This window comes from Micromonospora rosaria (genome assembly GCF_001567585.1).
Taxonomy (GTDB): Bacteria; Actinomycetota; Actinomycetes; order Mycobacteriales; family Micromonosporaceae; genus Micromonospora; species Micromonospora rosaria.
Genome location: NZ_LRQV01000010.1, coordinates 1 through 57,671, shown reverse-complemented (window position 1 = coordinate 57,671; position 57,671 = coordinate 1). Strand labels below are relative to the sequence as shown.

Genomic DNA, 57,671 nt, shown 5'->3' with positions numbered 1-57,671 from the left:
CCCCGGACGTCCCGGTCGACACCGCCCGCCGGAGGCGGTCACGGCGCGTACGGCAGGACCTGCAGGCCGGTGTCCCCGCTGCCGGAGGCGGTGATGCGGCCGTTCTCGACGCCGACGACGCCGTAGGCGCCGTGCAGCTCGAACAGGCCGGAGTCACCCGCCAGGACCACCCGCCAGACCTGCGACGCCGCGCCGGCCTCGCAGGTCTCCAGCTTCAGCGCGGCACCGGCGGTGTCCGCGACGCAGTACCCGTCGCCGGTTTCCTCGTTCCAGAACGACGGCTTGATGACCACCCGGTTGTCCGCCGACACCGGGGCGGGGTGCAGGGACATCGCCGTGGAATCCGTCCGGTCGGTCCCGGTGAAGTCGACCCCCTCCTCACCCACCTGCAGGAAGCGGTCCACGCCGTCACCGGCGATGTCGATCAGGACGCTCTTGCCGGCCTTGATGCCGGTGATCCGGAGTCCGGACAGATCCGACGTGGCCTTCGAGGTGGCCGTCGTCCTGGTCGGGGCGGCGGTCGGCCTTCCGGTCGGCGCGCCGGAGGCCGGCACGGGCGCGGTCTGGTCGGCGGCCGGCGGAACAGCCGGCGACCCGGCCGGGGCGGGCGCGGCCGGCGCGGAGCTGGCCGCCGGCGCTCCGGCCGTGACCTCGCCGTCGGCGGTGCAGGCGGTCAGCGGGACGGTGACGGCGAGCGCGGCCCCGACGAGGAACGAACGGGTGAGACGCATGAGCTTCCTCCGACGAGAGGTGGTGGCGGGTACCGGTCGAGCGCCTGCGCAGGCGACCCGCCCCGTACCGGCGGTCCGGTTCGACGTCCCAGAGACTGCCGAACAGCGACCGCCACGCCTTCCGTCCACGAGCCGGCACCGGATCGGCGCTGGGCGGACATCAGGCGTTCCGCCTCCACCCAAAGGTGGAGGCCCACGGTTCACCTCCCGCCGTCGCCGCGTCGGGCCGGGCGGGGATTCCGCAGGTGGTGACCGGTCAGGCGTCGACCAGGCCGGCGCGCCACGCCCACGAGGCGACCTCGACCCGGTTACGCACACCGAGCTTCGCCTGCGCGGCGGCCAGATGGGTCTTGACGGTGGACACCGCGACGAACAACTCGGTCGCGATCTCCTGGTTGGTCAGACCCCGGGCCACCCCCCGCACGACGTCGTTCTCCCGCTCGGTCAGGGCCTGCACCGGTGCGGTCGCCCGGACCTGCGGCCGGTGCCGGAAATGACGCAGCAGCCGCACGGTGACCTGCGGGGCCACCAGCGTGTCACCCCGGACGGCCGCCCGGACCGCCTCGACGAGCAGCGCCGGTCCACAGTCCTTGAGCAGGAATCCGCTGGCCCCGTACTGCAACGCGGTGTCCACGTACTCGTCGTCGTTGAACATGGTGATGACCACGACCGCGATCGGATCCGGCACGTCGGGACCGGCGAGCAGTCGCGTGACCTGCAACCCGTCGAGGCCCGGCATCCGGATGTCCAGCAGGCAGACGTCCGGGCGCAGCCGACGCGCCTCCTCGGCCGCCGACCGTCCGTCCGCGACGTCGGCCACCACGGTGATGTCCGGCTGGGCCTCCAGGATCATCCGGAACCCGACCCGCATCAGCTCCTGGTCATCGGCGATCAAGACCCGCACTGCCCACCGCCCCGTCCCGGCCCCGGCAGCTCGGTGACCACCCGCCGGCCGTACCGCTGATGCCGACGGAGATCCCGCCGATCGCGCTGGAATGATACGGGTTGATACCGCTAAGCCCTGGACCCGGCCCGGGGCACGGCGGAGCGGCGGTCAACCGGATATCGCGGGCAGCGGCACCGAGCGCGCGGGAGGTGTACCCGGCCTACCGCTCGGCACGGCGCAGCGGCACGTCGGCGGTCACCCGCCAGCCGCCGGTCGTGCGGCCGGCGGTGAACCGGCCGCCGAGCAGGCGCACCCGTTCCCGGACGCCGATCAGCCCGACGCCACCACGCCGCCGGCCGGTCGCCGCCCTGGCCCGCCCGTCGTCGTGTACCTCGATCCGGACCTTCCCCTGCTCCGTCCGTACCGATGCCGATATCTCCCGGGCCCCGGCGGCGTGCCGCCGGGCGTCGGTCACCGACTCCTGCACCACGCGCAGCACCGACGTCGCGACCTCGTCGGCCACCGGCTCGGCCAACTCGACGGTCAGCCGTACCGGTGGACTGCCGACCGAGGTCACCGCCCGCAGATCCGCCGCCAGATCGGCGGTGCGTACCGGCCGTGCCGGCGACGCGCCGTCGCCCTGGTCACCCTCGCGGAGCGCCGCGACCAGCCGGCGCATCGTGGACAACGACTCCATTCCCGAGCGTTCGATCACCGGCAGCACCCGGGCCGCCGCACCGGGGTCCGTCTCGGAGAGCACCCGCGCGGCCCGCGTCTGCTCCCTCATCGCGGCGACCTGGTGGGCCACCACGTCGTGGAGTTCCCGCGCCAGGGTCAGCCGTTCACGCTGCTGCGCCGCGACGACCGCGGCCCGGCTCGCGCGGGCCCGCTCCCGGTCCCGGGCCCGCAGGTACGAGCCGTACGCCACCGGCAGCACCACCAGTGCCAGCCCCGACAGCGACACACTCCACCACGGCTCCGGCGTCGACCCGGCCGGCAGCGACCAGTACTCCGGCCGCAGTTGCGCCGCCGCCGCGCCGGTGGCCAGGAGCGACCCGACGAGCCCGGCCGCCCCCACCGGCCGGACCCGCCGGACCACGCCCACGATGACGGCCGCCAACGCCGCGAACTCGGTCACCGCCAGGCCCGCCGGCATCTCGGCCCCGACCGCCCGCAGCAACCCCGTCGAGACGACGAGCGTCGCCACGGCACCCAGGGCCGAGGCCACCGGCCGTAACTGCGCCAGCAGCGCCAGGGCCGCCAGCACGAGGACGCCCGGCGCCGCCCAGCCCCGGCCCGCCGTGTCGAGTTCCGCCGTGATCTGCACGTCGAGCAGTACCAGGACCACCAGCAGCACGGCCAACGGCCACTGCCGCAGCACCGACGCCAGCACCGCGGACCTTCTCACCGACCCGAGCAGGGGGGAGGACACCCGGACACAGTACGGCTCACCGTCACCGGGCCGGTACGACCGCTGCGCTATCGTCACCTGCTGATGCCCGGCCGACCCGAGGACTGCTGTGGTGGCGGCGTGAAGCTCGACTGGCGGGGCCTGCTCACCTGGGACTGGCCGGTGGCGGCGCTGCTGCTGTTCGCGCTGCTGCTGGACGGGGCGGCGGCGAGCGAGCTGACGCAGCACTACGACGACCGGTGGGTGCTGCCGAGCTTCCTCACGGTGTGTGCCCTCGCGGTGGTGGCGTCCCGCTGGCCGACCGTCGCGGGCGTCGGCGTACCGGTGGTCCTGGTGGTCTGGTCGGCGGTGCTGCGGCTGGCCGGCGTCGCGATCCCCTCCGCCGTGAGCGGGCTGGGGGCCGCCGAGGTCGTCGGGGTGCTGGCCGTCATCGTCGCCGTGGTCCGCCGGTCGTCCCGGTCCGCCGCCGCCGGCCTCGTGGTGCTGGTCCTGCTCGGCTGTCTCGCGGCCCGGGGCCTGCGGCCCGAGCACCCGGACCACCCCCCGGGCCTCGGCTGGGCCGTGATCCTGCCGGGGCTGGCCGTCCTCGCCGGCTGGTACCTGCGCACGCGCGACGCCGCACACGCGCGGGAGCTGCAAGCCGTGGTGGACGCGGCGCAGCTACGGGAGCGGGTCGCGCTGGCCCGGGAGCTGCACGACGTGGTGGCGCACCACATCGGCGGGATGGTGGTGCAGGCCCAGGCGGCGCAGGCGGTGGCGGTGCCCGATCCGGGTGCGCCGGTGCGGGTGTTGCCCGTCATCGAGCGCGCCGGCACGGACGCCCTCGCGGCGGTGCAGCTCATGGTCGACATGCTGCGGGACTCCGGTGAGGGCGGCGGGGGACCGGTACCGCCGACCACGGATCTGGCCGCCGACCTGCACGCGGCGACGGCCACCCCGGACGGTGGCACCCCGGTCCGGCTGACGGTGGAGCTCACCGAGCCCGTCCCGGCGGAGGTCGCGACCACGGTGCTGCGGCTGGTCCAGGAGGCGGTGACGAACGCGCGCCGGTACGCCACCGGCGCCCGGGAGATCACGGCGGCGGTACGGGCCGGGGACGGCACCGTCCGGATCCGGGTACGCGACGACGGCCGACACACCGACCAGCCGAAACGGTCCGGCGGCGGCGGGTACGGCCTGGTCGGGATGCGGGAGCGGGTGCACCTGCTCGGCGGCCGGTTCGAGGTGGGCCGGGTGCCCGGTGGCGGCTGGCAGGTGCTCGCGGACGTGCCGCTGCGGGCCGGCTGACCGCTGACGGGGCCTGGTTGGTGCCCTCGCCGACCGGCGGCAGGTTACTGCGGCCACGGCCGCAGTAACCTGCCGTCATGGCGAGCGTCGAGCTGGATGAGTTGATCGTCGTGGACGCCGACGCGCTGCGCGGGTGGCTGTCGGCCCACCACGGCACGTCGCCCGGTGTGTGGCTCGCGCTGACCAGGAAGGGCGGCACGGTCACGACCCTGACCTGGCAGCAGGCGGTCGACGAGGCTCTCTGCTTCGGCTGGATCGACGGGCAGGCCCGTAAGGGGGATCAGGACATCTCCTGGATCCGGTTCACCCCTCGTCGGCCGCGCAGTTCCTGGTCACAGCGCAACGTCGGCCACGTGGCCCGGCTGGAGGCGCAGGGGCGGATGCTGCCCCCGGGCCGGGCCGCCGTGGAGGCCGCCCAGGCGGACGGGCGGTGGGCAGCCGCCTACGCCCCGCCGTCGGAGGCCGAGGTGCCGGCCGACCTGCTCGCCGCCATCGCCGCCGTCCCCGCCGCCCAGGCCATGTTCGACGTGCTCACCAAGACCAACCGGTTCGCTCTCATCCACCGTCTCAACGCCGTCAAACGGGCGCAGACCCGGGAGCGGAAGATCGGCGAGTTCGTCGCCATGCTGGCCCGCCACGAGACGATCTTCCCGCAGAAGGCCACCCCGGCGACCTCGCCCTCCGGTCAGCCACGGTGACGACACCACGTCGACCAGCCCGGATGTAGGCCGCCCGCGAGGGGTGCTCGGCTCGCCGGCCGCGCTACGGAGGGTGACCAGCCGGCCGGCATGATGCCGTTGGGGTGACATACCTGAGAGGCATATTTATACCCGGCAGGTATGTCGCTCGTGCGCATCATGTCGCCCCGGGTGGTCCGCCGTAGTCGCGCGCCCTCCGCTGATGCGCCGTGCGGATCTCCGACCGGGCTGCAACAAAACTGCACGTCTCCAACACTTGTGGCGCGGCAAGCGCTTTCCTAGCCTGGTATTACATCGATGTTTCGCTCTATGGACGGGCTGAAGACGGACACGTAGCCACGCGGTGTCGGGCTGGAGAGGCAGTGCCCCCGCGCCGTACCCCCACCTGAGGAGTCCAACAGTGAGAACTGCAGTGCGACACAGGCTTCTTGCCGGCGGCACCGCCGTGGCCGCCGCAGCCGCGGTGGCTGCGGCGCTGCCGGTGGCCCAGGCGTCGGGCGCGACGGACGCCCCCGCCGCCGCGTCGGTCAGCGCCAACGAGACCAACCTCAGTCTCGGGGCCGGCTCCGACGGCTCCAGCAAGGGTGGCGGCACCAGCTACGGCAACGTGCTCGACGGCAACATGAGCACCTACTGGTCGCCGTCCGGCTCGACCGGGCGCATCTCGGTCAAGTGGGGGTCCGCCACCACGGTGGCCTCGGTCACCATCCGCGAGGCGGCCGGCGCGGTCGGGGTCGTGGGCGCCTGGCGACTGGTCAACAACGACACCGGGGCCACCCTGGCCAGCGGTACCGGTACCGGGGCCGGGACCATCACCTTCGCCGCCACCTCGCTGCGCAAGATCAACTTCGAGATCACCAGCGCGAACGGCACGCCGAGGATCGCCGAGTTCGAGACGTACGCCTCGGGCACGACGACCCCGCCGACCACCCCGCCGCCGACCACGCCCCCGCCGACCACCCCGCCGCCGACCACGCCCCCGCCGACGACCCCGCCGCCGTCGGGCAACACCCTGTACGTGGCGCCGACCGGCACCGACAGCGCGGCCGGAACCCTGGCGAACCCGACGACGCTCACCTCCGCGATCACCCGGATCCCCGCCGGCGGGACGATCTTCGTGCGCGGCGGCACCTACCGCTACTCGCAGACCATCACCATCGCCCAGAACAACAACGGCACGTCGAACGCGCGCAAGAACATCTTCGCGTACTCGGGTGAGACCCCGATCCTGAACTTCTCGGCGCAGAGCGAGGACCCGGCCAACCGCGGCCTCGCGATCGGCGGATCGTACTGGCACGTCCGGGGCATCATCGTCGAGCGGGCCGGGGACAACGGCATCCTGCTCGCCGGCAACAACAACATCATCGAGCGTGTGGTGACCCGCCACAACCGGGACTCGGGGCTGCAACTCTCGCGGCTGATCGCCGACGCGCCCCGCGACCAGTGGCCCTCCAACAACCTCGTGGTCAGCACGGTGTCGCACGACAACGTCGACTCCGACGGTGAGGACGCCGACGGCTTCGCCCCGAAGCTCACCGTCGGCCCCGGCAACATCTTCCGCTACACCGTGGCCCACAACAACATCGACGACGGCTACGACCTCTACACGAAGAGCGACACCGGGGCCATCGGCGCGGTGGTCGTCGAGCACTCCCTCGCCTTCGGCAACGGCACCCTGAGCAACGGCGGTCAGGCCGGCAACGGTGACCGCAACGGCTTCAAGCTCGGCGGCGAGGACATCGCGGTGAACCACACCATCCGGGGCAACATCGCCTACGACAACGGCAAGCACGGGTTCACCTACAACCGCAACCCGGGCACGATGACGGTGTCGAACAACGCCAACATCGGCAACACCGAGCGCAACTTCAACTTCGACGGCGGCTCCTCGGTGTTCCGGAACAACACCTCCTGCGACAGCGGCTCGAACGACCGGATCGTCGGCAACGCCGACAGCTCGAACCAGTTCTGGTCCGGCACCAACGGCTCCCGCTGCTCCGCGTACTCCGGTGCCCTGGGCTGGTCCTTCGCCTCCGACGGTCGGCTCGTGGTGACCTTCGGCGGCCGGGTGGTCACCCCGTAACGAGCACAGTCGACGCCGGCGTCACCGCTGCGGTGACGCCGGCATCGGCGTACCGGCCGGCGCGACCTGGCCGGGGCGGGCAGCCGCTGAGACCTCCCAGGAGATGACCGCACCGGGTCAGGGGCCGGGACGCGCGGCCGCGGCGCGCCACCTGGCTCGCTTGGCGGTGAAGATCGGCGTGTGCGGGTGGTCCGGGCCGAGGACTCGCAGGGCGTCAGCAAGCAGCTCGTCGTAAGCCGAGGCGGCGCCCGCCGCGTCCCCGGCGAGACCACGCCAGTTGGCGTGGAGGGCCCGAGCGACCAGGGTGTCCGGATGGTCCGGGCCGAACACCCGCAGCCGGTCGACGACCAGTTCCTCGTAGGCTGCCGCCGCCCCCGCCGCGTCGCCGACCCGGCCACGCCAGCCGGCGAGCCGTTCCCGAACGGCCAGCGTGAGCCACTGGTCGGGGCCGAGCAGCCGCAGGACGTCAGCGAGTAGCTCCTCGTGGGCCGACATCGCGCCCACGACGTCTCCAGCCTCACCGCGCCAGGCCGCGAGGTTGTTACGGGCGGAGAGCGTGTTCTGATGGTCGGGGCCGAACACTCGGAGGTCATCGACGACCAGTTCCTCGTAGGCTGCCGCCGCACCTGCCGCGTCCCCGGCACGACCGTGCCAGTTGGCGAGGTGGCCCCGAGCGGTCAGCGTGTTCGGATGGTCCGGGCCGAGCACCCGCCGGAGATCCCCGAGCAGTTCCTCGAAGGCTGCCGTGGCGCCTGCCGCGTCCCCAGCCTCACCCCGCCAGGTGGCGAGGGCGTGACGAGCAGCCAGGGTGTCCGGATGGTCCGGGCCGAGCACCCGCAGGAACTCTGTGCACAGTTCCTCGAAGGTGGACGCCGCGCCTGCCGCGTCTCCGGCCTCACCGATCCAGGCGGTCGTGTTGACGCGGATGGCCAGCAGCAACGGATCATCGGGATCGAGCACGCGCAGGGCATCGGCGAGCAACTCCTCGTGGGCCGAGAGCGCACCTGCCACATCCCCGGCCTCACCGCGTGAGCCGGCCAGGTTGAGGCGGATGGTCAGCGTGGTCGGATCGTCAGGGCCCCACACCCGCACGGCATCGGCGAGCAGCTCCTCGTACGTCGAGGCCACCCCCGCCGGATCCCCGGCGTAGGAACGGAAGAAGGCGAGGTGGCCGCGGATCATCAGGGTGGTCGGATCATCCGGGCCCAGGACCCGCAGGGCGTCGGCGAGCAACTCGCCGAGGGCTGACACCGCACCCAGCTCGTCCCCGGCGCGACCGAGCCAGGCGGCGAGGTAGGCACGGGCGCTCAGGGTGTCCGGATGCTCAGCCCCGAGCTGCGCGGTGGCGGTGTCGTACAGGGTCTGGAAGTAGCGGCCGGCGGCAAGGACCTGACCCGTGTGGCCGAAACTGTGGCCGGCTTCGAACAGCACCGGGTGCCCGCCCCCAACGGTGCTCCAGAGCAGTGACCCGGTGGTGGTGTGCAGAGCGATGGTGTTGTCGCGAAGGGTCTGTGCGTGTTCGCGATCGCGTTCGACCTCGGGCCAGATGGTGAGCAGTGCGGTGGCGACGGCGACAGCCCGTGCGGTGGCCTGCTCAAAGTCGACAGCCTCCTCGGATTCCCGGACGACGCGTTGGAGGAGCCGGTGCGCCCGGACAACGCCGGTGCTCTCGTCGAGGGTGGCGAGGCTGAGCCGGGCCAGGTTGTCCAGCGCGTCGGTGACGTCGTCGGCCTCGACCGGCTCACCGGTGCGGACAGCGAGGTGGTCCAGGACGGCGGGGGCGGTGAGCACCTCGGCGGGTATGCCGTTCGGGTCGAGCAGGGCAACGAGTTCCAGTACCGGACGGGTCAGTCCCGCAGGGGGGAGCGTGTCGGCGCGTTCGATGGACAGTGACCAGGTCACCGCGACCGCGTGGGGATGGTCGTCGGGCAGGACGCCAGGAGCCAGCGCGCCCAACTGTCGACGCCGGTCGGCCAGGCGGCGGCGGTAGCCGGCGCAGGTCATGCTTCTGCGGTCGAGGATGTACGCGGCGGCCTGCGCCAGCGCCAGCGGAAGGTGCCCGAGGTCGTCGGCGAGGTCGGCGGCCTGCGCCAGCCGGCCCGGATCACCGCCGAGCTTCCCGGTGAGATAGTCCGTGGACTCCTCCGGCGTGAACACGTCGACGGTGATGTGCTGCCGGCCGGCGGTCAGGGCGCTGTCGACCCGGCGGGTGGTGACCACCGTCCGACCCGCCCCGGTGCGCGGCGGCCACAGGCCGCGCAGGTCGGTGGGGTCCTCGACGTCGTCGAGGACGACCAGCCACCGCCGGGTCGTGGTCGCCAGCCAGCCCAGGAACCGGAGGACCGCCTGCTCGGGGTCGGCGTCCTCCGCCCCGGTGACGTCGGTGGCCGCCTGGGCGTAGGCCGTCACCACCGCCGGTCGGGAGGTCGCCGACACCCACACCAGCAGGTCCACCTTCCCGGCGTGCCACAGCCGGTGCACCAGCCCGGCGGCGAGCTGGGTCTTGCCGACTCCACCGAGACCGGTCACCACCTGACACGCCCCACCACCGTCCCCGGTCGACGGGGCGTCGAGCAACCGATCGGCGGGGCGTTCCTGCCGGCGGTGCGCCTGCGGCGGCACCGCGCCGACCCGGTGCGGCCAGGACACCAGAGCACGGGCGTTGATCGTCACCGGCGCGTAGAAGACGCCGGCCGCACCCGAGCTGGCCGCCACCGCGACCGGCGGGTCGGTGGTACCGGAGACGGGCGACCCTACACCGTCCCCGGCGGGGCCGGGGGGACCGGCGGCCCTTGGTGGAACGTCACCGGCGCGTGGAACTGCCCCACCGCCCCGTAGTTGGTCGTCACCGTGTACGCCCCGGCCCGGGTCCCGGCCGGGTCCGCCTGCGCGAGGACCGCCCGCGCCGCCGCCAGGACCTGCTCGTCGCTGTCCGCACCGGCAGCGCGCAGGTCAGCGCCGAGACGGGCCTGCCACACCCCCGGCTCGGTCTCCCGCGCGTCCAGGGCCCGCACCGCCCGGTCCCGGCCGGACAACCGTCGGGCCAGCAGCCCCTTCAACCCCCCGTAGGCGTCCTGAACCCCGCTGGTGACCCCCGCCGTCGCGGCGGCAGCCAACGCCGCCACGATCAACTCCACCCCGGTCATCACACCCGCCCTCCCACCACACGAACCACCATTGTGACAACACGCAGCCATCCGGTCACCTGGCGGCGCGGGCTGCCCGGGGTCGTCGGGCGAGGGGCTGCGGTTCCGGACGACCATGGCCGGAACCGTGGGGTGGCCGTCGTTGTCCGGGACCGGAGCATCCTTCGATACTCGCTGCATGAGAGCTTCACCGTCGCGCGCTGGCGGCGCTCGGGACGTGGTCATCGCGGCGGGCGACGGCGCGGTGCTGCTGGACGTCGCCGGGCCGTTGCAGGTCTTCGCCCTCGCGGCGAAGTGCGCTGGCGGCTACCGCGTCCGACTGGCCTCGCCCGACGGCCGGCCGGTCCACACCCGGGAAGGGGTACCGCTCGGCGTCGACACCGCCCTGGACTCGGTGACCGGCCCGGTGGACATCCTGCTGGTCGCCGGCTGCGACCCCGCACCGGACAGTCCCGCGCTGGCCCCCCTCGCCCAGGCGGTACGCCGGCTGCGGGAGCGGTCCACGGTGGTGGCGTCGGTCTGCATCGGCGCGTTCGTGCTGGCCGAGGCCGGCCTGCTCGACGGCCGGCGGGCGACCACCCACTGGGCCTCCTGCCAGGAGTTGGCCGACCGGTACCCGCAGGTCACCGTCAAGTCCGACGGCATGTACGTGCGCGACGGCGACGTGTACACCGCCGCCGGGGTCACCGCCGGTATCGACCTCGCCCTGGCCCTGGTGGAACGCGACCGTGGCGGGGCGCTCGCCCGTCAGGTCGCCCAGTGGCTGGTGGTCTTCCTGCAACGGCCGGCCGGCCAGTCGCAACTGTCGGTACGCGGCCAGGTCCGGTCGTCACGCCGGGCGGCGCTGCGGGCGGTGCTCGACGCGGTCGCCGCGCAGCCGCACGCGGACCACTCACTGGAGGCGATGGCCGGCCGTGCCGCGCTGAGCCCGCGCCACCTGTCCCGCCTGTTCATCGAGGTGCTGGGTACCACGCCCGGCCAGTACGTCCAGCGGATCCGCGTCGAGGCGGCCCAGCAACTCCTCGAAGCCGGCGACGACCCCGTCGAGGTCGTGGCCAGGCAGTGCGGCTTCCGCAACGTCGAAACCATGCGGAAGGCCTTCCACCGGATCGTGGGGATGGCTCCGACCGCCTACCGCCACCAGTCACAGAAAGGTGTGACCCATGCCTGACCACCCGAACCGGCGACAGTTGCTGACCATCGGGGCCGCGCTCGCCGCGACCGGCCTCACCGTGGGCGCCGCCGGCCCGGCAACGGCCCACCGCCGGCCCCCGGCGGACGCGGCGCACCGCAGGCCGGCGGTGGGCGGCGAGGAGCCGCTCGACATCGCCTTCCTGGTCTTCGACGGGCTCGTCCCCCTCGACCTGGTGGGCCCGCTGAGCGTTCTCGGCGCCACCGGCCGCGCGGGCGGACCACCGGCCCGGCTGCACTTCGTCGGCCCGGACCTGACGCCGATCCCCGGTGGCGGCGGCAGCGGCATGCAGTGGGTGCCGACCGCCACCTACGACACCCTTCCCCGACCCGACGTGCTCGTCGTGCCCGGACCGGGCCAGCCGAGCATCCTCATGCAGGAGCCGCGCATCCTGGACTACATCCGCGCCGCGCACCACCACAGCCGCATCACCTTCGGCATCTGCACCGGCGTGCTGCTCATGGCCGCCGCGGGGATCCTGCGTGGCCGCTCGGCGACCACCTACTGGGCGTTCGCCGACGAGCTGCCCCTGTCCGGCGCGCGGTTCAAGCGGCACCGCTGGGTCGTCGACGGGCGGATCGTCACCAGCGCCGGGGTCAGCGCCGGCATGGACGCCGCCCTGGTGGTGGCCGCGCGCCTGTGGGGCGAGCGGGCCGCCGGCCGGGGGCAGGCCTTCCTGGAGTACGACCCCGAACCGCCGTTCGACTACGGCCGGGTCGAGAACCTGCCGGACGCGGACGAGGACCACCTCTGGAGCCTGTTCCAGTCGGAACGCGAACGGGTCCGCGACGTCCTCTCCTGAGGACCGAACCAGCCCCGCCTGGAACGTCAGCCTGCCACCGCCCGGCCGTCGCCACCAACGGGACGGCCGGGCTACGAGCCGGGGACGTCGTCGCCGGTCTCGGGCCCCTCGTCGCCGGTGGGCCTGGGGCGCAGGCGGACGCGGGTGATGGCCTGCCCGGTCACCTCCGCGACCGCTGCGGTCAGGCCCGGCAACTCGACCACCCCGCCGGGTGCCTTCGGGATGTGCCCCAGGCGGGCCAACAGCAGACCCGCCACGGTCGTGTAGTCGTTGTCCTCGAGAGTGTCCTCGTCGAGATCGACGCCGACGTCGGGCAGGTCGTGCAGGGGGAACCCGCCGGGCAGCAGGAGCGATCCGTCCGGCTCCCGGACCACGGACTGCACGTCCCGGTCGGTCTCGTCGTAGATCTCGCCGACGATCTCCTCGACCAGGTCCTCCATCGTGACGATGCCGTCGATGGAGCCGCGCTCGTCCACCACCAGCGCGAACTGCTGCCGCTGCGCGCGCAGCTCCCGGATCGCCTCGGTCACCTTCAACGTCTCGGGCAGGTACACCGCGGGGCTGGCGTGCTCGGCGACCGGTCCGTCCTGGTCGAGCAGGTCACGCAGGTGCACCACGCCGAGCGTGTCGTCCAGGCCGCTGCGACCCACGACCGGGGCCCGGGTCTGCCCCGACGCGCCCAGCTCCCGCAACGCCTGCGGCGCGGACAACGACGCCGACAGGGTCACCACGTCCCGGCGCGGCACCAGAATCTCCCGCAGGGTCCGCTCGGCGACCTCGAACGCCCCCGAGATGATCATCCGGTGTTCGAGGGTGAGGTTGCGCTGCGCGGCGACCATGTCCCGCAGCTCCTCGGTGGTGACCTCCTCCCGTCGGGCGCGCGGATCACCACCGGTCAGCCGTACCACGGCGTCGCTCGCCCTGCTCAGCAGCCACACCACCGGCCGGGAGACCGCCGACAGCGTGTCCAGCGGTCGGGCGACCAGCAGCGCCCAGCCCTCCGCACGCTGCATCGCGATGCGTTTCGGCGCCAGCTCGCCGAAGACCAGGGTGACGAAGGTCAACAGGATCGTCACGACCACGATCGCGGCCGGCTCGGCCGCCGACCCCAGGAACCCCAGCGGGCCCACGAGCGGCGCGGCGAGGGAGACCGCCGCAGCCGCCGAGGCCAGGAACCCGGCCAGCGTGATACCGATCTGGATCGTGGCCAGGAAGCGGTTCGGGTCGCGGGCCAACTTCGCCAGCACCCGCCCGGCCCGGGAGCGCCGTTCGAGGCGCTGCAACTGGCTCTCCCGCAGCGACACCAACGCCATCTCGCTGCCCGCGAACACCGCGTTGACCAGCACCAACACGAACACAAGCGTGACCTGCACGCCATAGCCGCCCACGGCTGGTTCGACGCCTCCTTCCGCCCGGACCGTCCGGAAACACCAACCGTAGCCCCTGCCGATCCCGGCGGGGCGGGACCGGCGGAACGGGGCAGCGCCGGCTGACGCTCACCACACCCGCGGTTGCCGACCGACGATCTCCGCCCACCTGTGCTTTTCTCGATAGGGCGAGCCGAGGTGATCAACCAAGGACGACGGCGGAGGAGACGAATGCGGACGCGACGATGGGCGGGATCGGCACTGGCCCTCCTGCTGGCTGCCGGTGCCGCCGGGTGTGGCACCGGGAACGAGGACGAGGCGGGTCCGGGCGCGGGACCGGTGGCGACGAGTACGGCGAGCAGTTCTCCCGCCGGGGCCCCCGACCTCGGCGCGGGAGAGGAAGTGGCACGGGGCCTCGACGTACCGTGGGGTCTGGCGTTCCTGCCGGGTGGCGACGCCCTGGTCGCCGAGCGGGACTCCGGTCGGATCCTGCGGGTGGCCGCCGGCGGCGGTGCCCCGCAGCAGGTCGCCGAGGTGGCCGGGGTGGCCGCGGCCGGGGAGGGCGGGCTGCTCGGCCTCGCCGTCTCGCCGGAGTTCGCCACCGACGACCTGGTCTACGCCTACTTCACCGCGGCCGACGACAACCGGATCGTGCGTTTCCGGCTCGGTGGCGGTGCGCCCGAGGTGGTCTTCTCGGGCATCGCCAAGGCGAGCTTCCACAACGGCGGGCGCATCGCGTTCGGCCCCGACGGCATGCTGTACGTCGGCACCGGTGACGCCGGGAACACCTCCAGCTCCCAGGACCCGGCGAGCCCGGCCGGCAAGATCCTGCGGCTCACCCCGGACGGTGACCCCGCACCCGGCAACCCCACCGCCGGCTCCCCGGTCTACAGCCTGGGTCACCGCAACGTGCAGGGCCTGGCCTGGGACGCCGACGGCCGGCTCTTCGCCACCGAGTTCGGGCAGAACGACGTCGACGAGGTCAACCTGATCGAGCCGGGCCGCAACTACGGCTGGCCCGAGGTCGAGGGCGAGGGCGACACGGCGGGTGGCCGCTACACCAACCCGCTGGTCACCTGGTCCACCCGCGAGGCCTCCCCGTCCGGCCTCGCCATCACCGCCGGTACCGCCTACGTCGCCGCGCTGCGCGGTGAACGGCTGTGGGTCGTGCCGCTCGACGGTGACCGGCTCGGCGAGCCGTCCGCCCAGCTCACCGACGCGTACGGGCGGCTGCGCACGGTGCAGGTGGCTCCGGACGGCGCGCTCTGGGTGACCACCTCCAACACCGACGGCCGGGGCGACGTCCGCGACGGTGACGACCGCGTCCTGCGGTTCCCGGCCCGGTGACCCGGCCGTGACCGGTGGGCCCGGCGGGTGACCCGCCGGGCCCGCTGCGGTCCTCGTCGGTGCGGGTGCGGGCGGGGGTCAGCCCTCGGTGCGACCCACCTGTCGGTCCGGCGGTTCGAGGAGGCGTTGCAGCAGCAACAGGCCGCTCTTGAGGTCGGCGCTCCCGTCGAGCAGCCACTGGGTGCTGAGACCGTCGGCCGCCGCGAGGACGAGCGAGGCCGCGTCGGTCAGGGAGATGTCCGACCGGACGCTGCCCGCCGCCTGGCCTTCCGCGAGAAGCGCCGTGATCTCCGCCCGCAGGCCCGTCGGTGTCTCCCTGGGGGCGACCGTCGCGGTCTTCCAGTGGGGCTGGCTCAACGAACTCGTCGGTCTCGACACCACCGGCCCGGTGCTGTTCCTGCTGCCGATCCTGCTCACCGGCATCCTGTTCGGCCTGGCGATGGACTACGAGGTCTTCCTCGTCACGCGGATGCGGGAGGCCTACGTGCACGGGGCGCCGGCGCGCCAGGCGGTCGTCGACGGGTTCACCCACAGCGCCCGTGTCGTGGCCGCCGCCGCCCTGATCATGGTCGGGGTGTTCGCCGGCTTCACCCTCACCGACGACATCATCCTCAAGACCATCGGCTTCGCCCTCGCCGTCGGCGTCCTCGTCGACGCCTTCCTGGTCCGGATGCTCGTCGTCCCCGCCGTCATGCTCATCCTCGGCCGGCGGATCTGGTGGATGCCCCGCTGGATGGAGAAGGTCGTGCCGAGCCTGGACGTCGAGGGCGAGGCGCTCGCCCAGCGCCTCCCGGCAATGGCCCCGACCAGCTCCTGACCGGGCCTGGCGGGTGGCCGGCACCCGCCAGGGCCTCGGGGCCGGCGGCGTCTGCGGCCCCCGCTGAGGTGACGGGGGCGGTGCCGGGCGGGCGTCGCTCAGGTCGCCGGGCGACGGAGGCCGGCGAGGAGAAGGGTGACGACGCCGTCCGCATCGGCGCGGTGGGTCGGGTGGTCGTAGGCCGCGCAGATGCCGTGCAGGGCCACCATGACGGCGCCGGCCCCCACGTCGTCGCGGACGGTTCCGGTCCTGGCGTCGGCCAGGAGGTCGGCGACGGCCTGGTGCAGGGCCTGGCCGCCCTCGGCCAGCGCGCCCGAGCGGGTGGCCATGAGCGTCGCGAGGGTACGGGCGAGGCCCTCGTGGGAGTACAGGTGGTCGACGAAGCCACGGAGGAACGCCTCCAGCGCCTCGTCGGCGGGGAGGGTGGCGCGTAGTTCGCGGGCGCGGTCGCACATCGCGGTGATCTCTTCGCGGTAGACCGCCTCGGCCAGGGCCTCCCGGGTGGGGAAGTGGCGGTAGAGGGTGCCGGTGCCCACGCCGGCCAGCTTGGCGAAGTCGTCGAAGCGCAGGTTGAAGCAGCCGCCGGCGAAGAGTTCGCGGGCCTTGGCGATCAGGGCGTCGCGGTTGCGGCGGGCGTCGGCGCGCAGTGGCTTGGCATCGGTCACGGGGGGCCTCGCAGTTGACAAGTGGAGATTGTCTCCATATTTTCTAAGTGGAGGTCGTCTCCAATTATAGGCTACGAGGTGCGACGTGAAGATCTTGATGTTCGGCCGGGGCGTGATCGGCGCGGCGTACGGGTGGGCCCTGGAACGGGCCGGGCACCACGTCGAGTTCTACGTCCGGCCGGGCCGGGCGGCGGCCTACGGGGAGGCGATCGACCTCGACCTGCTTGACGCGCGGCGACGACCGTGGGGCAAGCGCGTCACCGAGCGATGGCCGGTGCGCTACCGCGAGTCCCTGGAGCCGGACCACGACTTCGATCTGATCGTGCTGAGCGTGCAGCACTACGCCTTCCCGGAGGCCGCGGCCTTCCTGGGGCCGCGTGTGGGCGGGGCCACGGTGCTCGTCTTCAACAACCTGTTGGTCGAGCCGTCGACCGCGGCAGAGCACTTCCCCGCCGACCAGGTGGCCTGGGGTTTCCCCGGGGCCGGCGGCGGTTTCGGCGACGACGGTGTGCTGCGGGGGGCGCTGCTGCCCGTGGTCTTCGCCGGCACTCTCGACCAGCCGCCGACCGAGCGCGAGCGGGCCGTACGGCAGGTGTTCCGCCAGGCGGGGTTCCGGATCCGGGAGACCTCCGACTTCCGTGGCTGGCTGTCGATCCACTTCGCCCAGAACGCGGGCCTGCACACCCAGAGCCTCAAGCAGGGCTCGCTGTCCGGGTGGACGACCGGCGCCGTACGCGAGGCGATCCTCGCCACCCGCGAACTGCTACCGCTCGTCGAGGCCCGGGGCGTCGACCTGCGGCGGCACCGGAGCGACCTGCTGCCCTTCACGGCGCCCCTCTGGCTGGCGGCACCGGCACTCGCCTGGCTGTTCCGTTACTTCCCGCCGGCACGCCGGGTCATGGAGGCGCACGCGAACCCCGAGGAACTGCGCGCCATCTGCCGCGACACCCTGGCGGAAGCTCACCGGCTGGGCGTGGCGGTGCCCCGCCTGGCGGCGGCCGAGCCCTACTTCGCCCGGTCGCCCGACACCGAGCCGGGGCGGTGGCGGCCGGCCCTCGGCTGACCGTCCCGCCCGCCACCGTGCCCCGGGCCCGGAGACGTCAGGCGGTGGGGCCCAGGTGGGTGCTTGCCCACTCCTCGAAGCTGGTCAGCGGGATGTCGAGGGACCGGGCGTACCGGGGGCGGGCGGGCTGGCCCGCGACGTTCAGGTACTCGTGGGAGGCCCCCATGCTCGGCATCCCGGCGGTGAAGGCCTGCTGTTCGGTCATCTCCGGCGCCCGCAGCGGGGTGCCGAGGGCGCGGGAGAGGATCTCGGCGATCTCGGTCATCGACAGGTAGTCGCCGGCTAGTTCCAGTTCCACCCGGTGGAACCGGCTCGGGTCGAGGAAGGCCGCCGCGGCGGCCCGGCCGACGTCCTGCGCGGCGACCAGGGAGAGCCGGGTCTCGGGTCGCAGGACGCTGACCAGCCCGCCCTCGACGCCACGGGGGAAGAGGAAGGCCATCGAGGGGGTGAAGTTCTCCATGAAGAAGCCCGGCTTCAGGTGGGTCCAGCGCGGGAAGTCGGCCGCCCGGAGCCGGTCGGCGATGGCGGCCTTGGCCCCGAGTGGCCCCTCCAGGGCGGACCAGCGACCCTCGGCCCAGCCGGGGATGTCGGTGTGCTGACCCACTCCGGAGACGGAGCTGTAGACGAACTGCGGCACCCCAGCGGCCTTCGCGCTCTCGATGAGGTTCACCCCCTGGGTCACCTCCCCGGCGAAGTCGAAGCCCGTCTGCTCCGTCCAGGCCGGCATCTGGACGGAGAAGACGGCCCGGACCCCCTCGGCGGCCCGGACCAGGGAGTCGCGGTCGTCGAGGTCGCCGGTGACCAGGTCGGCGCCGAGGGCGCGAACCCGCTGGGCCCGGTCGCTGTCCGGGTCGCGGACCAGGGCCCGGACGGGGACGCCCGCCGCGAGCAGGGCCCGGGCGGTGGCCCCGCCCTGCCGGCCGGTGGCACCGGTGACCAGGACGGGCGCGGATGCTGCTGGGGACATGGGGGTGCTCCTCGGGTACGCGGCGAAAACGGCGGGGCCCGCCGTTTCCCGTGAAGGTACGATACGGCGGGCCCCGCCATTTAGGCAACCTCGGAGAGGACGCCATGCCTGACCACCAGCGCGCCGACGCCCGGCGCAACTACGCGCGGATCCTCGCCGTGGCGGAGCGGGAGGTCGCCGCCCACGGCGCCAGCGCCTCCCTCGAACAGATCGCCCGTACCGCCGGGGTCGGCTCGGCGACCGTGCGCCGGCACTTCCCCACCCGGCGGGCCCTGCTGGAGGCGGTCTCCCACACCCGGATCGAGGCCCTGTGCGAACGGGCCCGTGACCTGACCGGCCGGGCCGACACCCGGGCGGCGCTGCTGGCGTGGCTGGACGAGGTCGTCGCGTACTCCGTGTCGGTCCGGGGGTTGGCCGAGGCGCTGTCCTACGACGACGGGGCCGGTGCCGGCCCGGTGCGCCAGAGTTCGTGCGCGGCGGTGCTGGAGGAGGCGGCGGGCCCGTTGCTGCGGGAGGCCGAGCGGGCCGGAGCGGTGGTGGCGGGGGTCACCATCGCCGACCTGATCGACCTGATCGTCGGCATCACCCTGGCCACCGAGCACCACCCGGACCCGGCGACCCGGGCCGACCGGCTGTTCCGGCTGGCCGTCTCGGGGGTGATCCCCCAGCCGACCCACCCGTCCCCCGGCCGGTGAGGGGGCGAGCCCTCGCCGCCCATCGAGCGGCTGGGGTCGACGGAAAGGCGGGGGCGCAACCGCCCCGACAACTCCGGCCGCCCGGTCGCCGGTCGGTCGCTCCCGGCATCGTCTCGGGCGAACCTCGCCCATTGATTGGCGGCGGATTGGACATCCGTCCCCGTTGCCTTTGTGGTCGCCGCCGGGTGGAGATCGCCACGGCGCTCCGGTCGTCCGTCGAACGGAGTAGGCGTCCGACGTCGTTCTTGCCGCCGTGCGCCGAAATGAGCGATCAATCACGGGGGCGGCGTCAGCAGTTCGCCGGTCCTTGCCTCGGTGGGTGTCGAACGGGGTGAACGGGCCGGGCCCGCGCCCCCGTCCCTCGGTCCAAAGAGCACACCCACATCCGAGAACAGCCAAGGTTATTCATCGTTAATAATCGATATATTGGCGATCGGTGGCGTAGTGTGGACCGACAGATCACCCACAGCCAGCGGGGGAGAGACTGGATGGGTCTGCGACTACTCGGGCCGGTGGAACTGATCAATGGTGACCGGTCGCTGAACCTGGGTGGAGCCCGCCAGCGGATCGTCCTGGCGGTATTGGGTCTCAACATCAACCGGGTCGTCCCCGTGGGTCAACTCATCGACGCGGTGTGGGGTAACGACCCACCCACCACCGCCCGAAGCCAGATCCAGATCTGCATCTCCGCGCTGCGTCGGCTCTTCGAGGACGTCGGGCGACCACAGGCGATCAGCACCCGCCCGCCGGGGTACCTCCTCCAACTGGACACCACCGACGTGGACAGCCTCCACTTCGCCGCGCTGGTCGCCGAGGCCCGCCGGCAGGTCGACGCGGGCACCAAGGCCGACGCGGCCCGGACCCTGCGGACCGCCCTCGCCCTGTGGCGGGGCGACCCGCTCTCCGGGGTGGCCAGCGACCAGGTCCAGCGGGCCGCCACCGTGCTGGCGGAGCAGCGACTCGCCGCCGTCGAGGAGCGCATCCAGCTCGACCTCGAACTCGGCGCCCACCAGGAGACGGTCAGCGAGTTGCAGGGCCTCGTCGGGGAGCACCCCCTCCGCGAGCGGCTGCACACCTTCCTCATGCTCGCGCTCTACCGGTGCGGACGCCAGGCCGACGCACTCAAGGCCGCCCGCCACGCCCGCACGGTCTTCGCCGACGAACTCGGGCTGGACCCGAGCGAGGAACTGCAACGCCTGGAACGGGCCATCCTGCAACGCGACCCGGCGCTCGGGACCACCGACGAACGACCGCCGGCCGTCGTACCCCCACCGACCCCGAAGTGGACACCCCCGCCACCACGCGGCGGCCCGATGGTGGTGCTGCCCCGCCAGCTTCCCGCCAGCATCACCGACTTCGTCGGCCGGGAGCGGCAGCTCGACCGGATCTGCCGGCTGCTCGCCCGGGACTCCGACGGCGACCAGGTGACGGGCCACGGCATGCCGATCGTGGTCATCTCCGGCATGGCCGGGGTCGGCAAGTCCAGCCTCGCCATCCGCGCCGCCCACGAACTCAGCGACCAGTACCCCGACGGCCAGCTCTACGCCGACCTGCGCTCCTGGGACCGGCAGGACCACACCGCGAAGCTGCTCGCCCGGTTCCTGCGCGCCCTCGGCATCACCGGCTCGGCCATCCCCGACGGCATGGAGGAACGCGGCGAGCTGTACCGCAGCATGCTCTTCGGCAAACGGCTGCTCCTCGTCCTCGACGACGTCCCGCCCGACATCCAGCTCCTGCCGCTGCTGCCCGGCAGCTCGTCCTGCGCGGTGATCATCACCAGCCGGGTACGCCTCACCGGCCTGCCCGGCGCACGCCTGGTCGACCTCGAACTCTTCGACCTCGCGCAGTCCCTGGAGATGCTGACCGCGCTGGTCGGCCCGGACCGCGTCGCCGCCAGCCGCGACGACGCCGCCGAGCTGGCCACCCTCTGCGGCGGACTGCCGCTGGCGCTGCGCATCACCGGCGCCCGGCTGGCCTCCCGCCCGCACTGGCGACTGGGCGGGCTGGTGCACCGCCTCCGGGATGAGGCGAAGCGGCTGGACGAGTTCGTCCACCACGGCCTCGAACTGCGCTCCAACATGGAGCTGGCGTACCGGGGCCTCGGCGCTGCCGCGCAACGGCTGCTGCGGCTCTGCTCGATGATGCGGGCCCCCGACTTCCCGAGCTGGACCGCCGCCGCCCTGCTGGACAGCAGCACCTTCGAGGCCGAGGACATCCTGGAGGGTCTCGTCGACGCCCAGTTCGTCGACACCGTGCAGTACCCGGACGCCGCCCCGCGCTACCGGCTGCACGACCTGATCCGGGTGTACGCGGCCGAGAAGCTGGCCGAGACGGAGACCGACGAGGAGCGTACGGCGGCGCTGAGCCGGGTGCTCAGCGGCTGGCTGGCCCTGGCGGAGGAGGCGCACCGCAGCACCTACGGCGGCAACTACACCACCCTGCACGGCACCGCCCCCCGCTGGATCATGGACCATGCCGACGCCGTCGCGTACCTCGGTGACCCGGCGCACTGGTGGGAGACGGAACGGCGGGCGCTGATCGTCGCCGTCCGGCAGTCCGCCGACGCCGGCCTGGCGGAGCTCTGCTGGGACCTGGCCCTGACCTCGGTCAGCCTCTTCGAGTCCAAGGGGTACTTCGACGACTGGCGGGAGTGCACCACCACCGCGTACGGCGCCGCCGAGCGGGCCGGCAACCGGGTCGGGATGGCGGCGATGCGGTACTCCATGGGGACGCTGCACATGTTCCAGACCCGGCTCGCCGACGCGGACGCCTGCTTCGGCACGGCGCTGGAGATCTTCACCGCCGAGGGCGTGGAGTACGGCGGCGGGCTGGTGCTGCGCAACGCCGCGCACATCGACCGGCTGCGCGGTGACACCGCGTCGATGCTGGCCAAGTACGCGCGCTCCCTGGAGATCATGCGCCGGGCCGGCGACCGGATCGGCGAGGCGCACATCATGCGCAGCCTCGCCCAGCACCGGATGGACGACGGCGACCACCGGGGCGCGATCGACCTGCTCGACCAGGCCCTGACCATCTGCCGGGAGACCGGTTGCCTGCGCGTCGAGGCGCAGGTGACGCACCGGTTCGCCGAGGTCTACCTGGCCACCGACCAGATCGAGCTGGCCCGGCAGGCCCTGCACCGGGTGCTGCGCATCGTGCGGGACACCGGGGACCGGATCGGCGAGACCCACGCCCTGTACGGCCTGGGCCTGCTCCGGCACCGGGAGGGCCGGCCGGACAACGCGACGATGATCCTCACACACACCCTGGAACGGGCCCGCCAGCTCGGCGAGCGGCTGGTCGAGGCCCGCGCCCGGTACTCCCTCGGCGAGATCGCCCTCGCCACCGGCCGGCTGACCGCCGGGGTGGCGCACCTGCGCGCCGCCCGCGAGCTGTTCGAGCAGCTCGGCTCCACGGTCTGGCACGAGCGGGCCTGCTCGCTGCTGGCCGAGGCGGCCCTGCTCTCCGACGACCCTCCCGACGACGGCGCCGCCCCCGGCCTGACCCGGCAGATCCCCCTTCCGGCGTAGCCGCCCCGACCTCCGACGCCACCGCCCCCGGTGGCCGGCCCACCGACGTGGTCGAGGGGCAGCCCGCCCGGGCTGCCCCTCGACCACGTCGGGTCAGATCACCAGTGGGTGTCCGCCACGCACACCCCCAGCTCCACGCTCCAGTGCGTGTCCTTGGGGCAGACCTCGGTCGCCAGCGAGCTGTCCGCTCCCGCCCCGCCGCCGACGGCGGCGCCGATGCCGAGGATCGCGGCGAGCGCGGCGGTGGCGAGGACAGACGTGACGGTGGTGACGAACGTGCGGGTGACGGACATCTTCGTTCCCTTCGGGGCGTGGTTCCCGCCGTGGCGGTGTGCCATCACCAGACCGTCGGCCGCTATCGAGCCGGCCTCCGATCGTTGTTCGAGATCCGGTCGACGTCGATAGCCCTTCGAAGGCGGCCCGATAGGAACCGCGCCCACCGTGTGGATCGCAGCAGCCGACACGACCACCGGAGGGACCGTCCGATGGACAGCCTCATTCCCCGCTCATGTGCCGATCCGCTCCCGGACGGCGACCCGGTGGACCCGGTCGACCTGCTGGCCGAACGGCTGATGACCGGCGGGACGTCCCCCCTGTCGGTCGACATCTGGGACCGGCTCGGGTGCCCCCCGCCGGCCGGCCCGCACCGGGCGGACCAGGCGATCCGCCACGCCGCGATCCTGGCCGCCCTGGCCGCCCGCCACCTGCTCGGCCCGGAGGTGGTCACGGCCTCGGTCATCGGCCCCCGCCGCGCCGTCCAGCTACACACCCTGATCTTCGCCCGGTACGTCTCCTGGGTGAGCCTCGTGTCGGTCTTCCTCACCGACGGCGCGGCGGCACCGCAGCCGGCGGCTGCCGAGCCGACCGCCCCGGCCGGGCCGTTCCTCGACCCGGGGACGGTCGACGAGCTCGACCTCGCCGGCATCACCCTGACCCGGGCCGCCACGCCGGCGGAGTCCGCCTTCGGGGCGAACCTCGTGGTCGTCATCGGGCCGACCGAGTCGACCGGCGGGGAGCAGCGCCCGGCGCCGCCACTGCACCTGGCCAGGGGCGCGCTCCTGGTCAACGCCTCCGGCCGCGACCTGCCACCGGCCCTGGCCGCCCAGGTCAACACGGTGTTCGTCGACGACCTCTCCCTGGTCGAGCCGGCCGCCGCGCACGGCCTGGCCCGACCGGCGTACGCCCGGAGCCACCCCCAACCGCGCTACCGCCTGGTCGGCGACCTGCGTCAGGTGGTGCTCGGCGAGCGGGCCGGGCGTACCGATCCGGAGCAGGTGCTCCTCGTCGAGCTGTTGAGCAGCGCCCTCCCGGCACCGCGCTGACCAGCGGCGCCCCTCGGACCGCCCCGCCACCGCGCAGGGCAGCAGCACCCCTCACCCACCCCGGTGAGCCCCCTCGACACCGCCGTCCGGCACCCGCCGGCGGCCCGGCGACAAGGAGCCCCGATGTCCCACGAAGCCGAGATCCGGCAGTTCGTCGTCACCGCGTTCGCCCCCGACATCCCCGTCGACCAGCTCCCGGCAGACCTGGACCTGCTGGACACCGGGATCGTCGACAGCCTCGGGCTGCTGCGCCTGATCGCCTGGGTCGGCGACCGCTACCACATCCCGATCGAGGACCAGGACATCTCGCCCCTGCAGTTCAGCTCGGTGGCCTCGATCGCCGCCTTCGTCGAGGACGCCCGCAGCCTCGTCTGAGCCGCCACCCCGCACGACCACCACCGGTACGTCCCCGTCCTCGTGCGCGGCAGCGCACACCTCCGTCACCAGCCGCCAGCGACAGAAGGGCAACCATCATGATCGTCAAGACCAGGTCCGAGGTTCCGGCCGTCGACTGGGGCAACGGCACCAGCTTCCGGCTCCTCGTCGAGCAGGACAAGATGGGCTTCGCCGTCGCCCACACCGTCGTCGCGGCCGGCTCCAAGTCCCCCCTGCAGTACCGCAACCACCTCGAGGCCTGCTACTGCATCTCCGGCCGGGGCCGGGTGATCGCCGACGGCGTCACCCACGAGATCGAGCCCGGCATCCTCTACGCCCTCGACCAGCACGACGAGCACTTCCTGATCGCCGATCCGGAGCAGGACATGGAGCTGATCAGCGTGTTCAACCCGCCGCTGCGCGGCGACGAGCGGCACAACTTCGACGCCAACGGGTTCTCCGAGTACTGACGCGGCCACGGCGCGGGCGGAGCCCGCCCGCGCCGCCCCGGCCCCACCCACCCCCACACGAAGGAGCACCGATGAACGAGTACTTCTCGCTCTCCGAGGAGGTCGCCGACGCGCTGGCCGACCGGCGGCCCGTGGTGGCCCTGGAATCCTCGGGCGTGGTCCACGGCCTGAGCTACCCGCTCAACCTGGACACCGCGCTGGACATCGACAAGACCATCCGGGCCGGCGGCGCGGTACCCGCCCGGACCGGCATCGTCGACGGCCGGTTCGTCGTCGGCATGTCCGAGGAGCAGGTGGCGCTCTTCGCCACCACCCCGGACGTGCCGAAGGTCAGCACCCGCGACATCGGCCCGACGCTGGCCGGCGGCGGCCACGGCGGCACCACCGTCTCGGCCGCCCTGATCGCCGCCGCGCAGGTCGGCATCGACGTCTTCGCGGTGGCCGGCATCGGCGGCGTGCACTTCGGCGCCGAGCGCAGCTTCGACATCTCGGCGGACCTGGTGGAGTTCACCCGGCACCGGATCGCCGTCGTCTGCGCCGGCGCGAAGTCGCTGCTGAACCCGGCGCTGACCATGGAGTACCTGGAGACCCTCGGGGTGCCGGTCGTCGGCTACCGGTGCGACGACTTCCCGGCGTACTACAGCGTCTCCAGCGGCGTCCGCAACCCGCGCCGCATCGACGACCTGACCGAACTGGTCGACGCGATCCGCCTGCACTGGGCGGTCGGCAACGACGGCGGGTTCCTCGTCACCCACCCGATCGACGAGCTGGACGCGCTGCCCGCCGACGAGGTCTACGCGCTGGTCCGCGAGGTCCAGGCCGAGGCGGAGGCGACCGGGGTGCAGGGGCCGGCGATGACCCCGTACATCCTGAGCCGGGTCTCGGCGGCGACCCAGGGCCGTACCGCCGCCGCGAACCGGTCCGTGCTGCTGTCCACCAGCGCCGTCGCCGCCGAGGTCGCCGTCGCGTTGCGGGAGCGGTCGTGACCACCGCGATCCTCTTCGACGTCGACGGCACCCTGGTCGACACCCCGGGCGGGATGACCACCGTCCTGCGCGCGGTCGTCACCGAGCACGGCCGCACCGCCACCGACGAGCAACTCCGTCGTACCGTCGGCCGGTCCCTGGCCGCCTCGTTCGCCACCCTCCTCGCGGTGCCCGCCGACCACCCCGAGGTGGCGCGGGCCGCGAACCGGGCCCGGGAACTGTTCACCGAGACGGTCATCCCGACCGCCGCCCGGCTGGTCTTCCCCGGCGTGGCCGAACTGCTCGCCACCCTGCGGGACCGTGGCCACCCGCTCGGGGTGGTCACCAGCAAGGTACGACCCAGCGCCGTCGAACTGTTGGCCGCCACCGGGCTGCTCGACGCCTTCGACACCCTCGCCTGCCACGGCATGACCGAACGCGGCAAGCCGCACGCCGACCTGGCGCTGCTGGCCGCCGACGCGCTCGGGGTGCCACCCGCGCGCTGCATCGTCGTCGGCGACGCGGTGGACGACGTCCGGATGGCCAACGCCGCCGGGATGACCGCGTTCGGCGTCACCACCGGGGTGGCCAGCCGGATCGAACTCCTGCTGGCCGGTGCCGGCGCGGTCTTCACCGGCCCGGCCACGCTCGGCCCGGCGCTCCTGCTCAGCCCCGCTCCCCGTTCCGTGACCCTCGACCTCAGCCAGAGGTGATCCGACCATGTCCCGCACCACCCGCTCCGCGCCCCTGCCCGGCACGTCGGCGTCCCCCGCCGCCACGCTGGCCATCCTGGCGATCGCCCAGTTCCTGATCGCCCTCGACTACTCCATCGTCTACATCGCCCTGCCCCGCATCGGCGACGAGTTCAGCCTGACCGAGAGCACCATCCAGTGGGTGGTCAGCGGGTACGCCGTCTTCTTCGCCGGCTTCCTCATCGTCGGCGGACGCGCCTCCGACCGGTTCGGCCCCCGCAACCTCTTCGTCGTGGCGATGGCGGCCTTCGGGATCGCCGCCCTCGCCGGCGGCCTCGCCACGGCCCCGGCGCTGCTGCTGGTGGCCCGCGCGGTGCAGGGCATCGCCGCCGCCGCCCTCCAACCGGCGGTCATCGCCCTGATCAACACGTCGTTCGCCGCCGGGCCGGCCCGCAACCGGGCCCTGGGTGTCTGGGGTACGGTCGGCGCCTCCGGCCTGGCCGCCGGAGTGGTGATCGGCGGCCTGCTCAGCACCGTCTCCTGGCGCTGGGTCTTCCTGATCAACCTGCCGCTCGCGCTGATCTGCGCGATGGGCGCGCCCCGGCTGCTGCCCCGGCTGCGGGCCTCGGTCACCGGCCGTGGGCAGCTCAACCTGCCCAGCGCGATCCTGTGCACCGGCACCGTCCTCGCCACCGCGCTCGCCCTGACCTGGGCGTCCAGCCACGGCTGGAGCTACGTCGGCACGCTCGGCGCGTTCGCCGTCGCCGCCGTCGGGCTGGTCGGCTTCGTCCTGCGGGAACGGCACAGCGCCCAGCCGCTGGTCGACCCGCTGCTGCGGCGGACCCGGTCGCTGCTGGTGGGCTGCGGGGCCACCGCGCTCTACATGGCCAGCGTCGGCAACCAGTTCTTCGTCCTCACCCTGTTGTTGCAGCAGTTGCGCGGGTACGGCCCGATCGCGGCCGGCATGGCGTTCCTGCCGATGGCGGTGGCGATCGCGGTGGCGAACTCGGTGGCGGCCCGGATCGTGGCCCGGATCGGCGTCCGGGCGGCGCTGACCCTGGCCTTCGTCGGCAACGCCGCCGGCCTGCTGCTGCTGGCCGCCCAGGTGCACGGCGACAGCTACCTGGTCCACCTGCTGCCCGGCCTGCTGATCACCGGCTTCGCGCACGGCGTCACGTACGTGTCGATGTTCATCGCCGGCACCGCCGACGTGGACGACCGCAACCAGGGCACCGGCAGCGCCCTGATGACCACCGCGCAGTACATGGCCGGGGCCCTCGGCATCGCCGTCCTGGTGCTGGTGCTCGGCACCGACCCGGGGCCGGGCAGCTTCGGCGCGGCGTTCGTCACCACCGCCCTGGCGGCCGGTGCCGGCGCGGTCCTGGCCTGGTTCGGCCTGCCCCGACGCGGAAAGACCGGCAGCACGCCGGCCACCGGCAGCACGTCGGCTGCCGCCACGGGGCCGGTGGCCGACGCCACCCCGGGCGTCGGCGGCGACCCGGCGGCCCTCGGGTACCGGCCGGACCCGGCCGGCGGTGACCGGGCCGACCGGCTGCCGCCCGCGATGGCCGCCCCGGTCGAGGGGAGCCGGCCGTGAGGGCCCCGGCCTGGGTCGCCCAGCTCGGCGTGCTGGTGGTGCACAACGACCCGGTGGTGGAGGCGGAACTGTGGGGCCGGGCCCCCACCGGGGTCACCGTGCACGCCGCCCGGTTCGAGAGCCCGACCAGCACCGGCGCCGAGTACACCGAGGAGACCTGGCAGCGCCTGATCGCCCAGCCGGACGTCCGGCGGGGACTGGTGCAGCTCGGTCAGATGGACCTGACCGCGATCTGCCTCTGCTTCGCCTCGGCGAGCTTCTTCGGTGGCCCCGAGTTCGACGCCGGCTTCGCCGCCGCCGCGACCGACCTGGCCGGAGGCACCCCGGTCTACACCGCCGGGGAGGCGATCCGGGCCGGACTGGCCGAGCTGGCCGTCCGCCGCCCGCTGGTGCTGGTACCGCCGTGGTTCACCGAGCCGACCTTCGCCGCCACCCGGCGGTACCTGGCGGCGGGCGGGTTCGAGGTGGCCGGACTGCTGCACTACCGGCTCGACGACGACTGGGACGGGGTGGCCCGGCACCGGATCTTCGACCGGGGTGGCCGCTGGATGATCGACCCGGACGAGGTCTGCCGGCAGGTCGGTGCCCACTTCCCGGCGGAGGCCGACGGGGTGCTGATCCCCGGCAGCGGGTTCCGCTCCTGGGACGCGGTGGCCCGGCTGGAGGAGACCCTCGGCGTCCCGGTGGTCACCTCCAACCAGGCCTGCCTGCGCCGGCTGTTCACCATCGCCGGTCTCGAACCGGCCGTGCCGGGCGGCGGTCGCCTGGTCGACGCCCACGCCTGACCCGGTCCACCCCGCCGTCGCCCTCCCTCCCCGACCCCACCCCACCGATGCGACGAGGAACGACAGGAGACATGCCGTGCCTACCAGATCGTTCTGCACCGCCTTCACCGAACAGGTCCGCCGCACACCGGACGCCCCGGCGCTGTCCTGGGCCGGCCGCGAGATCAGCTACCGGGACCTGGCCCACCGGGTCCAGGACGCGCGGGAGGCGCTGGCCGCCCTCGCGTTCGCCCCGGCACACCCGCTCTGCGTCCCGGCGGCGAAGTCCCCGGAGACCATCGCGCTGCTGATCGCCGCGTTCGAGGCGGACCGTCGGGTGCTGCTGCCCTCGGCGTCCCTGGGAGCGGAGGCGCTCACCCGGCTCTGCGCCCAGGTCGGTGCCCCCCACATCCTGCGGGCCACCGCCACCGGCCTGACCGTCCGCACCAGCGGGGCCCCGGGCCGCCCGCTGCCCGGCCCCGGCCTGCTGCTCACCACCTCCGGCTCGACCGGTACGCCGAAGGTCGTCGACCTGGCCGCCGAGGGGGTGGACGCGTTCCTCACCTGGGCGGCCGGCACCTTCGGTATCGGGGCCGCCGCCCGGGTGCTCAACTACGCGCCGCTCAACTTCGACCTGTGCCTGCTGGACGTCTGGGCCGCGCTCGCCAGCGGGGCCCGCGTCGACCTGGTCGACCCGGAACGGGCTGCCGAGGGCGCCTGGCTGACGGCGTTCTGCCAGGACCGGCAACCGACCGTGGTGCAGGCGGTCCCGCTGTTCTTCCGGCTGGTCACCGAGGCCGGCGGCCGGTTCCCCGGCGTCCGGGAGGTGCTGCTCACCGGGGACGTGGTGCCACCGCCCCTGCTGGACCGGATCGTCGAGGCGTTCCCGAACGCCCGGCTGTGGAACGTCTACGGCTGCACCGAGACCAACGACAGCTTCCTCCACCGGATCGACCCGGCCGACGCGTCGACCCGGAACGGCCTGCCGATCGGCCGCCCCATCACCGGCGTCGAGGTCTGCGTGGTGGACGCCGACGACGCGGAGCTGACCGGCGCGGGCAGCGGGGAGCTGGTGGTCCGGACGCCGTTCCGGGCCCGGGGCTACCTGGACGCCCGGCTCGACGGCCAGCACTGGCGGGACGGCTGGTTCCGCACCGGCGACCTGGTCCGGCGCGACGCCGACGGCCTGTTCCACCTCACCGGTCGCAACGACCACCAGGTCAAGGTGCGCGGCGTCCGGACGAACCTGCAGGAGGTGGAGCAGGTGCTGCTCGCCCACCCCGAGGTACGCGAGGCCGCCGTGCTCGCCGTCCCCGACCCGGACGCCGGCACCGTCCTGCACGCGGTGGTCCGCCGGACGGTGGCCTCCGAACTCAACGGGCTGCATCTGCGGCTGCACTGTGCCGCCGCGCTGCCCCGTACCGCGATTCCCCGCGCGTTCGAGGTACTCGACGAGGCGTTGCCCCGGACGTCCACCGGCAAGGTCGACCGCACCGTCCTGCGCGAGCGCCGGCACCCGGCGCTGGCCGGATCCACCGGAGGAGGACCGACATCATGATCAACTGGACCGAGGAGCAGCGCGAGCTGCGCGCCCTAGCCGAGGAGCTGGGCGCGGCGGCCGGGGAGGGACACCTCACCCGCGACGCCGACCGCGAGTTCGGCCACGCGGGATGGAAACTGATCCGCGAGACCGGCCTGCTGGGCCTGCCGTTCGACGAGCGGTGGGGCGGGCTCGGCCAGGACCTGCCCACCACCATGTACGTGCTGGAGGGCCTCGGGTACGCCTGCCGCGACGGCGGGTTCAGCTTCTCCGTCTCCACCCACGTGGTGAGCACCGGCGTACCCCTGCAACGCTTCGGCTCGGCGTACCTCAAGGACCGCTACCTGACCCGGGTCAGCGACGGGTCGGTCATCGGGGCGCACGCGATCACCGAGCCGTCCGGCGGCTCCGACGTGATGGCGATGCGCACCACCGCCGTCCGCGACGGCGACGACTACGTCCTCAACGGCAGCAAGGCCTTCGTCACCAACGGCCCGATCGCCGACGTGATCGTGGTCTACGCGCTGACCGGCAAGCGGGGCAGCCCGGCCGCCCTGACCGCGTTCCTGGTCGACCGGGACACACCGGGCCTGGTGGTGGGGCCACCGGTGGCGAAGATGGGGCTGAGCACCTCGCCCTTCTCGGAGCTGTTCCTCGACGACTGCCGGGTCCCGGCGACCAACGTGGTCGGCTCGCCCGGCGCCGGATTCCTGGTCATGGACCACGTCATGAAGTGGGAGATCCTCTGCTCCTTCGTGATCAACGTCGGGGAGATGCAGCACCGGCTCGAACGCTCCGTCGAGTACGCCCGCTCCCGCACCCAGTTCGGCCAGCGGATCGGCGCGTTCCAGTCGGTGTCGAACCGGCTCGCCGACATGCACATCGCCGTGGAGACCTCCCGCAAGTGGCTCTACGACACCGCGCAACGGCACGCCAACGGCGAGAACGTCACCTTCGACGTCGCCGCCAGCAAGTTGGTCACCAGCGAGAACAACGTCGCGTCCGCGCTCGCCGCCGTGCAGATCTTCGGCGGCTACGGCTACACCAGCGAGTACGGCCTGGAGAAGGACCTGCGCAACGCCGTCGCCGGAACGATCTACTCCGGCACCTCGGACGTCCAGCGTCAGCGCATCGCCCGCATGCTCGGCCTCTGACACCCCCGCCCCCGCGCATCACATCCCTTCCTGGAGGACCCGCACGATGTCCACGCCACTCGTCGACACCACCCTGCTCGACCCCACCGAGTTCCTCGACCACGACTCCGCCGTCGTCCGCGACTTCGTCGCCCGGACGCTGCCCGACGGCGGCGCGGAGCTGACCCCGACCGAACGGGCCGTCGCCCTCTACTACGCCGTCCGCGACGGCATCCACTACGAGGTGTACGGGGCCGACCTGTCCCGCCACGGCCTCAAGGCCAGCTCGACGATCACCCGGGGCATGGGCTTCTGCGTGCACAAGTCCATCGTGTACGCCGCCGCGGTGCGCGCGGTGGGCGTCCCCAGCCGGATCTACTACGGCGACGTCCGCAACCACCTCGCCTCGCCCCGGCTGGAGGAGCTGATGGGCGGCAACCTGTTCACCTTCCACAGCCTGACCACGGTGCTGCTGGACGGGCGCTGGGTCCGGGCCACGCCGGTGTTCAACAAGATGCTCTGCCGGCTCTACCGGATCAAGCCGCTGGAGTTCGACGGCCGGACCGACTCGATGTACCACCCGTTCGACGACGAGGGACGCCGGCACATGGAGTTCCTCCACGAGCACGGCGAGTTCGACGACGTCCCGTACGACCTGGTGGTGGGCGGCATCCGCACCAACCACCCCAAGCTCTTCGCCAGCCAGCACACCACGGCCCGGGGCTCCCTGGTGGCCGACGCGACGACCCCGGGAGGTGTCTGATGAGCCCGCTGCCCCGGGGCCGGCACGACCCGGCCCCCCGCGACCAGGTCGACCTGGAACTGGTCGTCCCGGCGTTCAACGAGGCGGCCCGGCTGCCCGCCACCCTCGCCGAGGTGACCGGCTTCCTGACCGACCAGCCCTGGCGGTCCCGGGTGGTGGTGGTCGACAACGGCAGCACCGACGACACCGCCACCATCGTGGCCGCCCGGGACTGGGCCACCGAGGTGGTCGTGGTCGGCTGCTCCCGACCCGGCAAGGGCGCGGCGGTCCGGCGGGGCATCGCCGGCAGCGCCGCCCGGTACGTCGGATTCATCGACGCCGACCTGTCCACTCCGGTACCGACCCTGAGCCGCGCGGTGGCCGAGCTGGAGGCGGGCGCGGTGGCGGCCATCGCGTCCCGGCACGCCCCCGGCGCCGCGTTGGCCCGCCCCCAGCCGGTCACCCGCCGGCTCGGCGGCGCGGTGTTCCGGGCCATCGCCCGCCGACTCGTCCCCGGCGTGCACGACACCCAGTGCGGGTTCAAGATCTTCGAGCGGTCGGCCGTGCAGTGGGCGCTGCGCCGCTGCCAGGTCAGCGGCTTCGCGTTCGACGTGGAACTGCTGCGCCGGATCCACCGGGCCGGCGGCCGGATCGCCGAGGTCCCGGTCACCTGGACCGACGACGAGCGGTCCACGTTCCGCCCGGTGCGCGACGGCCAGGCGGCCTTCGCCGACCTGTTCCGCCTCTACCGGGCCGACCTGTTCGACACCGCTCGGGCGGGTGCCCGGTGAGCCCGCGCCGACCGGCCCCGACCGGCCGCCAGGTGCTGGTGATGAGCCGGTACGACATCCGGCACCCGCACGCCGGCGACGCGGAACGCTACCTGTACGAGATCACCCGCCACTGGGTGGCGGCCGGCACCGAGGTCACCTGGGTGACCCCCGGAGCGCCGGACGCCCCCACCGCGCAGACCCTCGACGGGATCCGGCTGTACCGGGCCGGCCCGCTCGGTACCGTCGCCCGGCTGGCCCGCGACGGTGGCCGGTTCGACGTCGTGCTGGACGCCACCGGCGGATCGACCGACGGCCTGCCGCGCGGCGCCGGCCGGTCGGTACCGGTGATCGAGGTGCTGCACCGGGTTCCCCGGCAGCCCGCCGGCCGGCTGGGGCGGTTCCTGGCCGGCCGGCGGAGCCGGACCGAACGCGCCCGGGTGGCGCTCTCCCCCTCGGCCCGGCACGACCTGCGCCGCCGGCACCGCCTCCAGGGCCCGATCTTCGTCGTGCCACCCGGCACACCGGCCCCGACCCGGGCCGGCGGGGAACGGGCCGCCGTCCCGACCATCGTGGTCGACGTTGACCTGGTCGCCGAGGAACGGGTCGACCTGCTGCTCGGGGCGCTGCCCGCCGTCGCCGCCGCCCTGCCCGGCCTCCGCGTCGAGATCCTCGGCACCGGCCCCGACCGGGACCGGCTGCGCCGGCTCACCGGGGACGCGCGGCTGGCCGGCACGGTGACCCTGCACGGCCGGGCCACCGACGACGACCGGGACCGGTGGTGGCGCCGCGCCTGGCTGACCGTCTCCACCGCCGACGGCGGGGGGTGCGGCTCCCGGCTGCTCACCGCCGCCGCGTACGGGGTGCCGAGCGTCGTGCTGGCGACATCGGGTGCCCGCGACTTCGTCCGGGCCGGTCGCACCGGGCAGGTCGCCGAGTCCTGCGACCAGCTTCCGGCCACGCTGACCGGGTACCTGACCGACCTGCGCGACGAGGAGGTTGCCGACCGGGCCGCCGAGACGTGCCGCTCCTGGGCCGGCCGTTTCACCTGGGAACGCAGCGCCGCGCTCCTCGCCGGTGTGGTCGAGCACGAGATCCGGGTCGCCGGGTCCGACCTGGCCCGACGCCGGTCGGCCCGCTCCGACATCGCCACCCTGGTGCGGTTGCCCGAGGGCGGGTCGGTACCGGCCGGCTCGCTGCGCCCCACCGACGAGGTCGTGGCAGCGGACGGGCAGGTCAGCGTCCTGCTCAACGGCTGCGACGAGGTCGACGCGGTCGGCGTGCTGGCCCGCCTCGGCATCACCGGGGCCCGACTCCGCCTGGCCGGGCACGACGACCTGCTGGCCGGTCCACACCCCCTCCCGCCGGCGCTCGCCGGCCCGTCCCACCGCCGACCACTCGCCTACGACAGGGGCTGACCATGCAGACGACAGACCTCCGGAGCATCCGCCCGAGCCGCGCCCTCGGCCTCGGCACGGCGGCGGCGGTGGTGGTGACCGCCCTCGCGTTGGCCGTGCTCGCCGAGGCGATCTTCACCCGGGATCCGTACTGGGCGCTGCGCTGGACCGTGGACCTCAAGGTCTACCTGGCCAGCGGCGAGGCCGTCCGGGACGGCACCTCGCTCTACGACGTCGCGATCCAGAACCCGATGTACGGGCCGATGCCGTACCTCTACCCGCCGTTGACCGCGATCCTGTTCTTCGTACCGCTCTCCCTGCTGCCCATCGGCGCGGCGAGCCTGGTGTGGAACACCGCGTCGCTGATCGCCCTGGGCGCGGTCGCCTGGCTCGCGCTCGGTGTCGCCGGGGTCCGCACCCCGCGCACCCGGGCCGCGCTGACCCTGGTCGTGCTGCTGGCGGCCACCTGGCTGCTCCCGGTCCGGATCCAGCTCATCGCCGGTCAGATCAACATGTTCCTGCTGCTACTGGTCCTGCTCGACTTCCGGGGGTACGCAGGCCGGTGGCGCGGGGTGGGCATCGGCATCGCCGCCGGCCTCAAGGTCACCCCGCTGATTTTCATCGGCTACCTGGTGGTGACCCGGCAGTGGCGGGCCGCCGGCACCGCGCTCGCGGCCTTCCTCGGTACGGTGCTCGCCGGCTTCGTGCTGCTGCCGGCGGACGCGGCCCGGTACTGGGGTGGCCTCGTGCTGCACTCGTCCCGGGCCGGTGGGGTCTGGGACACCCCGAACCAGTCGGTCGCCGGAGCGCTGTCCCGGGCGGTCAACAGCACCCAGTTCGCGTCCTGGTGGCTGGTGGTCCTGGCGGGGCTGGCGGTGTTCGGCCTCGCGGTGGCCTGGTACGTGCACCGGCACGGCTCGGACTTCCTCGGCTTCTCGGCCGCCGCCGTCACCGGCCTGCTGGTCTCGCCGGTGAGCTGGGAACACCACTGGGTGTACGTGATCCCCCTGCTGGTCTGGCTGGCCGTGCGGGCGTACCGGACCCGTTCCGTCGGTCTGGCCGTGGCGACGGCGGCGCTGGTGACGGTCTTCTCGGTGCGGGTCTTCTCGCTGCTGGGCATCGAGGAGTCACCGCCGGCCCCGATGGCCCTGGCCGGCTGGGAACAGGTGATCGCGGCGCTGTTCCCGCTGACCGGCCTGCTGCTGCTCCTGGCCGGGCCGCTCTGGGTCCGGCGGACCAGTCCGGTGCCGGCCGCCCAGCGGGTCGCCCGACGCCCGGTCGCCGAGCCGGCCCGGGCCCCGGCCCTGTCGGCCTGAGCCTGGTCGGACGATGCTGCGGGGGACGAACCGTCGTCCCCCGCACCGTCGCGTCCCGGTCAGGTCGGGGAGCGGTGCCGTTCCGGACGACCAACGATGTCGTCCTCCGCCTGGTCCCGTCCTGGTCAGTCCGGCGGGGGTGCGGCGGTGCTGTCCCGGACGACCAACTCGGCGGGGAGCAGCACGTGGTCCGCGGTGACCGGCCGGTCGCCGCGGGTGTCCCCGATCGCCCGGGCAAGGGCCGCCGCCGCCACCCGGCCCTTGGCCTGGACGTCCTGCCGGACGGTGGTCAGTGCGGGGCGGAGCTGCGCGGCCAGCGGGTTGTCGTCGAAGCCGACCACCGACAACTCGTCGGGGACGCGGATGCCGAGATCCTCGGCGGCTTGCAGGACACCGTGGGCGACCGCGTCGGAGAAGCAGAGGAGCGCGGTGGGCCGGTCGGGCCGGTCCAGCAGCAGCCGGGCCCCGGCCTTCGCCTGCTCCAGGTTGGCGCCGCCCTGACGGGCCATCAGCGGGGTGATGCCGGCCGCGTCGAGCGCGTCGCGCCACCCGAGCAGTCGCTGCTTCGAGGCGTGCCCGTCGACCGTGAGCTCCTCCGGCGTGACCAGGCCGTGGGTGCCGTGCAGCCCGGACAGCAGCAGCCCGACCCGGCGGTGCCCGAGGTCGATGAGGTGCTGGGCGGCGGCCCGCGCGCCGGACCGGTCGTCCACGTTGACCGCCGGGATGCCCTCCACCGGGTCCTGGTCGATGTAGACCAGGGGCAACCTGCGGCGGGAAAGGTACTGCACGGCGGTCGACGTCGGGTCGCAGGAGTAGACCAGCGCGCCGTCGATCGCGACGTCCCGCGCGGGGATGACCGCGCCGTCGTCGGACGAGGTCAACAGGGTGAGCGCCAGCCCGGTCGGGCCGAGTTCCTCGGCGATCGCGCCGAGGAAGCTGGTGGCGACCAGGTCGGTGAAGGCGAAGCGGAGCGAGGAGGTCAGCACGATCCCGACGGCACCGGTGGTGCCCTTGGCCAGGGCCCGGGCGGCGGGATCGGGACCGACGTAGCCGACTTCCTGGGCGGCGGCGAGAATCCGCTCGCGGAGCGCCGCGGAGAGTTGATCCGGCTTGGAGAACGCGTTCGACACGGTCATCCGACTCACGCCGACACGATCGGCGATCGTCTGCAGGGTCACTCGTGGCGCCACGTCACCACCGGTCGCTGGATCTGCGTCCGCCGCCGACGACCAGGAAACGTCGCCGACGGCGGAATGGTCTTTTCGTGTACGGGTGCAGCCTGGGCCGGATGGGATTGCCGGGCCGGGCCGGACTGCGGCGGCTATCGATCGATCATTGTTGCTGGTCGCAGCCTATCAAACGGCGGGCCGGGTCGGCCGGACCGCGTCGGCCGCGCGGGAGAGGCCGCGGGCGAGCGCCTCGCGGACGGCCCGGGTGCGCTGCGGCTTCTCCACGTGCGGGACCACCGGGGCGTTGGGGCGGGCGCTGTTGAACTCGTAGTTGACGTCGTTGATGGCGGTGGTGAAGGCGGCGGGCATTTCCATGACGATCATCTCCTGACGTCCTCGGCGCTTCTTTCTGTACCGATACAGTAACCCGGCCGTCTGTACCGGTCAAGAGGGATTCCTTGACCGGTACAGACGGAAGTCGGGTGTCGTTCGGGTGCGCCGGGTGCCGCCGCGCCTCGGTCTCGTCGGAGTGGTGGCAGAGGACCGACGGGGTCACCGGCTGCCAGCGCCGGTGACCCCGTTTTGGCTGCGGTCCGTCGCCCGGCGGTGGTTCCGCCCTCCGCCGGGCGACGGGCGGATCAGAGGTAGATCACCCGACTGCGGCGGTCGGCGGTGACCTCGTCCAGGCCGGCCGCGTCGAGGTCCACGTAGAGCTCGAGCAGTTGCACCACCGGGTCGAGGTTCACCCCCACCGGGAGCGGAAGCTTGACGGTCTGGTCGTTCAGCCGGTTCGGCGATGTGGAGGAGTCCCACTGCGCGCGGACCACGCTGCCGTCCGGGCAGGTCGCCTCGATCTGGGCCCGCAGTATCTTCGGGGTGCCGGTGGCCGTGATCTCCGCGGTGAACGACCCGGTCGCGGGGTCCTTGGTGACCGAGAGCTTCACGCCGCCGACCACCTGCACCAGGGCGCCGATGGCCAGGGCGCGCACCGCGAAACTCAGCGTGCGGGTCGGCACCCCGTCCGACGTGGTGAAGGTCGGGCTGGGGGCCATGAAGAGCTCGCCGTTGGTGAAGGCCTGGAGGTCGGCCTGGCACTTGTACAGGCCGTTCTTCCCCAGCTGCTGGTACACGCTGGTGTTCGACGCCGGCAGCGACTGGGTCAACGTGTAGCAGAGTCCCACGTCGTCGCCGGAGACGTTGTGCGCGTAGAGGTCCGGTCCGCCTCCGATGTCCAGCATCTGGAACTGCACGCCACCGACCTGGTACGGGCCGGTCGCCTGCCCCTGCTTCGCCAGCAGGAGCATCGGCAGGATGTTCGCCGCCACGCCCGCCACCTGCACCAGGGAGCCCAGCCAGTCGTCGAGCCCGGCCAGGACAGCCGGTGCCGGCTTCGCCGGTGCGGGGTCGGGAGCCGCCGTCGCACTGCCCGGTGCGACCAACCCGACCGTCGCGGCGGCACCGCCGAGCACGGCCGCGCCCCGCATCACGTCCCGGCGGCTCATCGACCGACGCCGGTTCTGTTCGTCCTGCATGTGCGACCTCCGCATCCGGCTGTGGTGTGCCATGAGGCTGGCATCGGCCACCTCCACACCAAGGGTGCCCGTCACGCTACTCGCCGTAGATATCGAAGTCCATCCCTGTGTTCGGGTGGTTGGAAGGCTCAGATTTCCCTGCTGACCAGGGCTTTCAACGCGATCGAGGCAAAACAGAAGAGGACCATCGGCAGGCGGCAGAGGCACTAGCTTGCCGACATGACCTGTGAAGCCTGGTTGGCGCAGACCCGCGCCTCCTACGACACGGTCGCCGCCAGCTATGCGGACCTGGTGCGCGACCTCCTGGCCACAACGCCCCACGAACGAGCGGCGCTCGCACTCTTCGCCGACATCGTGCACGCCGCCGGTGGTGGGCCGGTCGCGGACGTGGGCTGTGGGGCCGGGCGCATCACCGCCCACCTCCACGACCTCGGCATCGACGCCTTCGGCATCGACCTGTCACCCCGGATGATCGAGGTCGCGCGGCGCGATCATCCGGGTCTGCGGTTCGAGGTGGGCTGCATGACCGACCTCGATCTGGCGGACGCCTCGGTCACCGGTCTGGTCGCCTGGTACTCGCTGATCCACGTCCCCGACCACCGGGTCGGCGCGGTCCTGGCGCACTTCCGGCGGGTGCTGCGTCCCGGTGGGCCGTTGCTGCTCGGCTTCCACGTCGGCAACGAGTCACGACTCAAGACGCAGGGCTATGGCGGCCACCCGATGCACGTCCACGTCCACCGTCGTCAGCCCGCCCAGGTGGCGACCTGGCTGCGCGACGGCGGGTTCACCGTCGAGGCTCAGACGACTCTCACCTCGGCCGAAAGCTCGCTCGGCGCGATCATCCTCGCCGCTGCCACCTGAAACCGCCGGGTACGGGTGCGGACCCGCGCGCTACGCCCAGGTTGCGGTGTCCGGGTCGATGCCGTGGGCGCGGGCGCTGGCGTCGATGACGCGACGGAGCCAGCGGGCGAGGCCGGGGCGGATGCCGTCGTAGTGGGCGGCGAAGGCCGGGTCGGCCTCGTACCTGCGGCCGAGGCAGACCTGCATCTGCCTGCTGAGCGGGAAGTACGACGAGGCGAAGACGTCGCGGTGCCGCTCGACGAGGTGGTTCGCCTCCGGGCTGCCCGGTGCGACGCCGGCGTCCATCGCGTCGGCGAGGGCGCGGTCGAGGCTGGCGACGGCGTCCGAGATGGCCTGCCACTCCTGTGGGCCACGGGTGGCGGAGCGTTCGGCGTACTGCGACCACTGTGCCGTGTCGCCGTAGCGCTGGCGGGCCTGGGCGGGCCAGTCCGGGTTCCACCCCGGGCCGAAGATCGCGGCCTGCTGCTCGACGGTTAGCAGCAGGCCGCGCTCGTGGGCGTCGATCATCCGGTCCAGCCCGGCGCTGAGCTGCCGGAGGCGGTCGATCCGTTCGGCGACCTGGGCCCGCTGCGCCCGCAGCGCGCCGGGCACGTCCGCGGCCGGATCGTCCAGGACGGCCCGAATCCTGTCCAGGCCCAGACCGAGTTCCCGGTAGACGACGATGCGGTGCAGACGTTCCAGGTCCGCAGCCGTGTAGAGCCGGTACCCGGCGGTCGTGCGCAGCGACGGTCGCGCCAGACCGATCTCGTCCCAGTGGTGCAGCGCGCGGACCGTCACGCTCAGATGCGTCGAGACCTGACCGACGGTCAGGCCGTCGGCGTCGGCGGCATCAGGCATGCCCCTCATTGTCGTCGCGCCCGGCGGCCGGTGGGGTGATCCCGATGGCCGCGAGGTTCCGCGCCTCCTGGCTGGCCGGGTCGAAGGGCTTCGCCGCGGTGAAAACGATCCGTGCCTTCTCGGGGGTGATCACCTCCACGTCGCGGGTGTTCCAGGGCGTGTCCCGGGGGCCGTCGACCGAGTCCGGGCGTACCGCACGACAGGCCTCGACAAGCGGGTCGACCTGGCTGAGCACGCACGCGAAGCTGACGCTCATCGCCGGCGGCTGCTCCGCACCGGTCGCCGCCGAGACGAGGAGCACGTCCTGGAACGCCCACCGGCGCAGGTGCACGAGCGTGCCGGGGATGCCGAACAACTCGAAGAACCCGAGCCCCCGGGTCCAGAAGTCCACCGACGTCGCCAGGTCGCCGGTGGGGATCGTCACGAAGGCGGGCATGCCGTAGATGCCCCGGAACGGCTCCGGGGCGACCGCGTCGGGGCCGGGCGCGGGCACGGGACTCATCTCGAACGCGTCGTAGTGGTCGTTCATGCACCCACCCTCCAGCCTCACGCGACGTGAGGGTCAAGCCGGAGCGGGGAGGGCCGAAACGGGGCGGGCAAAAAGAAAGGCAAGGAGACGAACTCCTTGCCACTCTTAATGTATAGCGCACCCGGGGGCTTGCGGCAAGGCCCGGGTCGTACCGCAGAATCGTCCGCCGACGAATGGTCGGAGGCACCGGCCGAATCATCGGGGGAAAGGCGACCAGCAATGAGGACGTGTTCGACACGAGGCGCGACAGCGCTCAGGACGTCGACAATTCGACCGGCCAATACGGGACAAGGGAACGTGGCGGTGTCGCGATGACAGTTCCGTACGTCGTGGATCTGGCCGAGGCCGACGGGACGCAGGTCGCGGTCGTCGGCGGCAAGGGGGCGGGCCTGGGCGTGCTGTCGCGGATCGACGGCATCCGCGTGCCGGCCGGCTTCTGCGTGACGACCGACGCCTACCGGCGGATCATGGCGGACGCGCCGTCGCTCGACGACCAGCTCGACCAGCTCTCGCGTCTGGGCCCGGACGACCGGGAGGCGGTCCGCACACTCAGCGCGGACATCCGCCGGACCATAGAAGGGGTCGCCATCCCCGACGAGATCGCGGCGGCGGTCACCCGCGCACACGCGCAGCTCGGCGAGGGGGCCGCCTACGCGGTCCGCTCCAGCGCGACGGCGGAGGACTCGCCGACGGCCTCCTTCGCGGGCCAGCAGGACAGCTACCTGAACGTCGTGGGCCCGGCGGCGCTCCTCGCGCACCTCAGCCGGTGCTGGGCGTCGCTGTTCACCGAGCGGGCGGTGACCTACCGCCAGCGCCACGGCATCGACCACCGGTCGGTCCAGATGGCCGTGGTCGTCCAGCGGATGGTCTTCCCGGCGGCGGCCGGCATCCTCTTCACGGCCGACCCGGTCACGGGCAACCGCAGGGTCGCCACCGTGGACGCCAGCTTCGGCCTCGGCGAGGCCCTGGTCGCCGGCCTGGTGAACCCGGACGTGTTCACGGTGCGCGACGGCGAGATCGTCACCAGGACGATCGCCACCAAGCAGCGGGCCGTCACCGCCCTGCCGACCGGCGGTACCCGGGAACAGGTGATCGAGCCGGCGCGACAGCGGCAGCCGGCCCTGACGGACCCGCAGGTCGTACGGCTCGCGCAGCTCGGCCGGCGGATCGAGGCCCACGTCGGTTCACCCCAGGACATCGAATGGTGCCTGGTCGACGACGACTTCCAGATCGTCCAGAGCCGGCCGATCACGACCCTCTTCCCCGTGCCGGCGGTCGATGATCAGGACGACCACGTCTACGTCTCCGTCGGCCACCAGCAGATGATGACCGACCCCATGAAGCCCCTGGGGCTCTCGGTGTGGCGGCTGACGGCCCTGGCACCGATGCACGAGGCCGGCGGGCGGCTCTTCGTGGACGTCACCCCGCGCCTGGCCTCGCCGGCGAGCCGTGCCGCCCTCCTGGAACTGATGGGCAGGTCCGATCCGCTGACCAGGGACGCCCTGGAGACCATCCTCGACCGGGGCGACGTCGTCCCGTCGACCCCGCACGAGGGGGCCGGCGGCCCGCCCGGTGGCGCGCCCGGCGGGCCGGGCGGTGGCGCGCCCGGCGGCCCGCCCGCGCCGATCGAGGCCGACCCGGGCATCGTCACCGAGCTGATCAGGCGTACCGAGGCCTCCGTCGCCGCCCTGCGGCGCGCGATCCGGACCAAACACGGACCGGCGCTGTTCGACTTCCTGCTGGAGGCGTTCGAGGAACACCGACGGGCCCTCGCCGACCCGCTCAGCATGCAGGCGATCATGGCGGGGATGGAGGCCACCTGGTGGCTCAACGACAACCTGTGGGAGTGGCTCGGCGAGAGGAACGCGGCCGACACCCTCACCCTCTCCGCCCCGGGCAACGTCACCTCGGAGATGGGGTTGGCGCTCCTCGACGTCGCCGACGTGATCCGCCCGTATCCGGAGGTGGTGGCGTTCCTGCAGAAGGTCGAGGACGAGACCTTCCTGGACGGACTGCCCCACATTCCGGGCGGAGCCGAGGCGCGCGTCGCCATCGGGGCCTACCTCGACCGGTACGGCATGCGCTGTGTCGGCGAGATCGAAATCACCCGGCCCCGGTGGAGCGAGCGCCCCAGCACGCTCGTACCCGCGATCCTCGACAACGTCCGGAACTTCCCGCCGGGTGCCGCCGCTCGCCGCTTCGAGCAGGGCCGGCACGCGGCGGAGAAGAAGGCGCAGGAGGTGCTCGCCCGCCTGCGGGCCCTGCCCGACGGCGAGCAGAAGGCCCAGGAGACCGCCCGGATGATCGACCGGGTCCGGACCTTCGTCGGGTACCGGGAGTACCCGAAGTACGGCATCGTCAGCCGCTACCTCGTCTACAAGCAGGCGCTGCTGGCGGAGGCCGAGCGGCTGGTGCGCAGCGGGGTGCTCCGGGAGCGGGAGGACGTCTTCTTCCTCACCGTCGAGGAGTTCCACGAGGTGGCGCGCACGCACCGGGTGGACGACCGGCTCATCGACCGGCGCAGGGACGAGTTCCGGTCGTACCAGGCGCTCACGCCGCCCCGGGTGCTCACCTCCGACGGTGAGGCCGTCAACGGGTCCTACCGCCGCGACGACGTGCCGGCCGGTGCCCTGGTCGGCCTGGCGGTCTCCGCCGGCACCGTCGAGGGCCGGGCCCGGGTCGTCCTGGACCTGGCGCAGGCCGACCTCGAACCGGGCGACATCCTGGTCACCGCCTACACCGACCCCAGTTGGACGCCCCTCTTCGTCGCCGTCGCCGGGCTGGTGACGGAGGTGGGGGGCCTGATGACCCACGGCGCGGTGATCGCCCGGGAGTACGGCCTGCCGGCCGTGGTGGGCGTGGCGCAGGCCACCCGGCTGATCCGGACCGGGCAGCGGATCCGCCTGCACGGCACCGACGGGTACGTCGAGATCCTGCCCTGACCCACCACCCACCGCCGCGACACCCACGGCACCTGCGGTCAGGCGGACGCGGGCTGGCGCGGTGGCGGTGCGGTGGACGTGGCCGGCCCGACGTCGTAGCCGGCGGCCTGGAGGGCGAAGAGTTCGGCGTACCGGCCGCCGGTGGCGACCAGCTCGTCGTGGGTGCCGGCTTCCACGAGGCGACCCTGGTGCAGGACGTAGATGCGGTCGGCGTGGCGGACGTTGGCGAGCCGGTGGGTGATGAGGATGGTGATGGCGTGGCGCTGCCGGTCGCGGATGGCCTGGAAGAGGGCGTCCTCGGCCCGGGGGTCGAGGGCGGAGGACGGTTCGTCCATGATGAGCACGTCGGCGTCGCGCAGGAAACCGCGGGCGGCGGTGATGCGTTGCCACTGACCACCGGAGAGGTCCTGGCCACCGGCGAAGGTGCGGTCGAGCAGGGTCTCGTACCCGTGGGGTAGCTCGGTGATCATGTCGTGGGCGACGGCGCGGGCGGCGGCGGCTTCGATGCGGTCCTGCTCGGCGGCGGTCGGGACGTCGCCGATGGCGATGTTCGTGGCGGCGGTGAACGGCCACTTGTGGTACTCCTGCGTGACGACCGCGATCCGGGCGCGCAGGGCGTCGCCGTCCCAGTCGGTCACGGGCCGCCCGTTGTAGCGGATGCCGCCCCCGGTGGGGGTGCGCAGGGTGGCGATCATGGTGGCGAGGGTGGACTTGCCGGAGCCGTTCTCGCCGACGAACGCCACGGTCTGTCCCGCCTCGATGGTCAGGGTGACCTGGTCGACGGCGGCGCCGTCCCGGTCGGGGTAGCGCAGACTGACCGCCTCGATGGCCACCTCGCGCAGCCGTTCGCCCGGCGGTGTGTGCGGGTCCGGGGTGGCGGCGGGCGGCAGGTACTCGGCGGCACGGGTCATGAACGCGGTGTAGTCGCGGAAGTGCTGGCCCTCGGTGTAGACGCGGTCGATCTGGAAGGTGACCACGGCCAGGTTGCGTTGCGCGGCCTGGACGGCGATGACGCAGGTCGCGGCGGCGGCGAGCGGGATCTGCCCGTCGACGAGCAGGAGTCCGAGCAGCACGTAGACCGCGGCGGTGGCGATCCCGCCGATCATCGCGCCGACGGTGGTGGTCGTGGTGACCCGCCGGGCCAACGCGAGCTGGATGCCGGTCTCGACCCCCATCACCCGGTCGTACTGGTCGAGCAGGAAGCCCCGGAGACCGTAGGAGCGCAGCTCCGGGGCGGAGTCCCGCTCGGCCATCAGCCGGTGCAGCAGCCACAGCCGCCGACGCCGTACCGATCCCGCGGCGTAGGTCTGGTAGCGCAGGTGCCCGGCCCGCAGCGCCGCCCACCCGTTCGGCACGGTCGCGACGAGCAGGGCGAGCAGCAGCAGGGGATGGATCACCGCGACGGCGACGGTGACGGCGAGGACCCCGGTGACGCCGGCGAGCAGGTTCATCGACGACTGCACCAGGTCGGTGGTGGAGTCGGCGCCCCGGGAGGCCCGTTCCATGTCGTCGGCGAACGCGTCGGCGTCGAACGCCTCCAACCGGACCGCCGTGGTCACCTCGAACAGCCCCCGCTCCACCTCCCGGTCGACCTTGGGGGCGAGGCCGTTCTGCGCGTACCCCGTCGCGGCGGCCATGCCGGCGCGCAGCGCGGTCACCGCCGCGAGCGCGGCCAGGGCGGGCAGCGCGGCGACGACCTTGTCGGCGGTCGGCCCGCCGGCGAACAGTTCCACCAGCACCCGCTGGGTGGCGATCAGCCCGAACGCCGACAGCACCCCGGCGCCCACCGTCGTCGCCGCCACGATCGACGTCCGGAGCCGGTCGGCGCGCCAACTGACGGCGAGGGCGCTCCGGACCAGCCGGGGCAGCTCGGAGAAGACCGCGAACAGGCCGGCCTGGGCCCGCGCCCGCACCCCGGTCTCCCACCACATCTCCCGCAACTCCGGCAGGACCGAGTCCGGCCGGGCCGGTCCGGGGCGACCGGAGTCACGGTCGGGGTGGTCGGCTCTGGTCATGGCGGTACCTCCCGAAGGTGAACGAGGGTGCGCGACGGCGGTGGCGGTGCCGACGGCGACGGGCAGGTGGTGGCGGCGCAGCGGGGCCTGCCGGCACGGTAGAGCGCGGCGGGGCCGACACGCCCGCAGCGCCGTGCGCCGACATTGTCAGCACCTGCCAACACCGACTCCGACAGCGCGCCGACCTGGCCCGGCACCCCCGCTGACCTGGCCCGACACCACCGGCAGGGCCGCGCCGGCCCGGCCTGCCGCCACCGGCCGGTACCGCCGGGCACGGCGCGGTGTCTGCCCACGGCCGAATGCCGTGGGTACGCCGCCGGCGGCCGGCGAGACTGGGGGGCATGCCGGAGTCGATGGACGTCGCGGTCGGGGACCTGCACTTCGCACTGCGGGTGTGGCCCGCCCGCGCCCGGGGGAGGACACCGACGGTGTTGCTGCCCGGCACCGGGAAGACCGCACAGGACTGGGACGTGATCGCCGCCGCACTGGCGGCCGAGCGTCCGGTGTACGCCGTCGACCTGCGGGGCCACGGTGCCAGCGCCTGGCCGGGCAGGTACCGCGTCGGGCTGTTCGCCGACGACGTCATCGGCATCCTGGAGCGGCTGGACACCGGCGCGGTGGACCTGGTGGGTCACTCCCTCGGCGGTCTGGTGGCCTGTGCGGTGGCCGCCGCCCGGCCCGGACGGGTCCGCCGGCTCGTGCTCGAGGACATCGGATTCCCGCACCCGCGAGCACCGGGGCTACCCGCCCGCCCCGCCGGGCCCCTGCCCTTTGACTGGCGGGTGGTGGAGCAGGTCCGGCCCGAGATCGACGACCCGGATCCCGGCTGGGCCGACACCGTCGCGCGGGTCACCGCGCCCACGCTGCTCATCGCGGGTGGGGCGGCGAGCCCGGTCGCCCACGAGCACGTCACCGAACTCGCGCGACGTCTTCCCGACGCCCGGCTGACCACGATCGAGGCCGGTCATCTGGTGCACGAGACCGCCCCGGAGGAGTACCTCGCGGCCCTGACCGCCTTCCTCACGGACTGACCGCCCACCCCCGGCGTGCGGTCCCGACCGCACCGCCGGGACCGCACGCCGTACCCCGCCCCCGGGGTCAGGCAGACAAGGGCTCCGGTTCGCGGTACGCCGCGACCGGCACGACGGTGCTCACGGGGCCGGGGCGAACGGGTCCGGCGTCGCCGGCTCGAACACCAGGGGCAGGTCCTTCTCCATGGCGTACTCGTTGAGCCAGCGCTCGACCGGCCCGCTCGACGGCGCGACCCACGGCTCCGCGCCGTCCTTCGGCACCACCAGCGGACCGGTGGCGAGGCTGTCCATGATGTCGCCGGTCTCGATCGCGCGCACGGTGTTGAAGGGGAAGAGCCAGCACCACCCACGCTCGGTGGCAGCGTCCGGCACCAGCGCCAGCGGCTCACCCGACCCGCTCTGTTCGAGCCGCCGGAGCGCCGCGGTCGCCCGGACGAGTGCCCTGTCGGCGTTCATAGCTCGGTCCTTTCTCGTGGTCCTCGGGTGGGGTGCCCGCCCCGGTCACGGTGGTGACCGGGGCGGGCACCGGGATCAACTGACGGCTACCGGGGCCGGGGCCGTCCGGGGCTGCGGCAGGAAGCGGGCCGCCGCCGGGTCGTAGTAGCGGGAGCCGTCGTACTGCAACCCGGTCTCGGCGTCCAGGTACCGGCCGCCGAGCCGCAGCGGGGTGCCGTCCGGGTCGACCGGCCGACGGCTGTCGGGGCCGACGAGCCCCGTCGGGGTACCGGCACCGTCGGTCACCACCGCCCGTACCGTGCCGTCCTGCACCTGGACGACCGGGTGCGCCACGGTCGGGTGGTACTCCCACGCCGTCGTGGTGAGCGGGCCGTCGCCGTCGCGGTGGTGCTGCTCGACCAGCAGGTCACCGGACCAGACGAACCGCGTCTCCGCCAGCACCGCGCCCTTGGCGCCCTGGCGCTGCTTGACGATCCGCCGGTCGAACGCGTCGTACCGGTAGTGCCACCGGTCGTTCTCGGGCGTGGTGACCGTGGCCAGCCGGTTGCGGTGGTCCCAGGTGAAGTGCCAGTCACCGGTCGGGCCCGAGCGAATGACCGGCCGGCCCAGGTCGTCAAGCGTGTACGTGACCTCGCCCGATGGCTCGCCGGGCGTCGGGGCGGGGGCGGTGGGCGGCGTGATCGTCGGTCCCGCGTCCCAGCTCCGGCTGACCTCCCGGCCGCCGTCGTAGGCGAAGGAGAGCTGCCGCCCGCCGGCCACCAGGACCGTCGGCCGACCGGACTCGTCGTACGACCACTGGGTCACCGCGCCGGAGGGACGGGTTCGCGCGGTCACCACCCCGAACTGCTCGCTGTACGAGACGGCGACGGTGTGCCCGTTCACCGTCTCGCTGACCACCCGACCGGCCGCGTCACGCTCCAGCTGGATCGTCGAGTCGGCGTCGTCGGCGGCGACGACGCGGCCGGCTGCGTCGTACGTCCACCGCGTCACGGCCTTGCCCGTGCGGCGCTCCACCATCCGGCCGAGCACGTCGTAGCTGAGGTGGGTGACCTCACCGGCGGCGTCGGTGTGCTCGACGAGCTGCCCCGCGGCGTCGTACCCGTACCGCTGGGTGCGGCCGTCGAAGTCGGTCTCCTCGATCACCCGGCCGTTCGGGTCGTACGTGTACCGCCACGTCCGGCCCTGCGGGTCGGTGATGGTGGTCAGCCGCAGCTCGGTGTCGTACGTGTACTCCGTCCGGTTGCCGTCGTCGTCGATCCGGGCCGTCACCAGGTCGAACGCGCCGTACTCGAACCGGGTGCGGCGGCCGTCGGCGTCGACGGACTCGACGAGGTTGCCCTCGCCGTCGTAGCCGAACTCCTCGACGCTGCCGTCCGGGTTCTCCCGCCAGGCCAGCTCGCCCTCGACCGTCCAGCCGATCTCGGTGACGCCGTGGTCGTCCTCGACGAGGGCGATGCGGCCGAGGTTGTCGTACTCGTACCGGGTCTGCCGGCCCCCCTGCGTCAGCGAGGTGACCAGCCGCGTGGCGTCCCGGACGATGGCCGTCGGACCGGCCTGGGTGAGCGTGCCCGGCCCGTTCTCGACCGCCCGGTCGAAGCGCACCACCTCGCCGTCGGCGTCGGTCTCGGCGAGCACCCGGCCGTCGGTGTCGAAGGCCCGCTGGCGGGTGCTGCCGTCGAAGTCCGTCCACGACATGGCCCGGCCGAGGTCGTCGTAGGCGATGGTGGACTGGCTGCCGTCCGCCCGGGTGACCGTGGTCGGCCGCCCGTCCTCGTCGTAGTCGTAGGTCGTCGTGCGGCCGAGCGGGTCGGTCCGCGACCGCAGCCGGTTCGCGCCGTCCCACTCGCTGCGGGTCGTCGCACCGAGCGGATCGGTCTCCGCGACGACCTGGAAGCGGTCGTTCAGCTCGTACCGCCGCACCGCGCCGAGCGAGTCGGTGACCGTGGTCAGCCCGTCGGCGTACGCGAACCCGTACCGCAGGTGGCCGCCCTTGCCGTCGGTGCCGACGCAGCGGCCCGCCTCGTCGTACGTGTAGGTGTACCACTCGCCGTTGCGGTCGTCCCACCGCACGATCCGCCCGTCGGCGTACCCGAAGCGGGTGGCCTCGCCGGAGCTGTTGACCACGTCGACCAGGTTGTGCTCCCGGTCGTAGCCGAACCGGTACGCGGCCTGCATGGTGCCGGACCGGTTCGGCAGCCAGAGCACCGTCAGCAGGCCGCCGGAGGAGCTGAGGCCGATCCGGGCGCCGGCCGTGGAGCGCAGCTCGGTCGGGGTACCCGCGTCGTCCCGCTCGACCGACCAGCGGAGATCACCCTCGATGACGTCGGTGAGCAGCGACTCCCTGCCCTTCCCGGCGGCGAAGATCAGGACGCGTCCCGACGCCGGATCGGTCAGCAGCCAGCCCCCGCCCACCAGCCGGCGCAGCGGCAGGGCCCGGCCGACCTCGGGCAGCGCCTCCCCGCCCTCGGCGGGCAGCGGATAGGTGAGCATGGAACCGTCCGTGGCCAGGTAGCGCACCTGCTCGCCGTCGACGACGACCCGCTGGTCGAGGGTCGAGGCCCAGGACCGGCCGAAGGACCGGCCCCACCGGTAGTCGGAGCGGTGCGTGCGCTCCAGGGTCAGGCCCGGCAGCACGGCGTCGGTCTCGGTCAGGATCATCCGGCCGGTGGTCACGTCGATGGGGTCACCGGCGGTCGGCGTCTGCACGGTGGTCTTGGCCACCATGGCCGGCGGCACGTCCGTGAAGGGCGCCAGCGCCGTCTCCGTGCTGGTGTCGGCGAGGTCCGTGATCTCGGCGAGGTTCGTCGTGTCGAACAGGACGACCGACCCCTCCGGGCCGACCGCCGGCACGGTGCCGAGACCGCCGACCTGTCCGTCGATGAAGACCACCGGGCCGGACGGGTACCGGGTCACGTTGACCACGTGGGTGGGGGTGCCCACCGGGCCGGGCCGGAAGGCGACGACACCCTGGCTCCTGGTCCCCTTCGGCGTCGCGCCGAGCGCGTCCATCAGGCCCTGCACGGAGCCGACGTCCGTGACGGTGGCTCCCGGGTACGACCTGCGCACCTCGTCGAGGGTTGCCGGCACGGTCGTCGGCGGCGTGTCGAGGACCCGCCCGGACCGCTGGTACTCGTCGATGATCACGGCGGACTCGATGCTGGTCCGACCGGGCCCACCGGCGCCGATCCGGCTGACCCAGCCGAGGTTGCGGTTGCCGAAGTCCGCCAGGTCCGTGGCGGTGTTCGGGGTGGTGCTGTGCACGTTCGCCGCGAGCACCTGGAGGTCCGAGCCGTCCGTGAGCGGCACGGTGCGCAGCAGGTCGTTCGGGACGGCGGCGGGGTCGTCGGTGGTCGACGGCGTACCCGGCTGCCGTCGCGGCAGGAAGTCCGCGTCGTCCAGGGTGGTCTCGACCGACGGCAGGGGACTGGTCGAGTCGAGGCCGGCGAGCAGCCCGTGGGCCTGCTCGTAGAGGTTGACGACCGGTTGCACCCCGGCCTGGTCGGTGTAGTCGACAGCCGAGACGAAGCTGTCCCAGACGGCGGCGGCGGTGGCGTGGTCGGGGTGGGACTCGTGCCGGCCGAGGAAGTCGCGGACGGCGGCGGAGCGCTCGGTCGCCAGCATGGTGAGGTCGTCGAGGATGCGCTGCCGCCCGTCGACGCCGAGGCCGGGGTCGAGCACCCGGGGTGTGGGCTGGTTCGGGTCCGTCGCGGTGCTGTCGACGAGGGCCAGGTAGGTGTACGGGCCGCCGCCGTACGGGGCGAAACCGCCGTACGGCGCGTAGTTGCCGCCGTAGGGGGCCGGGGGAGGCGGGGGAGCGGTGGGATAGGTGTTGTACGACACCGGCCCGTAGGTGGGCATCTGGATGCCGGTCGGGCGGCGGTACCCGCCACCGCTGTCGTCGTCGTCACGGGGGGGCCGACTGCTCGTCGGGTCTGGCATGTCGGCGAGGTGGCCCTGGATGCGGCTGACGAGCCGCTCCGCCCGCTCGTTCTGCTCCTGCGCGCTGTGGTGGTACCTCCGGGCGTTGCGCCGGGCGGGATCGTCGTGGGGGAAGGTGGCCTGGGCGGCTTCCCGGACCTCGTGCGCGTAGGACTCGTTCGTCTTGGCGCTGGCGGCAGCCTTTCGCGCCCGCGTCAGCAGGTCCGTCAGGGCCGATCGCACCCGGTGCGGTGACCGGTCCCGTCGGAGGCTCTCCTCGATGGTGTCGAGGTCGCCCTTGACGCGGTTGGTCTCCTCGCGGACCGCGCCGAGGATCTGGTGCGCCTGGTTCGAGGTGAGCGGCGGCGGCGTGGCGTTACGCCGCACCATGGCGGCGAGGTCGTCGGACTGGCGGTCGATGCCGCTGAGGTTCGCGTTCATGGTGACGAGGTAGCGGAACTCCCCGCCCACCATGCCCGGCGGGTCGACGTTGTCGGTGGTGGGGTTGATGCCGAGCTCCTGCTCAAGGCTGAAGAAGGGTACGGAGCTGCCGTCCGGGTAGCGGGACCCGTAGACGATGTTGTCCGCCCCGTTCTTGATGTCCTCGTCGGAGTAGTAGTCGGCGGTGTCCGTCTCGAAATCGATCAGACCTGCCCCCTGGGCGTGCCGCTGGCCCGGGTCGAAGCTGCTGAGACGATCGTGCATGAGCTCCTTGACGTGGTCGGCACGGTCGCGCAGGTAGTTCCGGACGTCCTTCGGCAGGGCCGCACGCATGTCCCTGATCTCCTTGCGCGGCGCCAGGAGGACGAAGTGCTTGTTCAGCATCCGGACGCGGTTGTTCATCGCCTCGACGGCAGCCACGAGCTGCGCCGCGACGACCGGGAAGGAGATGGCGACGTACCCGTTCAGGCGACTCTGGTGCCAGGGCAGCGCCCGCCCGCGGGTGTACTGGCGGAAGTCGGCTGCCACCTCCCGCCCGAGTGCGAGGGCGCTCTCGGTGAGTCGCCGCGGGGTCTGGTTCCCGGCGGGGGAGTAGTTCGCGGCGGCGTACCCGAGGAAGGCGGGCAACGAGTGGTTGTGCATGCCCACGGTCCACTGGGTGTACGGAGCGGCGAACTGGCCACCCTGGACCGCGACGTTGTCGCCCGTCGACAGGCCGCCCGGAGAGCGGAACTGGATTCCCGGCACCCGGCCGAGCACGGTCCGGAGCGTGAAGGCCCGCCCGGCCGGAACGGAGAGGATGGCGTTCAACGCGATGTCCCGCGCCTCGCGGACATCGTCGGGGTCCGCCGCGTCCTCCCAGTCCTCCACCCTGCTCGGCCCCGAGACCACCTCGATGATCATGACCATGCCGGTGCGGTTGCCGATGGTGCGTTGCTGACTGTCGACCTTGAAGACCAGGCCGGGCGCGCGGGCGAGCGGCTGCCCCAGATCGATGTTGATGCCGTTCTGCCCGGCGATCTGGACGGCGATCTCCGTCTCGGTGGCGAGCCGCCAGTGGGTCTCGGCGGTGGCGATGTCGGCGGCGGAGGGCACCGGGCCGCCCGGCATGTGGGTCTGGTCGTGGACCACCTCGCTGACCCGGCCGTCGGAGTCGGCGGTGTAGGTGACCCAGACGTCGTCGGAGAAGGCGTGGCCCCGGCCCGTGGTGAACACGGTCGTCTGGGCCGCGGTGACCGGGACGTTCGGCAGCCGCTTCGCCAGGTCGACGGCGAACAGCGGGCCCGCGTCGCAGGCGACGACCGTGATGGGCCGGTTGTTCCAGCCGGGGTCGTTCTCGATCAGACCGCCGACGACGTCGGGGTCGTAGGCGTGCCCACCGGCGACGATCTCGCCGTCGACGCCCTCCACCGCGAGCTTGTAGTCGGGCCCGACCGGGAGGGAGTCGGCGTGGGCCTGGTGGGTGGTGTCGGTCTCGTGCAGCATGCGCAGACCGCCCGGGGTGAACACCGGTCGGATCGGTCCGAACTGCGTCACGGTCGGCTGGCTGAGGACGCGGCCCCGCCGCCGCGTGGTCGGGGACGGGTCACGGTTGCCGTCGCGGTCCGGCTGGGGACCCGGCTCGGGCAGCGACTGCAACCCGTCCCGGACACTGTCCACGGTGGCGTCCGGCGACAGGTTCGGCGTCGACCCGCTCTCGGCGTACCAGGTGTCGGCGTGCCGCACCGTGCCGTCGGTCGTGGTGGCCGTGGCCGGCATCGGGGCGGGACGCGGCTGGTACCGGACGATCTGGTTGCCGTCGGGGTCGGTGGTGACCACCTGCATCAGCGGTGGCGTGCCGTACAGCGCCTCCGGCGGCGGCGCGGTCGCCTGGGGCGGGAGCTGGCTCGGCTCACCGTCGGCGGTGACGGTGCCCACCGGACCGCCGTCGCCGAGCGGGTTCAGCGCCGGTTGGGCCACCTTGCAGCTCGCCAGACCGAGCGGGTCCGCGAGGGTCAGCGGGTCCGCGACGTACGCGGTGGGGTTCGGTCCACCGGTCAGGCCGAGCGGGTCCGGGCTCAGGTAGCGTGCCGTGCCGGGATCGTAGAACCGGAACCGGTTGTAGTGCAGGCCGGTCTCACCGTCGAAGTACTGCCCGGGGAAGCGCAGCGGGGTGGCGGCCGGACCGTGGCCACGGCCCCACAGGTCGCTGCGCGACCACCAGTGCAGCTCACCGTTCGCCGTCACCAGGTGGGTCGGCGTGCCGATCAGGTCGGTGACGACGGTCCGCAACTCGTCGCCGTCGGTCTGGGTCACCGGAGCCGAGCCGCCCGGCCGGTACTCCCAGTGGGTGGTGGCGGTGCCGCCGGTCGCGTCCCGGTGGCTCTGCTCCACCAGCAGGTCGCCGGACCAGGCGAACCGTACCTCCTCGACCACGCTGTCGTCGGCGGCGAGGCGCTGCTTGGCGATCCGGCGACCGAAGCCGTCGTAGCGGTACCGCCAGCGGTCCCCGCCCGGCGTCACCACCTGCACGATCCGGTCCTCGGCGTCCCAGCCGAAGCGCCACGTGCCGGCCGCGTCGACCCGGGCGGCCAGCCGGCCCTTCCCGTCGTACTCGAACGTGGCGTCGTCGGACCGCACCAGCATGGTGCCGTCGAACTCCCACCGGCCCCCGCCGGTGCCGGTCAGGTTGCCGGCCGCGTCGTAGTCGTACCGCTCGCGCTCGGAGCCGTCGGCGACCACGGTGCGGATCCGGCCCGCCTCGTCGGCGGCGAAGGTCCGCTCGCCGTCGAGGGTCTCGACGATCGCGGTCACCCGGTCGGCGGCGTCGTAGCGGAAGTCACGCTCGGTGATGCCGGCGATGTGCTGGACGGCCAGCCGCCCGGCGGCGTCGAAGGTCTGACGCAGCGCCACCGCGTCGTCGACGGTCCGGCTGATCTCCCGCCCGAGGTCGTCGTGCTCGAAGCGCACCAGGTGACCGCCGGTGCGCAGGCTCTCCGGCCGGCCGTCGGCGTCGTAGGACCACCGGCTCGACCGGCCCGACGGCGTCGTGCGCGCCTGCACCGTGCCCAGTCCCGGGTGGTACGAGGTGCGGACGGTCCGGTCGTTGATCGTCTCGGCGACCACCCGGCCCTGCTCGTCGCGCTCGAACCGGACCACGGCGTCGGGGCTGGTCACCGCGGTGATCCGGCCCTGCGCGTCGTACTCCAGCCGGGTCACGGCGTCGCCGACCCGCCGCTCGGTCACCCGCCCCAGCAGGTCGTAGCCGTAGTGCGTGGTCTCGCCGGTCGGATCGGTGTGCGCCACCAACTGCCCGGCGGCGTCCCGCGCGTACCGCTGGGTGCGGCCGTCGAAGTCGGTCTCCTCGACCAACCGGCCGGCCGCGTCGTAGGCGTACCGCCAGACCTGCCCGGCCGGGTTCGTGACCGCGGTCAGCCGTAGTTCGGTGTCGTACGTGTACTCCGTCCGGTTGCCCGCCTCGTCGACCCGCGCAATCGGCAGGTCGAACGGGCCGTACTCGAACCGCACCGCACGACCTGCTGCGTCGATGCTCTCCACCAGGTTCCCCTCGCCGTCGTAGTGCCAAAGCTGTCGGGAGCCGTCCGGGCCGACGCGCGACGCCACGTCGCCCTCCGGCGTCCAGCCGATCTCCGTACTGCCGTTCTCGTTCTCGATGACGACCACCCGGCCGAGGGCGTCGTACCCGTAGTGGGTGTCGCCGTTGCCGGTGGTCGTCGAGATGACCTGCCGCGCCGCGTCCCGGACGACCACCGCCGAACCGACCTGGACGGCCGTCGCCGCGCTGTCGCCGACGGGCCGGTCGAAGCGCACGACCTCGCCGCTGGCGTTGATCTCGGCCAGCACCCGGCCGTCGGTGTCGAACTCCCGGCTGACCGTCGAGCCGTCGAAGTCCGTCCACGAGGTGGCCCGGCCCAACCCGTCGTAGGTGGTGGTGGAGCGGCTGCCGTCCGGCCGGACGATCACGGTCGGCCGTCGGTCGGCGCCGTACTCGTACCGCGTGGTGCGGCCCAGCGGGTCGGTCCGCGACAGCAACCGGTACGTGTCGTCCCACTCGTGGCGGGTGGTGGCTCCGAGGGCGTCGGTCTCCGCCACCACCTGGAGGCGGTCGTTGAGCTCGAACCTGCGCACCCCGCCGAGCGAGTCGGTGACGACCGTCAGGCCGTCCGCGTACGCGAACCGGTAGCGCAGGTAGCCGCCCCTGCCGTCGGTGCCGACGCAGCGGCCGGCCTCGTCGTAGGTGTACGTGTACCACTCGCCGTTGCGGTCCTCCCACCGCACGATCCGGCCGTCGGTGTCGTAGTCGAGCCGTACCGGGTCACCGGACGAGTTCCGTACCTCGACCAGGCGGCGTCGGTCGTCGTACCCGAAGGCCGGCAGCTCGACCGCGTCCTCGGCCCCGTCGGCGGGTACGAAGAGCGCGCCGCTCACCAGGCCGTCCCCGGTACGCAGCTCCACCCGGTCCCCGGCCGACGAGCTGAGCCGTACCGGAGTGCCGGCGTCGTCCCGGACGACGTGCCACCGCACACCGGCCGTCGCGACGTCGGAGAGCAGCGCCGCCCCGTCGTCACCGGCCGGAGTGAACAGCAGCAGGGCGTCGGGCCGTGCGAGCGACCAGCCACCGCCGACCAGCCGGCGCAGCGGAACGGGACGGCCGAGCAGTGGCAGCGCCTCCTCGCCCTCGGCGGGCAGCGGGTAGGTGAGGATCGACCCGTCGGCGTCCAGGAACCAGGCGTGCCGGTCGTCGGCGACCACGCACTGGTCCAGCGTCGACGCCCAGCTCGGGCCGAAGGACCGGCCCCAGCGGTAGTCCGAGCGGTGGGTGCGGGACAGGGACAGGCCGGGCAGGGCCGCATCGGTCTCGGTGTAGATCATCCGGCCGGTCGTCACGTCGATCGGGTCACCCACGCACGGCGTCTCGGCGGTCGACTTCACCACCACCGCAGGCGGCACGGTCCGCAGCGACCGGGCCCGACCGGAGGGCGACACCGCAGGGGAGAACCGCGACGGACGAGGACCGTTCCGCTCACCCGGCGGTGGTACCGCCCGCCGGTCGGTCGGGTCGGGCGTCGCCACCGCCACGGGGCTGCTCGGATCCGGTGGCCGGCCGGTCGGGTCTGCCGTCGGGTCGGTTGTCCGCTCCGGTGGCGCGTCCGTGGCCGTGGTCTGGTCGCGGACCTCCGGGCTCTCGTCGTCGGTGTTGTCGCGGGTGGAATCCGTGACCGGGGAATCCGTGACGGTGGTGACCGGCCTGGGCGGCGGAGCGTCCGTCGGGCCCGGCCTCGTGGGTGCAGGTCGTCCGGTGGTGGAGGGGCCCCTGGGGGTGTCACGGGTCGGCGTGGGCCCGGACGCCGGGGGCGCGGGCGTGTGCGTGCTTGGGACGCTTCCGACCGTCGGGCCCGGTACGACCGGCCGGTCGGCCGGTGCGGCCGGTTGCGGGGTCGTGCCTCCGGTCGTCCCGGTGGTCGCGGGCGGGGTGGCACCCGGAACCGGGGCCAGGGCCCCGGGCACCGTGGCGGGTGGGGCGGTGACGGCGTCCGCCGGGCCGATGTCGGTCGGCCCGGTACCGGGCGTGGTGGCTGGTGGCGCGGAGCCGGCTGGCGTGGTGCCCGGCTGCTGCCCGTCCGGCGGTGCGGTCGGGCCGGTCGGCGGCGATCCCTGCGGACCGGTGACCGGCGTCGGTACCGGTGCGGCCGGGGCCACCGGCGGGGCCGTGGGGTCCTGCGTCGGGGGAGCCTGCGGTGCCGGGCTCACGGTGCCGGGGTGCGGGTTGGGCCGCGCCACCGTGCCGTCGTCTCCGGTGATCGGAGCCGGCGTCGGCGTCGGCGTCGGGACGTGCTGGAGCGGCCGGTTGTCGCTGGTCACGGGGGCCGGGACGGGCGACGAGCCCTCGGTCTGCTGCGGGTCTCCCACCGGGGCCGGGTTCACCGGGACGACCGGAGCCGGGTTCACCGGGACGACCGGGGCCGGACCGGTGGGGTCGATCGGGGCCGGGTTCACCGGGGCCGGACTGGTGGGGGACGGGTTCACCGGGGTCGGATTGACCGGGGCCGGACTGGTCGGGTCGATCGGGGCCGGGGTGACCGGGGTCGGAACGGTCGGGTTCGTCGGGTCGACCGGGGTCGGCGACCCCGAGGGGTCGACAACCCCGGGGGCGGGGTCGCCGACGGGCG

Annotated in this window: 43 protein-coding genes and 2 pseudogenes; 27 read left to right on the top strand and 18 right to left on the bottom strand. The window is 73.3% G+C overall.

The genetic code is table 11. The features are described 5' to 3' along the window. Positions 1-38: 38 nt before the first annotated feature. The 3 genes from AWW66_RS05190 to AWW66_RS05180 form a co-directional block, all read right to left on the bottom strand. Positions 39-731 carry a hypothetical protein gene (locus tag AWW66_RS05190; RefSeq protein ID WP_067360468.1) on the bottom strand — a complete coding sequence of 231 codons (693 nt, stop codon included), beginning with the start codon at positions 729-731 and terminating at the stop codon, positions 39-41. A 256-nt stretch (positions 732-987) separates the two neighbouring features. Next, on the bottom strand, positions 988-1,635 hold the full coding sequence (locus AWW66_RS05185; protein ID WP_281179559.1) for a response regulator: 648 nt from the start codon (positions 1,633-1,635) through the stop codon (positions 988-990). Positions 1,636-1,837: 202 nt separating this feature from the next. Further along, positions 1,838-3,049, bottom strand: a complete 1,212-nt coding sequence (locus AWW66_RS05180; RefSeq protein ID WP_157527167.1) for a sensor histidine kinase — start codon at positions 3,047-3,049, stop codon at positions 1,838-1,840. A gap of 63 nt (positions 3,050-3,112) precedes the next feature. Here AWW66_RS05180 and AWW66_RS05175 point away from each other — a divergent pair, with 63 nt between their 5' ends. The 3 genes from AWW66_RS05175 to AWW66_RS05165 all read left to right on the top strand — a co-directional run bounded on the left by AWW66_RS05175 (position 3,113) and on the right by AWW66_RS05165 (position 7,096). Beyond that, positions 3,113-4,315, top strand: a complete 1,203-nt coding sequence (locus AWW66_RS05175; protein WP_067360465.1) for a sensor histidine kinase — start codon at positions 3,113-3,115, stop codon at positions 4,313-4,315. Positions 4,316-4,392: 77 nt separating this feature from the next. Continuing rightward, positions 4,393-5,013, top strand: coding sequence for a YdeI/OmpD-associated family protein (locus tag AWW66_RS05170; RefSeq protein WP_067360461.1), 621 nt, complete (start codon positions 4,393-4,395; stop codon positions 5,011-5,013). 400 nt (positions 5,014-5,413) lie between these two features. Continuing rightward, complete coding sequence (locus AWW66_RS05165) at positions 5,414-7,096, top strand: right-handed parallel beta-helix repeat-containing protein (protein WP_245647915.1); 1,683 nt, start codon at positions 5,414-5,416, stop codon at positions 7,094-7,096. A 117-nt stretch (positions 7,097-7,213) separates the two neighbouring features. Here the strand turns inward: AWW66_RS05165 and AWW66_RS05160 are convergent, their stop codons facing one another. Continuing rightward, positions 7,214-9,811 (bottom strand): tetratricopeptide repeat protein, encoded by a 2,598-nt coding sequence (locus tag AWW66_RS05160; protein ID WP_067360455.1) that lies wholly within the window; start codon positions 9,809-9,811, stop codon positions 7,214-7,216. 38 nt (positions 9,812-9,849) lie between these two features. After that, positions 9,850-10,242 carry a hypothetical protein gene (locus AWW66_RS05155; protein ID WP_083978239.1) on the bottom strand — a complete coding sequence of 131 codons (393 nt, stop codon included), beginning with the start codon at positions 10,240-10,242 and terminating at the stop codon, positions 9,850-9,852. 178 nt (positions 10,243-10,420) lie between these two features. Between AWW66_RS05155 and AWW66_RS05150 the strand changes: the two genes are divergently transcribed. After that, positions 10,421-11,413: a GlxA family transcriptional regulator gene (locus AWW66_RS05150; RefSeq protein WP_067360449.1), complete on the top strand. Its 993-nt coding sequence runs from the start codon at positions 10,421-10,423 to the stop codon at positions 11,411-11,413. After that, complete coding sequence (locus AWW66_RS05145) at positions 11,406-12,236, top strand: DJ-1/PfpI family protein (RefSeq protein WP_083978232.1); 831 nt, start codon at positions 11,406-11,408, stop codon at positions 12,234-12,236. Before AWW66_RS05150 ends, AWW66_RS05145 begins: the two co-directional genes overlap by 8 nt. 71 nt (positions 12,237-12,307) lie before the next feature. Here the strand turns inward: AWW66_RS05145 and AWW66_RS05140 are convergent, their stop codons facing one another. Continuing rightward, the gene (locus tag AWW66_RS05140) at positions 12,308-13,624 is read right to left on the bottom strand and encodes a hemolysin family protein (protein WP_067360446.1); all 1,317 of its coding nucleotides are present in this window, start codon (positions 13,622-13,624) and stop codon (positions 12,308-12,310) included. 210 nt (positions 13,625-13,834) lie between these two features. Here AWW66_RS05140 and AWW66_RS05135 point away from each other — a divergent pair, with 210 nt between their 5' ends. Then, positions 13,835-14,950, top strand: a complete 1,116-nt coding sequence (locus AWW66_RS05135) for a PQQ-dependent sugar dehydrogenase (RefSeq protein WP_067360443.1) — start codon at positions 13,835-13,837, stop codon at positions 14,948-14,950. A 78-nt stretch (positions 14,951-15,028) separates the two neighbouring features. Here AWW66_RS05135 and AWW66_RS35100 read toward each other — a convergent pair whose 3' ends face one another. Beyond that, on the bottom strand, positions 15,029-15,373 hold the full coding sequence (locus tag AWW66_RS35100; RefSeq protein WP_157527165.1) for a TetR family transcriptional regulator C-terminal domain-containing protein: 345 nt from the start codon (positions 15,371-15,373) through the stop codon (positions 15,029-15,031). Between AWW66_RS35100 and AWW66_RS05125 the strand changes: the two are divergent. Next, a pseudogene (locus tag AWW66_RS05125) lies at positions 15,255-15,767 on the top strand (MMPL family transporter); the annotation flags it as partial. The gene AWW66_RS35100 and the pseudogene AWW66_RS05125 overlap by 119 nt on opposite strands. 98 nt (positions 15,768-15,865) lie before the next feature. On the opposite strand, the gene AWW66_RS05120 reads toward AWW66_RS05125, so the two are convergent. Beyond that, a complete protein-coding gene (locus AWW66_RS05120; RefSeq protein WP_067360434.1) occupies positions 15,866-16,432 on the bottom strand; it encodes a TetR/AcrR family transcriptional regulator in 567 nt (188 codons plus the stop codon). Between the two features lie 85 nt (positions 16,433-16,517). On the opposite strand from AWW66_RS05120, the gene AWW66_RS05115 reads away from it, so the two are divergent. After that, positions 16,518-17,495: a ketopantoate reductase family protein gene (locus AWW66_RS05115; protein WP_067360431.1), complete on the top strand. Its 978-nt coding sequence runs from the start codon at positions 16,518-16,520 to the stop codon at positions 17,493-17,495. A gap of 37 nt (positions 17,496-17,532) precedes the next feature. Here the strand turns inward: AWW66_RS05115 and AWW66_RS05110 are convergent, their stop codons facing one another. After that, positions 17,533-18,462, bottom strand: coding sequence for an NmrA/HSCARG family protein (locus tag AWW66_RS05110; protein ID WP_067360428.1), 930 nt, complete (start codon positions 18,460-18,462; stop codon positions 17,533-17,535). 104 nt (positions 18,463-18,566) lie between these two features. On the opposite strand from AWW66_RS05110, the gene AWW66_RS05105 reads away from it, so the two are divergent. Together AWW66_RS05105 and AWW66_RS05100 are read left to right on the top strand one after the other, a co-directional pair. Beyond that, positions 18,567-19,157, top strand: coding sequence for a TetR/AcrR family transcriptional regulator (locus AWW66_RS05105; protein ID WP_067360425.1), 591 nt, complete (start codon positions 18,567-18,569; stop codon positions 19,155-19,157). Between the two features lie 488 nt (positions 19,158-19,645). Continuing rightward, positions 19,646-22,687, top strand: a complete 3,042-nt coding sequence (locus AWW66_RS05100; protein ID WP_083978231.1) for an AfsR/SARP family transcriptional regulator — start codon at positions 19,646-19,648, stop codon at positions 22,685-22,687. Positions 22,688-22,785: 98 nt separating this feature from the next. Here AWW66_RS05100 and AWW66_RS05095 read toward each other — a convergent pair whose 3' ends face one another. Continuing rightward, on the bottom strand, positions 22,786-22,980 hold the full coding sequence (locus AWW66_RS05095; protein ID WP_067360418.1) for a hypothetical protein: 195 nt from the start codon (positions 22,978-22,980) through the stop codon (positions 22,786-22,788). Between the two features lie 192 nt (positions 22,981-23,172). On the opposite strand from AWW66_RS05095, the gene AWW66_RS05090 reads away from it, so the two are divergent. The 13 genes from AWW66_RS05090 (at position 23,173) to AWW66_RS05030 (ending at position 35,770) form a co-directional block, all read left to right on the top strand. Beyond that, positions 23,173-24,009, top strand: coding sequence for a hypothetical protein (locus AWW66_RS05090; protein ID WP_157527163.1), 837 nt, complete (start codon positions 23,173-23,175; stop codon positions 24,007-24,009). Between the two features lie 123 nt (positions 24,010-24,132). Beyond that, entirely contained in the window at positions 24,133-24,384 is a 252-nt protein-coding gene (locus AWW66_RS05085) for an acyl carrier protein (RefSeq protein ID WP_067360411.1), read from the top strand. 98 nt (positions 24,385-24,482) lie between these two features. Then, the gene (locus tag AWW66_RS05080) at positions 24,483-24,854 is read left to right on the top strand and encodes an ectoine synthase (RefSeq protein ID WP_067360408.1); all 372 of its coding nucleotides are present in this window, start codon (positions 24,483-24,485) and stop codon (positions 24,852-24,854) included. A gap of 71 nt (positions 24,855-24,925) precedes the next feature. Then, positions 24,926-25,840, top strand: coding sequence for a pseudouridine-5'-phosphate glycosidase (locus tag AWW66_RS33400; protein ID WP_067360405.1), 915 nt, complete (start codon positions 24,926-24,928; stop codon positions 25,838-25,840). Continuing rightward, positions 25,837-26,532: an HAD family hydrolase gene (locus AWW66_RS33395; protein ID WP_067360402.1), complete on the top strand. Its 696-nt coding sequence runs from the start codon at positions 25,837-25,839 to the stop codon at positions 26,530-26,532. Before AWW66_RS33400 ends, AWW66_RS33395 begins: the two co-directional genes overlap by 4 nt. Positions 26,533-26,539: 7 nt before the next feature. Next, positions 26,540-28,108: an MFS transporter gene (locus AWW66_RS05065; protein WP_067360399.1), complete on the top strand. Its 1,569-nt coding sequence runs from the start codon at positions 26,540-26,542 to the stop codon at positions 28,106-28,108. Continuing rightward, positions 28,105-28,893 (top strand): maleate cis-trans isomerase family protein, encoded by a 789-nt coding sequence (locus tag AWW66_RS05060; RefSeq protein ID WP_067360396.1) that lies wholly within the window; start codon positions 28,105-28,107, stop codon positions 28,891-28,893. Before AWW66_RS05065 ends, AWW66_RS05060 begins: the two co-directional genes overlap by 4 nt. Positions 28,894-28,969: 76 nt before the next feature. Further along, a complete protein-coding gene (locus tag AWW66_RS05055) occupies positions 28,970-30,430 on the top strand; it encodes a class I adenylate-forming enzyme family protein (protein WP_067360393.1) in 1,461 nt (486 codons plus the stop codon). Next, the gene (locus tag AWW66_RS05050; protein WP_067360391.1) at positions 30,427-31,566 is read left to right on the top strand and encodes an acyl-CoA dehydrogenase family protein; all 1,140 of its coding nucleotides are present in this window, start codon (positions 30,427-30,429) and stop codon (positions 31,564-31,566) included. Before AWW66_RS05055 ends, AWW66_RS05050 begins: the two co-directional genes overlap by 4 nt. Before the next feature lie 46 nt (positions 31,567-31,612). Then, positions 31,613-32,308 (top strand): transglutaminase-like domain-containing protein, encoded by a 696-nt coding sequence (locus tag AWW66_RS05045; RefSeq protein ID WP_067360389.1) that lies wholly within the window; start codon positions 31,613-31,615, stop codon positions 32,306-32,308. After that, positions 32,308-33,078, top strand: coding sequence for a glycosyltransferase (locus AWW66_RS05040; protein WP_067360388.1), 771 nt, complete (start codon positions 32,308-32,310; stop codon positions 33,076-33,078). Before AWW66_RS05045 ends, AWW66_RS05040 begins: the two co-directional genes overlap by 1 nt. A gap of 41 nt (positions 33,079-33,119) precedes the next feature. Next, the gene (locus AWW66_RS05035) at positions 33,120-34,475 is read left to right on the top strand and encodes a glycosyltransferase (protein ID WP_157527162.1); all 1,356 of its coding nucleotides are present in this window, start codon (positions 33,120-33,122) and stop codon (positions 34,473-34,475) included. 2 nt (positions 34,476-34,477) lie between these two features. Then, positions 34,478-35,770, top strand: coding sequence for a glycosyltransferase 87 family protein (locus AWW66_RS05030; protein WP_067360384.1), 1,293 nt, complete (start codon positions 34,478-34,480; stop codon positions 35,768-35,770). Positions 35,771-35,895: 125 nt separating this feature from the next. Here AWW66_RS05030 and AWW66_RS05025 read toward each other — a convergent pair whose 3' ends face one another. The 3 genes from AWW66_RS05025 to AWW66_RS05015 all read right to left on the bottom strand — a co-directional run bounded on the left by AWW66_RS05025 (position 35,896) and on the right by AWW66_RS05015 (position 38,471). Next, positions 35,896-36,906: a LacI family DNA-binding transcriptional regulator gene (locus AWW66_RS05025; RefSeq protein ID WP_067360562.1), complete on the bottom strand. Its 1,011-nt coding sequence runs from the start codon at positions 36,904-36,906 to the stop codon at positions 35,896-35,898. A gap of 219 nt (positions 36,907-37,125) precedes the next feature. Continuing rightward, on the bottom strand, positions 37,126-37,323 hold the full coding sequence (locus tag AWW66_RS33390; RefSeq protein WP_067360382.1) for a hypothetical protein: 198 nt from the start codon (positions 37,321-37,323) through the stop codon (positions 37,126-37,128). Between the two features lie 254 nt (positions 37,324-37,577). Further along, a complete protein-coding gene (locus AWW66_RS05015; protein WP_067360380.1) occupies positions 37,578-38,471 on the bottom strand; it encodes a twin-arginine translocation signal domain-containing protein in 894 nt (297 codons plus the stop codon). Between the two features lie 219 nt (positions 38,472-38,690). On the opposite strand from AWW66_RS05015, the gene AWW66_RS05010 reads away from it, so the two are divergent. Beyond that, positions 38,691-39,332, top strand: a complete 642-nt coding sequence (locus AWW66_RS05010; RefSeq protein ID WP_067360378.1) for a class I SAM-dependent DNA methyltransferase — start codon at positions 38,691-38,693, stop codon at positions 39,330-39,332. A gap of 30 nt (positions 39,333-39,362) precedes the next feature. Here the strand turns inward: AWW66_RS05010 and AWW66_RS05005 are convergent, their stop codons facing one another. Further along, the gene (locus tag AWW66_RS05005) at positions 39,363-40,169 is read right to left on the bottom strand and encodes a MerR family transcriptional regulator (protein ID WP_157527158.1); all 807 of its coding nucleotides are present in this window, start codon (positions 40,167-40,169) and stop codon (positions 39,363-39,365) included. Further along, complete coding sequence (locus tag AWW66_RS05000; protein WP_067360374.1) at positions 40,162-40,698, bottom strand: VOC family protein; 537 nt, start codon at positions 40,696-40,698, stop codon at positions 40,162-40,164. Before AWW66_RS05000 ends, AWW66_RS05005 begins: the two co-directional genes overlap by 8 nt. Positions 40,699-41,009: 311 nt before the next feature. Between AWW66_RS05000 and rph the strand changes: the two genes are divergently transcribed. After that, complete coding sequence (gene rph, locus AWW66_RS04995; protein WP_067360372.1) at positions 41,010-43,640, top strand: rifamycin-inactivating phosphotransferase; 2,631 nt, start codon at positions 41,010-41,012, stop codon at positions 43,638-43,640. A gap of 38 nt (positions 43,641-43,678) precedes the next feature. Here rph and AWW66_RS04990 read toward each other — a convergent pair whose 3' ends face one another. Continuing rightward, positions 43,679-45,655, bottom strand: coding sequence for an ABC transporter ATP-binding protein (locus AWW66_RS04990; protein ID WP_067360370.1), 1,977 nt, complete (start codon positions 45,653-45,655; stop codon positions 43,679-43,681). Positions 45,656-45,996: 341 nt separating this feature from the next. Between AWW66_RS04990 and AWW66_RS04985 the strand changes: the two genes are divergently transcribed. Next, positions 45,997-46,686, top strand: a complete 690-nt coding sequence (locus AWW66_RS04985) for an alpha/beta fold hydrolase (protein ID WP_067360368.1) — start codon at positions 45,997-45,999, stop codon at positions 46,684-46,686. A gap of 120 nt (positions 46,687-46,806) precedes the next feature. On the opposite strand, the gene AWW66_RS04980 is transcribed toward AWW66_RS04985, so the two are convergent. Beyond that, complete coding sequence (locus AWW66_RS04980; protein ID WP_067360366.1) at positions 46,807-47,142, bottom strand: YrhB domain-containing protein; 336 nt, start codon at positions 47,140-47,142, stop codon at positions 46,807-46,809. A 75-nt stretch (positions 47,143-47,217) separates the two neighbouring features. Beyond that, positions 47,218-56,439, bottom strand: coding sequence for a DUF6531 domain-containing protein (locus AWW66_RS04975; RefSeq protein WP_157527156.1), 9,222 nt, complete (start codon positions 56,437-56,439; stop codon positions 47,218-47,220). Between the two features lie 910 nt (positions 56,440-57,349). Here AWW66_RS04975 and AWW66_RS34775 point away from each other — a divergent pair. Beyond that, positions 57,350-57,671 (top strand): annotated as a pseudogene (locus AWW66_RS34775) (spore surface glycoprotein BclB); the annotation flags it as partial.

Coding starts and splice junctions, on each gene's coding strand:
- AWW66_RS05190 (WP_067360468.1), bottom strand. CDS start 731: ATGCGTCTCACCCGTTCGTTCCTCGTCGGGGCCGCGCTCGCCGTCACC.
- AWW66_RS05175 (WP_067360465.1), top strand. CDS start 3,113: ATGCCCGGCCGACCCGAGGACTGCTGTGGTGGCGGCGTGAAGCTCGAC.
- AWW66_RS05170 (WP_067360461.1), top strand. CDS start 4,393: ATGGCGAGCGTCGAGCTGGATGAGTTGATCGTCGTGGACGCCGACGCG.
- AWW66_RS05155 (WP_083978239.1), bottom strand. CDS start 10,242: ATGACCGGGGTGGAGTTGATCGTGGCGGCGTTGGCTGCCGCCGCGACG.
- AWW66_RS05150 (WP_067360449.1), top strand. CDS start 10,421: ATGAGAGCTTCACCGTCGCGCGCTGGCGGCGCTCGGGACGTGGTCATC.
- AWW66_RS05145 (WP_083978232.1), top strand. CDS start 11,406: ATGCCTGACCACCCGAACCGGCGACAGTTGCTGACCATCGGGGCCGCG.
- AWW66_RS05135 (WP_067360443.1), top strand. CDS start 13,835: ATGCGGACGCGACGATGGGCGGGATCGGCACTGGCCCTCCTGCTGGCT.
- AWW66_RS35100 (WP_157527165.1), bottom strand. CDS start 15,373: ATGCCGGTGAGCAGGATCGGCAGCAGGAACAGCACCGGGCCGGTGGTG.
- AWW66_RS05110 (WP_067360428.1), bottom strand. CDS start 18,462: ATGTCCCCAGCAGCATCCGCGCCCGTCCTGGTCACCGGTGCCACCGGC.
- AWW66_RS05105 (WP_067360425.1), top strand. CDS start 18,567: ATGCCTGACCACCAGCGCGCCGACGCCCGGCGCAACTACGCGCGGATC.
- AWW66_RS05100 (WP_083978231.1), top strand. CDS start 19,646: ATGGGTCTGCGACTACTCGGGCCGGTGGAACTGATCAATGGTGACCGG.
- AWW66_RS05095 (WP_067360418.1), bottom strand. CDS start 22,980: ATGTCCGTCACCCGCACGTTCGTCACCACCGTCACGTCTGTCCTCGCC.
- AWW66_RS05090 (WP_157527163.1), top strand. CDS start 23,173: ATGGACAGCCTCATTCCCCGCTCATGTGCCGATCCGCTCCCGGACGGC.
- AWW66_RS05085 (WP_067360411.1), top strand. CDS start 24,133: ATGTCCCACGAAGCCGAGATCCGGCAGTTCGTCGTCACCGCGTTCGCC.
- AWW66_RS05080 (WP_067360408.1), top strand. CDS start 24,483: ATGATCGTCAAGACCAGGTCCGAGGTTCCGGCCGTCGACTGGGGCAAC.
- AWW66_RS33400 (WP_067360405.1), top strand. CDS start 24,926: ATGAACGAGTACTTCTCGCTCTCCGAGGAGGTCGCCGACGCGCTGGCC.
- AWW66_RS05065 (WP_067360399.1), top strand. CDS start 26,540: ATGTCCCGCACCACCCGCTCCGCGCCCCTGCCCGGCACGTCGGCGTCC.
- AWW66_RS05050 (WP_067360391.1), top strand. CDS start 30,427: ATGATCAACTGGACCGAGGAGCAGCGCGAGCTGCGCGCCCTAGCCGAG.
- AWW66_RS05045 (WP_067360389.1), top strand. CDS start 31,613: ATGTCCACGCCACTCGTCGACACCACCCTGCTCGACCCCACCGAGTTC.
- AWW66_RS05040 (WP_067360388.1), top strand. CDS start 32,308: ATGAGCCCGCTGCCCCGGGGCCGGCACGACCCGGCCCCCCGCGACCAG.
- AWW66_RS05035 (WP_157527162.1), top strand. CDS start 33,120: ATGAGCCGGTACGACATCCGGCACCCGCACGCCGGCGACGCGGAACGC.
- AWW66_RS05030 (WP_067360384.1), top strand. CDS start 34,478: ATGCAGACGACAGACCTCCGGAGCATCCGCCCGAGCCGCGCCCTCGGC.
- AWW66_RS05025 (WP_067360562.1), bottom strand. CDS start 36,906: ATGACCGTGTCGAACGCGTTCTCCAAGCCGGATCAACTCTCCGCGGCG.
- AWW66_RS33390 (WP_067360382.1), bottom strand. CDS start 37,323: ATGATCGTCATGGAAATGCCCGCCGCCTTCACCACCGCCATCAACGAC.
- AWW66_RS05015 (WP_067360380.1), bottom strand. CDS start 38,471: ATGCAGGACGAACAGAACCGGCGTCGGTCGATGAGCCGCCGGGACGTG.
- AWW66_RS05010 (WP_067360378.1), top strand. CDS start 38,691: ATGACCTGTGAAGCCTGGTTGGCGCAGACCCGCGCCTCCTACGACACG.
- AWW66_RS05005 (WP_157527158.1), bottom strand. CDS start 40,169: ATGCCTGATGCCGCCGACGCCGACGGCCTGACCGTCGGTCAGGTCTCG.
- AWW66_RS05000 (WP_067360374.1), bottom strand. CDS start 40,698: ATGAACGACCACTACGACGCGTTCGAGATGAGTCCCGTGCCCGCGCCC.
- rph (WP_067360372.1), top strand. CDS start 41,010: ATGACAGTTCCGTACGTCGTGGATCTGGCCGAGGCCGACGGGACGCAG.
- AWW66_RS04990 (WP_067360370.1), bottom strand. CDS start 45,655: ATGACCAGAGCCGACCACCCCGACCGTGACTCCGGTCGCCCCGGACCG.
- AWW66_RS04985 (WP_067360368.1), top strand. CDS start 45,997: ATGCCGGAGTCGATGGACGTCGCGGTCGGGGACCTGCACTTCGCACTG.
- AWW66_RS04980 (WP_067360366.1), bottom strand. CDS start 47,142: ATGAACGCCGACAGGGCACTCGTCCGGGCGACCGCGGCGCTCCGGCGG.